This is a genomic window from Streptomyces sp. NPDC006643, from assembly GCF_042870175.1.
Taxonomy (GTDB): Bacteria; Actinomycetota; Actinomycetes; order Streptomycetales; family Streptomycetaceae; genus Streptomyces.
The window spans coordinates 1-57,671 of record NZ_JBIAHA010000033.1; the positions used below are offsets into that span (position 1 = coordinate 1).

Genomic DNA, 57,671 nt, shown 5'->3' on the forward strand with positions numbered 1-57,671 from the left:
CCCCGGGCGTCCCGGACCCGAACGAGTGGGGCCCGCTGAAGGGCCAACTCCCCCCCGGGCCCCCCCCCCCCCCCCCCCCCCCCCCCCCCCGGGGGGGGCCCCCCCCCCCCCCCCCCCCCCGACCCGGCCTGGTCAGGAGTGCGGCAGGGGGCCTTGTCCGAGATTTGTGTGGGCTTGGACCGCCCTCAAGCACTCTGGAGAGTGAGAGGTCGTTGACCGGTTCGGGGGCGCTCCGGATCAGCGATCATTCTTGCGGTGGGGTCAGTGGACGGATCGTGAGATGGGGGGATCGATGCAATTCCGATTACTGGGGCCGATGGAAGTGGTCCACAACGGTGAAACGGTGGGGCTCGGCGGCACCAAGCAGCGTGCCACGCTCGGGTTTCTGATTCTGCACGCGAACAAGGTGGTGGCCACCAGCCAGCTCCTGAACGCCTTGTGGGGCGTCGACGACGCTCCGATGACCGCGCGCAAGATCCTTCAGAACGCGATCTACGGACTGCGCGGCGTACTGCCGTCCTGTCGTACCGCCGGCGACGAGCCGGGCGGGTCGCTGCTCACGCAGCCACCCGGCTACATGCTGTCCGTACCGCCCGAGCAGGTCGATCTGCACCTGTTCCACACCTGGGTCGGCCAGGGCAGGGACCGCCTCGTCCGGAACGAACCGGAGGCGGCGGCGCTCCTGCTGCACGACGCCCTGGAACTGTGGCGCGGCCCCGCCCTCGCCGACCTCGTGGAGAAGGGCATCGAATGGCCCGAGCTGACCGCGATCCAGAACACCCGGCTCGACGTCCTGGAGGACTACTTCGAGACACAGCTGGCCTGCGGCAGGCACCACGAGGTACTCGCCGAGCTGGAGACCATGGTGAGCGCCGAGCCGCTCCGCGAACGCTCCTGCGGGCATCTGATGCTGGCCCTCTACCGATGCGGACGGCAGGCCGACGCGCTCGCCGTCTACAGCCGGGTCCGCGCCGTCCTGGTGGAGAACCTCGGCCTTGAGCCCGGCCGCAGCCTCCAGTGGCTGCAACAGGCGATCCTCACCCAGGATCCGGAACTCGCGCTGGAACGCGCCCCCGTTCGCGGTCTGCCGCCCACCATGGACGGCGAGGCCGCCAGGGAGCGCCTGACGGTGACCGCACCGGCCGGCGGGACCGGCGGGACCGGTGGAAGCGGTGGAGGCGGCGGAGGCGGCGGGACCGGTGAGGTGGTACGCCTCCCCGAGGCGCGCCCGGACCGCAGAGCGGGCCAGGAGGCCGGCGCGGGTGGTACGGCGCCGGACGGCCGCGACCGCCGTCAGGTCTGCGTCGTCTCCGTACGCACCCATATCGCGCCCTCCCTGGGAGGCGCCGACGACCAGGACCACGAAGACCTCCTGGACGGCGCGGCCCTCTTGGTCAGGGAGCAGATCGAGCGGTTCGGCGGCACGGTGACGGCGTCCATCGGCTCCGTCTGCTTCGGTCTGTTCGGCCTGGACGACAGCGACGGCAACGAGGCCCGCCAGGCCGTACTCGCGGCCCTCGCCATCCGCGACGCCCTCGACGTCTCCATCGACTCGGGGTCCGCCGCGCCGCAGTCGGCGGTCCACGCCGTGGTCACCAGCGGAGAGGTACTGCTCCGCAGACGGGGCCGCGGGGAGCCGCCGACCGTGGTCGGCGCGGTTCTCGACGAGTGCCAGCGGCTTCTCTCCGACGTACCGGCCGGGGAAGTACGGGTCAGCGACACCGTCAAGGAGGCCAGCGAGCACTCCGTCTTCTACCGTCGCTGCGCCGCCCCGGCCGTGGGCTGGCGAGCCCTGGGAGGGTGCTCCGAGGACGAGGAGTGGGACGTCGAGGTCGATGTGCTGCGCGGTCTGATGAGACGCGCGCAGCACCGGTCCGTACCTCATCTGGTCACCGTTCTCGGCGAGGCCGGCAGCGGAAAGAGCAGACTGCTGGGCGAGTTGGCCTGCTGGGCCGTCGACCAGCCCGAGGCGCCCCAGGTGCTCATGGCGGCGCACACGTCCGAGGAGACCGAGGAGTTTCCGCTGACGGTGGCGAGCCACATCCTGTCGATGTACTGCGATATCGGGCCCGACGACGACGAGGAGACCGCCCAGGCCGCCCTCGCACGGGAGGTTCACTCCCTCTACCCCTCCGAGGAGACGGCGCGGCTGCGACTGGAGAGACTGCGGTTTCTCCTCATCACCGAGGGCGTCGAGCTCCATTACGGGCAGCTGTGCCCGGGAGAGATCCTGGACGCCTGGCGGGAGTTCATCCAGGAGGCCGCGCAGCGGCGCCCTCTCGTGCTGTGCCTGGACGACCTCCACCTCGCTCCCGACACGGTCCTGGACGCCGTCGAGGGGCTGGCCGAGGCCGCCGGGTCGGGTGCCCTGTTCGTGGTCGCCTGCGCGGGCCCCGAGCTGCTGGCCCGGCGGCCGTCCTGGGCCGGCGGCAAGAGCCACACGACCACGGTCACTCTGGACTGGCCCGAGCGGATCACCAACGAGCAGTTGGTGGAGTTCCTCCTCTCCGCGTCCCGCAGCGAGGGATCGGAGAGTTTCAGCGGATGAACGGGGTGGGGGGGGGGGCGGCCCCCCCCCCCCCCCCCCCCCCCCCCCCCCCCCCCCCCCCCCCCCCCCGCCCATCTCCCCACCGCGGAAGAGCGGATGACCTCGTCGTGACCGTGAATCGCGAAGAGCGAAACAGGATGGAGGTCAGTTCTCCCGGGTGTTCGGAGCGCGGCCGGCCCCGTTTCAGATATCCCTTCCGCACCCGACGAGGAGCCAGACATGCAATCAGGACCGGCTGTATCCGAACTCGCCGAGCCCAACCTGCGCGCTCTGCTGGCCACCGCAGGTCTCGACGTGGAGTACGTACGCGCCGAGGGAAACACGCTCTACCGCCGGAACGAGGACGGCACCGAGACCCCCGTCGTCGACTACGCGGGCGGCTACGGGTCGCTGATCTTCGGGCACAACCACCCCGCCGTCGTGGCGCGCGCACGGCAGCTCCTGGACGAACAGTCGCCGGTGCACGCCCAGTTCTCGTCGCACCCGTACGCCAACGAACTGGCCGCCGAGCTGAACCGGATCGTCCACCGCGAGACCGGCACCGACGAGCCGTACTACGCCACCTTCGCCAACAGCGGCGCCGAGGCCGTCGAGGCCGCGGTCAAACACGCCGAGATGGACCGTGTCCTGCGGCTCGGGGAGATCCTGGCGGAGATCGAGGCGGGCAGCGAGCAGGTGCGCGCGGCCGTGACCGCCGGGCAGGTCACCGTCGCGGCCGACGTGCCCGGGCGGCTTGGGCTCACCGGTCAGGCCACCGCCGAGGACGTGCTCGCCGAGGTCACCCGCAGGAACGCGGAGCAGGGCGGGCGGGCTCCGGTGTTCCTGGCCCTGGAGGGCGGCTTCCACGGAAAGCTGATGGGCAGCGTGCAGCTGACCCACAACGAGGGCTACCGGACGCCGTTCGCGGCACTGGGCGCCCGGACCCGGTTCGTCCCCCAGGACCGGCCCGAGGCACTGCGCGAGATCCTGGAACAGGAGCGCGGCACCCTGCTGCAACCCGCCCTCGACGGCGGCGAGTTGCGGCTCGTCGAGCGCCCGCACCCCGCCTTCTGCGCCTTCCTCCTGGAACCCGTCCAGGGCGAGGGCGGCATCCGGCCCCTCTCCGTGGAATTCGCCCGCCGGATCCAGGAGTTCGGCGAGAGCGCCGACTGTCCGCTCGTCATCGACGAGATCCAGAGCGGCATGGGCCGCACCGGCGCGCTCCTCGCCAGCTCCCACCTGGGGCTGCGCGGCGACTACTACGTGCTCGCCAAGGCTCTGGGCGGCGGCATCGCCAAGGCCGCCGTCATGTTGGTGCGCGCGGCCCGCTACCGCCCGCAGTTCGAGCTGGTGCACAGCTCGACCTTCGCCAAGGACCACTTCTCCTGCCATCTGGCGCTGAAGGTCCTCGAACTTCTCGAAGCCGACGGGGGCCGGGCCTACCGGCAGGCCACCGAGCGTGGCGCCGCCCTGGAGAGCATGCTCGACAAGGTGCGCGCCGCGTTCCCCGACGTGGTCAAGGAGGTACGCGGCAGGGGCCTGATGCTGGGCCTGGAGTTCCAGGACCAGTCCGAGGCCGAGGACGAGGTGATACGCGACGCGTCCCGCTCCGGCCTGTTCGGGTACGTCGTCGCCGGCCACCTGCTCAACGCCCACGCCATTCGGACCTTCCCCACGGCCAGTGCTGTCAGCACGCTGCGTTTCGAGCCCTCGATCCTGATCACGGACGAGGAGATCGACCTTCTGGAGCGGGCCCTCACCGATGTCTGCGGGATTCTGCGCGAGCAGGCGTCGCACCGTCTGGCCGTGCGTGCCTGACGCCTGACGTCCGACCGCCTGACGCCTGACCGCCCGGCGCCGACCGTACGGCCGTCGGCAGCCGGCCCCTGCTCCCACCCTCGCTCCCACTGACGCTCCACGGAACGTCGCCCCACCTGATCACCGACCCATCTGATCACCGCCCCGTTCCCCGGTGTTGGGGGAGACCCCCGTCCGGGGAGACCTCCGCCGGTCCGGCGCGTCCATCACCGTTTCCGCTCCCTCTCTCCGCACGTCTGCGAAAGCGCCGGCGTGCGGAGAGGACACGTATGAAAGGTCAGCCGAGGTTCATGATGAGTGAGCACGCTCCGACACCGGTCGACACGGACATCGAGCGCCAGGAGCCCATCGCCGTCGTCGGTCTGTCCTGCCGGCTTCCCGGAGCCGACGGGCCCGCCGCGTTCTGGGAGCTTCTCAGGAGCGGTTCGAGCGCGATCACCGACGTGCCGGCCGACCGGTGGGGCGAGGACGCCGGGGCGGCCGTCACCCGTGGCGGATTCCTCGACGGCGTAGGGGAGTTCGACGCGGCGTTCTTCGCGGTGTCACCGCGCGAGGCCGCCGCGATGGACCCGCAGCAGCGGCTCGTCCTCGAACTGGCCTGGGAGGCGCTGGAGGACGCGGGCATCGTACCGGCGTCGCTGCGTGGCAGCCGGACCGCCGTGTTCGTCGGCACCCTGCGCGACGACTACACCAACCTGCTGTACCAGCACGGTGCGCGGGCCATCGCCCAGCACACGATGACCGGTGTCAACCGCGGTGTCATCGCGAACCGTGTCTCGCACCTGCTGGGCCTGCGCGGACCGAGCCTGACCGTGGACTCCGCCCAGTCCTCCTCGCTGGTGGCCGTCCACCTGGCCTGCGAGAGCCTGCGCCACGGCGAGTCCACGGCCGCCGTCGCCGCGGGTGTCAACCTCAACCTGCTCGCCGAGAACACCGTCACCGAGCAGCGGTTCGGCGCGCTGTCCCCGGACGGGACGACGTACACCTTCGACGCGCGCGCCAACGGCTTCGTGCCCGGTGAGGGCAGCGGTGTCGTCGTACTCAAGCCGCTGCGCCGGGCACTGGCCGACGGCGACCGCGTGTACGGCGTGATCCGCGGCACCGCGGTCAACAACGACGGTGCCACCGACGGCCTGACCGTGCCGAGCCGTGACGCCCAGGAGCAGGTGCTGCGCGCCGCCCGCGAGCGGGCGGGCATCGCCGCCGACGAGGTGCAGTACGTCGAACTGCACGGCACCGGCACCCCGGTGGGCGATCCCATCGAGGCCGCCGCGCTCGGTGCCGCGCTCGGCGCGGGGCGGGCCGCAGAAGGGGCGCTGCGCGTCGGCTCCGTCAAGACCAACATCGGACACCTGGAGGGTGCCGCCGGTATCGCCGGCCTGATCAAGGCACTCCTGAGCATCCATCACCGGGAGCTGCCGGCCAGCCTCAACTTCGACACCCCGAACCCGGCGATCCCGCTCGCCGAACTCGGCCTCGCCGTGCAGCACGAGCTGACGGGCTGGCCGAGCCCGGACCGTCAACTGGTCGCGGGCGTCAGCTCGTTCGGCATGGGCGGCACCAACGCCCACGTCGTCGTCAGCGAGGTGCCGGCGGCCGAGGACGCACCCGAGGACGCACCCGAGGAGACCAGTCCCCTCACCCCCACGGTCCTGCCGTGGGTCGTCTCCGGCGCGAGCCGGACCGCGCTGCTCGCCCAGACTGAGCGGCTGCGGACGTTCGTCACGGCCCGCGCCGGGTCGTCGCCGGTGGACATTGGCTGGTCCCTCGCCGCGACCCGTACCGCGCACGCGCACCGGAGCGTGGTGCTCGCCTCGGATTCCGCGGGACTGGTGGACGGACTCGCCGCCGCGGCGGCGGGCATGCCCGCGTCCGGTGTGGTCACGGGCGAGGCGGCACCGGGCCGTACGGCGTTCCTGTTCACCGGGCAGGGCGCGCAACGGATCGGTATGGGACAGGAGTTGTACGCGGCCTTCCCCGTGTACGCCGCCGCGTTCGACGAGGTCGCAGCCGCTCTCGATCCCCATCTGGGGCGCTCGGTCGCGCAGATCATCGCCGACGGGGAGGGCCTTGACGAGACGGCTTTCACTCAGCCGGCGTTGTTCGCTGTCGAGGTGGCGTTGTTCCGGTTGTTGGCTCACTTCGGTGTGGGTGCTGATTTTGTGGCGGGTCATTCGATCGGTGAGTTGGCGGCGGCTCATGTGGCGGGGGTGTTCTCGCTGGGGGATGCGGCGAGGTTGGTGGGTGCGCGTGCGGGTTTGATGCAGTCTGCGGTGTCTGGTGGGGCGATGATCGCGGTGGAGGCGGGTGAGGAGGAGGTTCTGCCTCTGCTGGAGGGTGTGGCGGACCGGGTGGCGGTCGCGGCGCTCAACTCGCCGGTGTCCACGGTGATTTCGGGTGATGCGGTGGCTGCCGGTGAGGTGGCCGAGCAGTTGGCGGCTCGGGGTCGTAGGACGAGGCGTCTGAGTGTGAGTCATGCTTTCCACTCGCCGCACATGGACGGGATTCTGGAGGAGTTCCGGTCGGTTGCCGCGGGCATCACGTATCACCCGCCGGTGATTCCTGTGGTGTCGAGTGTCACGGGTGAGCTCGCCGCTCCCGACAGTCTTACCTCGCCCGATTACTGGACCGACCAGATCCGGGCCACCGTCCGCTTCACCGACACCGTGCGCACCCTCCAGGACGAAGGCGTCACCGCCTACCTCGAAGTCGGCCCCGACGCCGTCCTGGCCGGCCTCGCCCACGACACCGCCGACCACCCCGACACCACGACCACCGTGACGCTCCGCCGCGACCGAGGCGAGACGCAGACGTTCCTCACGGCGCTCGCGACCCTGTTCGTACGAGGCACCGAGGTCGACTGGCCCGCGTACTTCGAGGGCACCGGTGCCCGGCGGACCGATCTGCCCACGTACGCCTTCCAGCGGCGACACCACTGGTTCGAGGGCGGCACACCCAGCACCGCACAAGAACCACTCACCCCACCCTCGGCCGCACCCGCCGAGCCGGTACCCGAACCGCAGGGCGCACTCGGGGCACGCCTGGCCGCGCTGTCCGACACCGCGCGCCGGCAGGCCGTGACCGACCTGGTCGACCGGCACATCGCCGCCGTACTCGACTACGGGCCCGACGAACGCGCCCCACAGCACTCCCCGTTCCAGAAACTGGGCTTCAGCTCCCTGATGGCCACGGAGCTGCGCTCCTCCCTCGCCGCCGCGACCGGGCTGCGTCTGCCCACGGGGCTGCTCTTCGACCACCCCACGCCGGGCGCGCTCATCGAGTTCGTGGAGTCGGAACTGCTCGGCTCCGCACCCGCCGCCGACCCGGCGGCGGCGGAGGCCGAGAGCGGCGAGCCCATCGCCGTCGTCTCCATGGCCTGCCGCTTCCCGGGCGGCATCGCCTCCCCCGAGGACCTGTGGCGTCTGCTGTCCGAGGGCGGCGACGCGATCAGCGAGTTCCCGACGAACCGTAACTGGCCCCACGACCTGTACGACCCGGACCCCGAACAGCAGGGCAGGAGCGCCGTACGACACGGCGGATTCCTGCACGACGCCGGGGACTTCGACCCCGCCTTCTTCGGGATCTCCCCGCGCGAGGCCCTCGCGATGGACCCCCAGCAGCGGTTGCTCCTCGAAACCTCCTGGGAGGCCGTGGAACGCGCCGGCCTCCTGCCCGAGACGCTGCGCGGCACCCGCACCGGCGTCTTCGTCGGAGCGACCGCCCTGGAGTACGGGCCCCGAATGCAGGACGCCCCGCGATCCGTACAGGGCAACGTCCTCACCGGCTCCACCAGCAGCGTCATGTCCGGTCGCATCGCCTACCAACTCGGCCTGCTCGGGCCCGCGTTGACCGTGGACACCGCCTGTTCCTCGTCACTGGTCGCCCTGCATCTGGCGATCCGCTCGCTGCGCGACGGCGAGACGAACCTGGCCCTGGCCGGCGGCGCCACCGTCATGGCCAGTCCCGGCATGTTCGTGGAATTCTCCCGGCAACGAGGACTCGCCCCCGACGGCCGCTGCAAGTCGTTCGCCGCGGGGGCCGACGGCACCGGCTGGTCCGAAGGCGTCGGCGTACTGCTCCTCGAACGGCTCTCGGACGCCCGCCGCAACGGCCACACCGTACTCGCCGTCCTGCGCGGCTCCGCCGTCAACCAGGACGGCGCCAGCAACGGCCTCACCGCGCCCAGCGGCCTCGCCCAGCGGCGCGTCATCCACCAGGCGCTGGCCGACTCCGGACTGACCAGCGCCGACATCGACGCGGTCGAGGCCCATGGCACCGGAACCACACTCGGCGACCCCATCGAGGCCGAAGCCCTCATGGCGACGTACGGGACGGGGCGCGGGGACCGCGAACCGGTGTATCTGGGCTCGCTCAAGTCGAACATCGGGCACGCCCAGGCCGCAGCGGGTGTCGGCGGAGTCATCAAGATGGTGCAGGCGCTGCGCCACGGCGTCCTGCCCAGGACACTCCACGCCGACGAGCCGACCCCGAGGGTCGACTGGTCCGCGGGCGCCGTCGAACTCCTCACCGAGGCCAGGCCCTGGCCGGATGCCGGCGCGCCGCGCCGCGCCGCCGTGTCGTCGTTCGGCATCAGCGGCACCAACGCGCACGTCGTCGTGGAGTACGACCTGGCGGCCGAGACCGCCGACCCGGCTGGGACCGCCGACGCGGCCGGGAAAGCCGGGGCCGCTGGGACCGCCCCCGTGGCCGATGTCGCCGCGCCCTGGGTCGTGTCCGGCCGTTCCCCGCAGGCCCTGCGAGCCCAGGCGGCCCGGCTGTCCGCGCACCTGAACACCACCGACGGCGCCGACCTCGCTTCGGTCGGTCGGTCCCTGGCCGGGACGCGCACCACGTTCGAGGAACGCGCCGTCGTCTTCGGCCCCCGCGTCGCGGACCGCGTCGCCGCGCTCGCCGCGCTCGCGGCCGGTCACGAGCACCCCGACGTGTTCACCGGAAGCGCCGCCGCGGCCGGTCGCACAGCCTTCCTGTTCACCGGCCAGGGCGCGCAACACCTGCGCATGGGACAGGAGTTGTACGCCACCCATCCCGTTTTCGCCGAGGCTGTCGACGAGGTGTGCCAGGCTTTCGAGGGCCGGCTGGAGCGGCCGTTGCGCGATGTGCTGTTCGCCGATCCCCAAGGCCCCGACGCCGCCCTGATCCACGAGACGGTTTTCACTCAGCCGGCGTTGTTCGCTGTCGAGGTGGCGTTGTTCCGGTTATTGGCCCATTTGGGTGTGGGTGCTGATTTTGTGGCGGGTCATTCGATTGGTGAGTTGGCGGCGGCTCATGTGGCGGGGGTGTTCTCGCTGGGGGATGCGGCGAGGTTGGTGGGTGCGCGTGCGGGTTTGATGCAGTCTGCGGTGTCTGGTGGGGCGATGATCGCGGTGGAGGCGGGTGAGGAGGAGGTTCTGTCTCTGCTGGAGGGTGTGGCGGACCGGGTGGCGGTCGCGGCGCTCAACTCGCCGGTGTCCACGGTGATTTCGGGTGATGCGGTGGCTGCCGGTGAGGTGGCCGGGCAGTTGGCGGCTCGGGGTCGTAGGACGAGGCGTCTGAGTGTGAGTCATGCTTTCCACTCGCCGCACATGGACGGGATTCTGGAGGAGTTCCGGTCGGTTGCCGCGGGCATCACGTATCACCCGCCGGTGATCCCTGTGGTGTCGAGTGTCACCGGTGAGCTCGCCGCCCCCGACAGTCTTACCTCGCCCGATTACTGGACCGACCAGATCCGCGCCACCGTCCGCTTCACCGACACCGTGCGCGAACTCGGCCGCCAGGGCGTCACCGTCCTCATCGAGGTCGGCCCCGACGCCGTCCTCTCCACCCTCGCCCGCACCACCCTGGACGAGACAGCCGCCGCCGTCGCCCTGCTGCGCCCCGGCCACCCCGAGGCCGACACCCTGGCCAGGGGCATCGCCCGCGCCCACACCGAGGGCGCAGCCCTGGACGCCACGGCGTTCTTCCCCGGCGCCCCGTACATGGACCTGCCCACGTACGCCTTCACCCGCGAGCACTACTGGCTGGCCCCGGGGACAGCGGCCGACGCGCGCGGCCTCGGCCTCGACACCGCGGACCACCCGCTGCTCACCGCCGCCGTCGACCTCGCCGGACACGAGGACACCGTCCTCGCCGGGCGCCTCTCACTCGCGGACCAGCCCTGGCTCGCCGACCACCGCATCGGCACCGGGACACTGCTTCCCGCCACGGCCTTCCTCGAACTGGCCGTCGCCGCGGGCGACCACCTCGGCCTGCCGCACGTGGAGGACCTCACCCTGGAAGCGCCTCTCGCCCTCACCGAGGGCGAGGACGTACGCGTCCAGGTGACCGTCGGCGCGGCCGACGACACCGGCGCCTGCGCCTTCACCGTCCACGCGGGCCCCGACACCGAGGGCGGCGCCCGGCACTGGACCCGCCACGCCACCGGCACCCTCGCCCCCTCGGCGCCCGCCGCCGATCCGACGGCGTCCCTGGCCGTATGGCCGCCGGCCGACGCCGTACCGGAACCGGTGGACGACGCGTACGACCGCCTCGCCGACCTCGGCTACTTCTACGGCCCCGCCTTCCGCGGCCTCACGGCGCTGTGGCGCGCCGGCGACGACATCTACGCCGAGATCCGTCTGCCGGCCGACAGCGCCGAGGCCGCGGGCCGCTTCGGACTGCACCCCGCGCTCCTCGACGCGGCCCTGCATCCGCTGGTGCTGGCCGCCGCCGTCGACGCGGAGCCGGAGACCATCCGGCTGCCGTTCGCCCTCGCGGGCGTGACCCTGCACGCGGCGGGCGCCACCGAACTCCGCGTCCGGATCAGCCCGCGCGGGCCCGGCACCGACACCTTCGGTCTGACCCTGGCGGACGGCACCGGCGCGCCCGTGGCCGACATCGACTCCCTGACCCTACGAGCCACCGCCAGGGCGCAGCCGGCCACGACAGCCGTGAGCGACGCGCTGTACGAGCTGCGCTGGCCGGCCCTCACCGCGCAGCCGCCGACCGAGGACCTCACCTCGGCGGAAGTCGTGGGGGACACCCTCACCGGTGTCGAACCGGCCGACGTCATCGTTGTCCGCCCCTCGGCGGCTCCCGCCGACGGGCGGCACGCGGCGACCCACCGTGTGCTGCGTCTGGTCCAGGAGTTCCTTGCCGACGAGCGGTTCGCCGACTCGCGTATGGCCGTGGTGACCTCGGGCGCGGTCGCCGCCCGGCCCGGCGAGGACGTCACCGATCTCGACACGGCCCCCGTGTGGGGCCTGGTCCGCTCCGCCCAGTCCGAGCATCCCGGCCGCCTGATGCTGCTGGACCTCGACGCCACCCACGACAGCGACGGCACGGCCGCCACCGACGCCACGGCCGCCCTCCTGGCCGCCGCGCTCCACTCCGGCGAGCCCCAACTGGCCGTACGAGACGACCGGTTGACCGTGCCACGACTCGCGCCCGCCGCACCGGCGGGTCCGGACCCCGAGCCCGCCGTCGACCCGGACGGCACCGTCCTTGTCACCGGCGGCACCGGCGGACTCGGCGCGCTCTTCGCCCGGCACCTGGTCGGGGCCCACGGCGTCCGCCATCTGCTGCTGACCAGCCGCAGGGGAGCCGCCGCACCCGGAGCCGCGGAACTGACGGCGGAACTCACCGAATTGGGCGCCACCGTCAGCGTCGAAGCCGTCGACGTCTCCGACCGGGGCGCCCTCGCCGCGCTCCTCGACACCGTGCCGGCGGCCCACCCGCTGACCGCCGTCGTCCACACGGCCGGCGTCCTGGACGACGCGACGATCCCGGCGCTGACCCCCGAGCGGCTCGACGCCGTACTGCGCCCGAAAGCCGACGCGGCCCGGCATCTGCACGAGCTGACCGCGCACCTGGACCTGCGGGCGTTCGTCCTCTTCTCCTCGGTCTCCGGCCTCACCGGCACCGCCGGACAGGCCAACTACGCCGCCGCGAACGCCGCCCTCGACGCGCTGGCGGCACACCGCCGGGCCCAGGGCCTGCCCGCGACATCGCTCGCCTGGGGCCTGTGGGACGCCACTCACGGCATGGGCTCCACCCTCACCACCGCCGAGTTCGCCCGCTGGGAACGGGCCGGCCTGCCGCCGCTCACCCCCGAGCAGGGCCTCGCCCTGTTCGACACGGCCCTGTCACGCACCACCGCGCTGCTCGTCCCCGTGGCCCTGAACCCCCGGCGCCTCGCGGACGGCGAACCCGGCCCGCTCTTCCGCGATCTGCTGCCCGCCCGCACCGTCCGCACGGGCCGCACCGCGCGGACCAAGCAGGACACCGGGCAGGGCTCCGAATGGGTACGCCGGACGAGCGCGCTTCCCGTCGAGAAGCGGGGCGAGGCCGCCCTCGAACTCGTACGCACCAAGGTCGCCGCCGTCCTCGGCCACTCCGGGGCCTCGGCCGTCGCACCCGAGCGCGCCTTCAACGACATCGGCTTCGACTCGATGGCCGCCGTCGAACTGCGCAACCAAATGGGCCTGGCCACGGGCCTGCGGCTGCCCTCCACCGTCGTCTTCGACCACCCGTCGCCCCAGGCGCTCGCGTCGTACGTCGTCAGCCGGCTCGCCCAGCCGAAGGCCCCTGCCGCACCCCGGGCGCGACGCGGGAGCGCGGCGGACGAGCCGATCGCCATCGTGGGGATGGCGTGCCGGTATCCGGGCGGGGTGTCCTCGCCGGACGACCTGTGGCGTGTGGTCTCCGAGGACGTGGACGCGGTGAGCGGATTCCCGTCGAACCGGGGCTGGGACCTTGAGGGGTTGTACGACCCGGATCCGGAGAAGGCGGGGACGAGTTACACCCGCCACGGCGGTTTCCTCCATGACGCGGATCTGTTCGACGCGGAGTTCTTCGGGATGTCGCCCCGCGAGGCGACCGCCACGGACCCCCAGCAGCGACTGCTCCTGGAAACCACCTGGGAGGCGCTGGAGAGCGCCGGCATCGACCCGGCGACCGTACGGGGCAGCGCCACGGGCGTCTACATGGGTGCGATGTACGACGACTACCCGGTCCATGTCAGCGCGTCACCGGGCGAGTTCGAGGGCTTCCTCCTCGCGGGCAACCTCTCCAGTGTCCTGTCCGGCCGTGTCTCCTACACGTACGGGTTCGAGGGTCCGGCGGTGACGGTGGACACGGCGTGTTCGTCGTCGTTGGTCGCTCTGCATCTGGCGGCGAACGCCCTGCGCCGAGGCGAATGCGACCTGGCGCTGGCCGGTGGTGTGACGGTGATGGCGCAGCCCACCACGTTCGTGGAGTTCTCGCGTCAGCGGGGTCTCGCCGCCGACGGCAGGTGCAAGGCGTTCGCGGCGGGCGCGGACGGGACGGGCTGGTCGGAGGGAGTGGGGCTGCTGCTGGTGGAGCGGTTGTCGGACGCCCGCCGCCTCGGGCACAACGTCCTTGCCGTCGTACGGGGAACCGCGATCAATCAGGACGGTGCGTCGAATGGTCTGACGGCGCCGAACGGTCCGTCGCAGGAGCGGGTGATCCGTGGGGCGTTGGCGGACGCGGGGTTGGGTGCGGCGGACATCGACGCGGTGGAGGCGCATGGGACGGGTACGGCGCTGGGGGATCCGATCGAGGCGCAGGCGCTGCTCAACACGTATGGGCAGGAGCGTCCGGGGGGCGGGAGTCCGTTGTGGCTGGGGTCGTTGAAGTCGAACATCGGTCATGCGCAGGCCGCTGCGGGTGTGGGTGGTGTGATCAAGATGGTGGAGGCGATGCGGCACGGTGTGCTGCCTCGTACGTTGCATGTGGACGAGCCGTCGGGGCATGTCGATTGGGAGTCGGGTGCTGTTGAGTTGCTGACGCGGTCGCGTGAGTGGCCGGGGTCCGGCCGTCCACGCCGCGCCGGCGTCTCCTCCTTCGGGATCAGCGGCACCAACGCCCACGTCATCATCGAACAGCCGCCGGCGGAGACGCCCCCCACCGGACGTACCCCCGGAACCGACGTCGTGGTGCCCTGGCTCCTCACCGCCCGTAGCGATGACGCCCTGCAAGCGCAGGCCCGACGGCTGCACACCCATGTGTCCGGACGTCCCGAACTCACCCCCGCCGACGTCGCGTTCTCGCTCGCGGACTCCCGGGCCGTCATGGACCACGGGGCCGCCGTCGTCGGCGCCGACCGTGAATCGCTCCTCGCCGGGCTCGATGCCCTGGCCCGGGGCGCCACCTCGCCCCAACTCCTGCGCGGCAGCACGCCCCTCCGTGGCAGGACCGCGTTCCTGTTCACCGGGCAGGGCAGCCAACGCCTGGGCATGGGGCGGGAGTTGTACGCCTCCTCGCCGGTGTTCGCCCGCGCTCTCGACGAGGTGGCCGCCCATCTCGACAGTGAGACGGTGCGCCCGGTCAAGGACGTGCTCTTCGCCCGCGAGGATTCCTCCGACGCGACGCTGATCGACCGGACGGCCTTCACCCAGGCGGCGTTGTTCGCGGTGGAGGTGGCGCTGTTCCGCTGGTTCGAGCACCACGGGCTCCGTCCGGACTTCCTGCTCGGGCACTCCATCGGCGAGGTGACGGCCGCGCACGTGGCCGGAGTCCTCGACCTGGCCGACGCGGCGGTGCTGGTCGCCGAGCGGGGGCGGCTGATGCAGGCGGCGCCGGAGGGCGGTGCCATGGCGGCGATCGGGGCCTCCGAGGAGGAGGTACGTACCGTCCTCGATGCCCGACTGGTCGACGGCGGCGGTGTGGTGGATGTCGCGGGGATCAACGGGCCCCGGTCGGTGGTGATCTCGGGTGACGAGGGAGCGGTCGACGAGATGGTGGCGCTGTGGCGCGAACGAGGCGCCCGCACAAAGCGTCTGACGGTCAGTCACGCCTTCCACTCCGCTCATATGGAGGGAGTACTGGAGGAGTTCCGGCAGATGGTGTCCGGGCTGGACTTCCGGAAACCGCGTATTCCGATCGTCTCCAACGTGACAGGGACGCTGGCGACGGAGGAGGAACTGGCCTCGGCCGACTACTGGGCCAGACATATCCGTGAGGCTGTCCGCTTCCACGACGGCGTGCGTTATCTGGAGGCCGAGGGCGTCACCCGCTTCGTCGAACTGGGACCCGACCCCGTACTCACCGCCCTCGTCCAGGATTCCCTCACGGCCGAGGCCGACGTCCTTGTCCCCGCCCTGCGCAAGGGCCGGCCGGAGGCCGAGACCGTCATGGGCGCACTCGCCCTGCTCGGGCTGGTCGGCGCCGAACCCGACTGGGAGGCCGTACTGCCCTCCGCCCGGCGCGTGCCACTGCCCAGCTACGCCTTCCAGCGCCGGCGCTTCTGGCTGGAGGGACCGGCCGACGTGGCGAACGCCGACGGGCTCGGACTCGACCCCATGGAACATCCCTTCCTCGGCGCGGCCATGAGCGTGGCCGGACGTGACGAAACGATGTTCACGGGACGACTCTCTCTGCGTACGCATCCGTGGCTGGCCGAGCACGCGGTCGCGGGCGTGGTGCCCGTACCCGCGACCGGGCTGCTGGAGCTGGTCGTCCGGGCCGGTGAGCAGGTGGGTGCCGAGGTGGTGGAGGAGCTGACGATGGCGGCGCCGCTGGTGCTGCCGGAGGACGGTGCGGTTCAGCTACAGCTGGTGGTCGGCGCGCCCGACGCCGTCGGGTTCCGCCCGGTGGAGATCCACTCCCGGGTCCCCGACGCCCACTGGGTGCTGAACGCCCACGGCAGCTTGGCCACGAGTGATGCCGGGGACGTCGACGGCGGCCTGACGGCATGGCCTCCGGCCGGTGCGGTCGAGGCGGATCTTGACGGCGCGTACGAGCGTCTGGCCGAGCGGGGCTATGCGTACGGTCCGGCGTTCCAGGGGCTGCGGCGGATGTGGCGCGGTGTGAACGAGACGTTCGCGGAGGTGGTGCTGCCGGAGGGCGCGGCGGCGGGGTCGGGCGAGTTCGTACTCCATCCGGCGCTGCTGGACGCGGCGTTGCATCCGCTGCTGCTGGGGGCCGTGGAGGGGCGGGAGGCGGACCTGCTTCCGTTCTCCTGGTCGGACGTACGGGTGTCCGGGACAGGGGCGTCACGCCTGCGGGTGCGGATCGCGTGGTCCGAGGCGGCGTCGGACGTGGTGTCGTTGACCGTGGCCGATGGCGCAGGCGCTCCGCTGGCCGCGGTGCGGGCGTTGTCGTTGCGGCCGCTGTCGAAGGAAGCGCTACGGGCGGCTGCCGACACCGGGCGGGAGGGCCTCTTCCCCGTCTCCTGGTCCGAGGTCGGAGCGCCCGACACCGTCGTGGACCAGACAGGCTGGGCCGCTCTGGGCGCCTGGCCGGATGCCTCCGTGAGGTCGTACCCGGATCTGGAAGCAGTGGCTCGGGCCGGTGCGCACACCGTGCTCTGCCCGCTGATCCCGGAGTCTGCCGGCCACCACGGCGAGGAGACTCCCGGCCTGGCGCGTGACGCCCTGCGCCGGATGCTGGAGCAGGTGCGGACGTTCCTGGCCGATGAGCGGCTGGCCGGGGCGCGGCTCGTGGTGGTGACGCGCGGTGCGGTGGCGGCCGGGTCCGGCGAGGCCGAGGCGGATGTGCCGGATCTGGTGCACGCCGGAGTGTGGGGTCTGCTGCGTGTCGCGCAGACCGAGAACCCCGGACGGATCGTCCTCGTCGACCTCGACGACGAAGGCGACGCGCACCGGGTGCCCGCCGCCGTGGGCACGGAGGAATCCCAAGTCGCCCTGCGCGCAGGCCGGTTCCTCGCCCCACGGCTCACCCGGGCCGCTGCCGGTACGCCGGACGAGTCCCGCACTCCCCGCTGGGACGAGGGAACCGTGTTGATCACAGGCGCAACCGGCACGCTGGGCCGTGTCCTGGCGCGCCATCTCGCCGGGCGCGGGGCGCGACGGCTGTTGCTGCTCAGCCGGCGCGGCGACCAGGCCCCGGAGGCGGACGTACTCGCCGCCGAACTGGGAGAGTTGGGCGCCTCGGTCTCCTTCGCGGCGTGTGACGCGGCGGACCGTGGAGCGCTGGCGAAGGCACTCGCCGAGGTCCCGTCGGAGGCACCGATCAGCGCGGTGGTGCATACGGCCGGCGTCCTGGACGACGCCGTACTGGGGGAGTTGACGGCGGACCGGCTGGACGCGGTGCTGCGTCCGAAGGTCGACGCGGCATGGAATCTGCACGAGCTGACCCGGGAGCTGAATCTGTCGGCGTTCGTCGTGTACTCGTCGGTGGCGGGGCTGATCGGCAACGCGGGGCAGGGGAACTACGCGGCGGGCAACACGTTCCTGGACGCGTTGATCGCGCATCGGCGGGCTCGTGGGCTCGTCGGCACGTCGCTCGCCTGGGGACTGTGGTCGGAGTCCAGCACGATCAGTGGTGGGCTGAACGACACCGATCTGCGGCGTCTGGCGCGGTTGGGACTGTCACCACTGCCGTCGGACGAGGCGATGGTCCTGTTCGACGCCGCGGTGGCGAGCGGACGGGGTCTGTACGCGGTGACCGGTGTGGACACGGCCGTCCTGCGCCGGCAGGGCGACGACACCCATCCGATGCTGCGCGCGCTGGTTCCGGCCACGGCGCGTCGGCGCCGGGCGGCGGCCGACGACGCGGGTGGTGACGGGGCGTCGGGTCTGGTGCGCCGGCTTGCCGCGCTCGGGGCGGACGAGCGGGCGGAGGTGATGGCCGACGTGGTGCGTGACCAGGTCGCCGATGTCCTGGGCCATGCCGGGCACGGTGCGATCGGTGTCGGCCGGCCCTTCCGGGAGCTGGGCTTCGACTCGCTCACCGCCGTGGAGCTGCGGAACAAGCTCAACGCGGTGACCGGCCTGCGCCTGCCCACCACGCTCGTCTTCGACCACCCCACCCCCACCGCTCTCGCCCAGTACCTCGCCGGGCAGATCAAGGTCGAGCCCGCATCCGACACGACCGCCGCACCCGTCCTCGCCGATCTGAGCCGCGCCAAGGCGGCGATGGTGTCGCTGGCCTCGGACGGCGAAGCGCTGGCGCGGGTGGCGGATCAGCTGCGGGAACTCCTGAGGCTGGCCGACGGTACGGGTACGGACACCGGCAAGGACAGTGCCGCCGAGGCGAACCTCGACGCGGCGAGTGACGAGGAACTGTTCGCGCTGGTGGACGAACTCGACTAGGGCGGGTCCGGCAAGCGGCGTCGCCCGGGATGCGGGATTTGTCGCCACACGCACCAGGTCCTGTCCGGCGGACATCCGCCGGGCAGGACCTGGTGTCCGTATCGAGGCGTGATCAGTCCGTTCCGGCGCGCGGGGCGCCGCGTCCGTGGACCAGCGGCAGGAAGACCTCGTCCACGATCTCCGTGAGGACGGCGTCGGGCACGGCCGGGACTCCGAGCAGCACGTACTCGTTGCGCAGCAGCGCCATGGGCGTGTACGCGACGCGGGGGTGCAGTGCCTCGGGCGCGGCCTCGCCGCGGGCCACCGCTCGGCCGAGCAACGTCAGCCAGGCCGCCGCGTGCGCGCCGTCCGCCGCCGGGTCGCGCAGCTCGGCCAGCAGTTCCGGGGCGCCGCCGGCCGCCGCGATCAGGCCGCGCAGGATCTCCCCGTACGGTGACGCCCAGGTGCTGTTCGCCTGCCGCAGCATCTCCAGGGTGTCGCCGCGCAGCGAGCCGGTGTCCGGCAGCACGGTCTCGGCCGCGGCCAGCCGGCGGTACGCCGCCACCCCGAGCGCGACGCGGTTCGGCCAACGCCGGTACAGCGCGTTCTTGTTCGTCCCGGCCCGCCGGGCGACCTCGTCCATCGTCAGGGCCGGGACGCCGGACTCCTTGAGCACCTCGGCAGCCGCGCGCAGGATGGCGTCCTCCAGCTCGGCCCCGCGTCGCCGCGTCGACGGGGTCCGCGGCGGTTCCTTCCCGGCTTGTGCCACCGGCCGTCCTCTCTCGCCCGCACCTCTGGATCTACGGTACGCATCGTACTTTCCGGCGTCCGTCACGGCGCTTCTCGCGGCGTCCGTGAAGGCGTCCGTCACGGCGTCCCGTGCGTGCCGCTCCAGGACATGCGTAAGGTACGTTGAGTACCCAGTACGGTACGGCAGGTACCGTAGGACGCGAGGAGAGCACCCGTCGTGCGTACCTTCGGCATCACTTACGACACCGGCTTCACCACCGCGGGCACCACCACCCGCGAACCCTTCGACTCCGCCGTCGTCCGCCGCGAGATGCGGATCATCCGCGACGAGCTGGGCTGCGACGCCGTACGCGTCACCGGCGGCGACCGCGACCGGCTCGAGACGGCCGCGCGACACGCCGCCGACGCCCGACTGGAGGTCTGGTACTCACCGTTCACCAACGGCCTCACCCGTGGCGAACTCCTCGACTTCCTCACCGACGGCGCCGAACGCGCCGAACGGCTGCGCCGCGCGGGCGCCGAGGTCGTCTTCCTCACCGGCTCGGAGATCTCCCTCTTCACCGCCGGTATGCTCCCCGGCGACACCTTCGAGGAACGCGCCGCCGTCCTCGCCGACCCGCGGCGACTGCGGGCCGCGCTGCCCGGACTCCCCGCCCGGGTCAACGCCTTCCTCGGCGAGGCCGTGGCCGCCGTGCGCACCCGGTTCGGCGGCCGGATCGGATACGCCTCACTTCCGTTCGAGGGCGTCGACTGGGCGCCGTTCGACATCGTGGCCACCGACGCCGGCTACCGCGACGCGCGGACCGCCGACCGGCTCACCGACGGACTGCGGGCACTGACCGCACACGGCAGACCGGCCGCCGTCACCGAGTTCGGCTGCACCACCTACCGCGGGGCCGCCGACGCCGGCGGCCGGGGCGACGCCGTCATCGCGTGGGACGACCGGGCCCGTCCGGCGCGGTTCACCAGCCCCGTCATACGTGACGAACAGGAACAGGCCGACTACCTGCGTGAACTCCTCGACGTCTTCGACGAGTCCGCCGTCGACGCGGCTTTCGTCAACACCTTCGCCCGCTACGACCTCCCGTACTCGGGCGCCGACGACGACCGCGACTTCGACAAGGCGTCCTTCGGCGTGGTCAAGGTCCTCGGCGACGGCCGCACCGGCACCGCCTTCCCGGGCCTGCCGTGGGAGCCCAAAGCCGCCTTCCACACGCTCGCGAAGTACGGCCGCGACCGCCCCCGCACCCGCACCCGGACCCGCACCCGCTCCGGCCCGGCTTCCACAGCCCCGGAATGAGAGCCTGACGCCCCAACGGGTCGAGTCCGGCGCCGCGTTGAGGACGCGGGCACCGGACTCGGCTCGCGCCGACCGGCCGGGACCGGTCGGCGCTCAGGGGCTGTTCGGGCCTTCGGCGGCCCGTCGCTTACAGGTAGTCGGTGTCGGGGTCGAGCCCCACCAAGACCCGGCCGTGGGCCTCCAGACTGCCCAGCGGTGTCATCAGCCCGTGCAGATACAGCCCTTCGATGTCCCGGTGGACCCGCTGGAAGGGCACGGTGCGCTGGATGATCGAGGCGCCGCTGACATCGTGCAGAACGCCCACGGCCTCCTTCAGCAGCTGCACCGCGTACCCCATCTGCCCACGCGTGGCCACCCGCTGCTCCATCGGCAGCTGCTCCCCGGCGTCCGCGGCCGTCTGCATACGGCGCAGCCAGCCGGCCGCGAGCCCCTCGGCCGCGGTGATCTTGTTCGCAGCGGTCGCGACCTGGATCTGCGTGTACGGGTGCTCACGCTGCTCGGCCCAGTGGGTGTAGGCGATGCCCCGACCCGGCAGCCGGCCCAGGAAAAGCTCCAGGGCGGCCCGCGCGAGCCCGGTGTAGACGGGCACGGAGAGCGCCATGACCAGCGCCGTGAGCCCGTAGTTGCGGCCCGTAGCACCGGTGTTGCTGCGGCCCTCGACCAGGCCTTCGAGCGCCTCGACGGCGCCGGCCACCCGGTGCGAGGGGACGAACACATCGGTCAGGCGCGTGGTCGAGCTGCCCGTGCCGGACGCCGACGAGACGTCCCAGTCGTCCAGGATCTCCACCTCCGAGACCGGTACGAAGGCGAAGATCTCCTCGTCCTCCTGGCCCGGCCGCTGGAGCATGGCGGCGTGGATGTTCCAGTGGGCGCCGCGGATACCGGTGTTGAACCGCCAGCTGCCGTTGAGGGTGTAGCCGCCCTCGGTCTCCACCGCCGTCCCGGTCGGGGTGAAGCCGCCGGAGATGCGTACGGCGCCGTCGGCGAAGATCTCCTCCTGGGCCTTGTCGGAGTACTGCGTGGCGATCCACGCGCTGGAGATCCAGGAACACAGGATCCAGCCGGTGGAGCCGCAGCCGCGGCTCACCTCCTCGATGATCCTCGCCTGCTCCGTCACCGGCAGATCCAGCCCGCCGAATCGCTTCGGAACCGCCACCCGGAACACATCGGCCTTGTTCAGAAGTTCGATGTTCTCGTTCGGGATCCAGCGGTCCTCCTCGGCTTTGATCCCGTTCTCACGGAGCCGGGGGACGATTTCCCGCACTGCCTCCAGTATCGATTCCGATTCAATTGCAGGCGTGGTCATCCTGACTCCTCAACCCTCATTGGTCGTCGGTGTGCGAAGTGATGGAAGGCGCGACTACGGCGCGGCCCTTCTTCGATTATGGGAGCGGCCCATTCGTGCCGAGTAATGTCGGAGTAATCGTGTTCTCCGCCGTTCTCCGCCGCCGGCGATGAACATTCCATTACTCGCAGATGTGCCGGGCACGGACGTCGCGGTCACGCGACGCCCACCAATGTGCCAAGGGCGCGCACCTCGTCCAGCAGAGCGGCCTGCCGCAGGCTGCCCTCGGTGACCTCCGCCGGGGCGGCCCCGAGGCGTACGGCCGCCGCGAACGCGGTGACCGTGGCGGCCACCTGGTCCTCGGCCGGCAACGAGATCCGCCGCGGGCCCGAGCCGTCCTCCAGACAGACCGTCGGCCGGTGGTCGGCGGGCGGTGTGAAGGCCCGGTCCAGAGAGATACGCCCCTTGCTGCCGAGCAGTTCGTAGCCGCTCTGGTACCCGTGGTCCAGCCCGTAGGCGAGCTGGGCGCTCACCCCGTCGGGCGTGTCCAGCAGGATCGCGCCGGCGGTGTCCACCGCGTGGGGCGACGTACGGGCGGAGGTGGCGCCGACGACCCGCAACTCAGGTCCCAGGAAGTGCAGTGCCGCCCTGATCGGATAGACGCCCGTGTCCCACAGGGCTCCGCCACCGAGTTCGGGCCGGTGGCGGATGTCGTCGTCGGCCAGCCGGGGAACCGCGAACACCGCCCGCATCGACCGCACTTGACCGATGGCACCCTCCGCCACCATTCTCGCGACGGCCGCGTGCTGCGAGTGATGGACGAACATGACGTTCTCCATCAGCGCGAGCCCCCGCCGGCCGGCCGACTCGAACAGCCGGGCGGTGTGCCAGCCGTCCAGGGTCAGCGGCTTCTCGGCCAGGACGTGCTTGCCGGCCTCCAGCGCCGCCTCCACCCATCGGGCGTGCAGCGCCGCCGGCAGCGGTACGTACACGGCGTCGACGGTGCTGTCCTCCACCGCGTCGGTGTAGCTCCGCGCCGCACGGCAGCCGTACTGCTGGGCGACCTGCTCCGCCTTGGCCGGGTCCCGGCTCGCCACCACGGCCACCTCCACGTCCGGCGACGCGGCGAACGCGGGCAGCATCCGGCGCCGGGCGATGCCGGCGCACCCCAGCACGGCGACCCGGATCCTCGCGGTCACAGGCGTACCGTCCCCGAATTGAGCACGGACAGCAGGGTGCGGGCCTGGACGTTGACGTAATGACCGTGCCGCACCAGCGAGTTCATCTGGTCGGGGGTCAGCCACTGGTATCCGGGCGGGGGAGTGCGCGGCGCCTGCTCCTCGCCGGCTTCGACGAACAGATAGCGGCTCTCCGCGTTCAGGAAACGGCCGCCCTCCTCCGAGTGGACCTGGTCGTAGCGGACCGACGCCGGGTCGGCCCCGGCCACCAGGTCGAGGAAGGGCGGGCGGTCCTTGCCCGCCAGATGCCCGTAGTTGGCCGGGGTGTACTGGACCGTCGGGCCGAACTCGACCGTGTCGAGGAACCCGCCCTCCATCCTGGCGTGCGCCAGCAGGTGCGGGACCCCGCCGAACCGGCGTACGACGAACCCCGTGACCCCCAGGCCCACCGGCTCGAACAGCGGTTGGGTCCACCCGGTGACCTCGCGGCTGTCCGCCGACACCTTCACCGCCACCACCCGGAAGTAGCGGCCCTGAACGTGCCCCATGGAGTCCTCGCCGCGCACCCAGTCCATGACCTCGGACAGCGGGATCCGCCTCGCCCGCACATCGTGGCGGGCGCGCTCGCCGGTGAACCACGACAGCAACTCGGTGTCACTGAGCAGGGCTTGGCCGTCCTCGGGCGCGACGGGCGCGCACGCCAGGACCGTACGGGCGTCCATGTTGACCACGTTGTCCCGGCGCAGCAGCTCTCCGATCTGGCCCAGAGTCAGCCAGCAGAAGTCCTCGTGCACGGGGACGTCGTCGAAGGCCTCGACGAGCATGTTGCGGTTGGACTTCCGGAAGAACCACGAACCGTGCTCCGACTGGAGGACATCGGCGAGCACCCGGCCACGGTCCGGTCGGGTGAAGTACTCGATGTACTTCACGTCCGAACCGCGGTGCACCTTCGTGTAGTTGCTCCTGGTGGCCTGCACCGTCGGCGAGAGCTGGAGCAGATTGCGGTTGCCCGGCTCCATCTTCGCCTGCATCAGGAAGTGCAGGACACCGTCGAACTCCTTGACGAGGATCCCGAGGATCCCCACCTCCGGCTGCTTGATGATCGGCTGCTGCCAGTGGACGCCGCTCTGCGCCTCGGTGACGTCGAGCCCCTCCACCGAGAAGAAGCGGCCACTGCGGTGCACCAGATTGCCGGTGCTCTTCTCCGGCGCCCAGCCCTCCAGCGCGGCGAACGGGATGCGCTCCACCCGGAAATGGTGCGCCCTGTGCCGCTCGTCCAGCCAGGCGGAGAAATCCTCGGTGCGCAGCGAGGCGCCCGCCGACTTCCGCGCGGCGGAGTGCGCCATCCGCTGCCCCAGTGCCGTGTCCCGGCGGGGCCGCAGCGCCAACGCGGTGGTCATACCCGCGCCCCCACGAACTCCTTGACGGAGGCGATGACATAGTCGAGCATCTCGTCGGTCAGCCCCGGATAGACACCGACCCAGAACGTGTGCTCGGTGACGACATCGCTGTTGGTGAGGTCCCCGACCACCCGGTGCGGCTGGTTGAGGTAGGCGGGATGGCGGGTGAGGTTGCCGGCGAACAGCCGGCGGGTGCCTATCTTCCGGCCCTCCAGGAAGGCCACCAGCTCGGCCCTGCTGAACGGGGCCTCGGCGTCGACGGTGATGACGAAGCCGAACCAGCTGGGGTCGCTGCCGGGCGTGGGCTCGGGCAGCCGCAGATGCGGCACTCCGTCCAGCCCCTCCCGCAGCCTGCGCCAGTTGCGCTTGCGCGCGTCGATGAACGAGTCCAGCTTCGTCAGCTGGCTCAGCCCCAGCGCCGCCTGGAGATCCGTCGCCTTCAGGTTGTAGCCGACGTGCGAGAAGATGTACTTGTGGTCGTACCCCTCGGGCAGGGTGCCCATCTGGTACTCGAACCGCTTGAGGCACGTGTTGTTCTTGCCGGGCTCGCACCAGCAGTCCCGGCCCCAGTCGCGCAGCGACTCCACGATCCGGGCGAACTTCAGGTTCGACGTCAGCACACAGCCCCCCTCACCCATCGTCAGATGGTGGGCGGGATAGAAGCTGACAGTGGTGAAGTCGCCGAACGTCCCGGTGAGCCGTCCGTTGTACGTGGAGCCGACCGCGTCGCAGTTGTCCTCGATGAAGAACAGCCCCCGGTCCTCGGCGAGTTGGGCGATCTCCTCGACCTCGAAAGGGTTGCCGAGCGCGTGGGCGATCATGATGGCCTTGGTGCGCGGCCCGATCGCCTCCGCGACGCGGCTCGCCGTGGTGTTGTACGTCCCCAGCTCGATGTCGACGAAGACCGGCACAAGACCGTTCTGCACGATGGGGTTCACGGTCGTGGGGAACCCCGCCGCCACGGTGACGACCTCGTCGCCCGGGACGAGCCGGCGCTCCTCCAGGAGGTGCGAGGTGAGCGCGGACATCGCCAGCAGATTCGCCGAGGAGCCGGAGTTCGTCAGATGCGCCTTGCGCCGCCGCAGCCTGCGGGCGAACGCCGACTCGAACTTCCGTGAGCTGGGACCGGCGGCGATACGCAGCTCCAACGCGGCGTCGACCAGGGCCGCCCGGTCGTCCGCGTCGAGCACCGCGCCCGACGGCCAGATCTCGGTGACCCCCGGGACGAACCCGCCGTCCCCCTGGCTGTCCTGGTGGTACTTGCGTGTCTCGTCCAGGACCAGCGCCTTGTGGTCACTCATCTGCGGACCCCTTTCCGTGCTCATGACGGTGCTTGGACGCCTTCCACCAATGCGCGTTGTCGCGGTACCAGCCGACGGTCTCGGCCATGCCCTGCTCGAAGTCGACCAGCGGCTCGTAGCCGAGCTGCTCACGGATCTTGGTCTCGTCCAGGGAGTAGCGCAGATCGTGCCCCTTGCGGTCGGGCACATGGCGGATCACGGACCGGTCGGCGCCGCACAGCCGGAGCAGCAGATCGGTGACCGCGATGTTCGTCTGTTCGTTGCCGCCGCCCACGTTGTAGATCTCGCCCGCCCCACCGCGCGTCAGGACCAGTTGGATGGCCCGGCAGTGGTCGTCGACGTGGAGCCATTCGCGGACGTTGAGCCCGTCCCCGTACAGCGGCAGTGGCTCGCCCTCCAGCAGATTGGTGATGAAGAGGGGGATGAGCTTCTCGGGATGCTGGTGAGGGCCGTAGTTGTTGGAGCAGCGTGTGATGGACAGATCGATTCCGTGGGTGCGCCAGTACGCGCGCGCCAGCAGGTCGGAGGCGGCTTTGGTGGCGGCGTAGGGGGAGTTGGGCAGGAGCGGGTGGCTCTCCGGCCACGAGCCCTCGGCGATGGTGCCGTACACCTCGTCCGTGGAGACGTGCACGACCCGCTCGACGCCGGTCTCCAGACAGGCGTCCAGGACGGTCTGGGTGCCGCCGACGTTGGTACGCACGAACTCCTCGGCCGACGCCAGGGACCGGTCGACGTGCGACTCGGCGGCGAAGTGCACGACGGCCTCATGACCGGGCAGCAACTCGCGCAGCAGCGCCAGGTCGCAGACGTCCCCCTCGACAAGTTCCAGCCGGGGGTGGCCCAGCGGGATGTTGGCGCGATTGCCGGCGTACGTCAGCTTGTCCAGGACGGTGACGTACGCGTCCTCGTAGCCCGGATACCCGCCGTTCAGCATGGTGCGGACATAGTGCGAGCCGATGAAACCGGCTCCGCCGGTGACCAGGACCCTCATGCGGCCACCTCCACCTGGGTGTGGTCGCCCACGACCAGACGGTGGTGGGCGTCGTCACGGGTGCTGGGCGCCACCGTGGCCGACCGCCCGATGAGCGAACCGTGCAGCCCCGGCACCTTCGTGATCAGCGCGCCGTCCATGACGATCGACTCGGTCAGCCTCGTGGCACGCAGCTCGCAGTCCCGTCCGACGGCGGTGCCGGGGCCGATGTGGCAGTCCTCGATCAGCGTGTTCTCACCGATGACGGCCGGCCCCTCGATCCGGGAGCGCACCACGCGTGCGCCCGCCTCGACGACGACGTTCCCGATCAGCTCGCTGGTGGCGTCGACCTCCCCGGTGACCCGCGGCTGCAAGGTGCCGAGCAGATACCGGTTGCACTCCAGGACGTCCTCGGCCCGGCCGGTGTCCTTCCAGTAGCCGACGTACTCACTGGCCGTCACGTCGGCGCCGTGGCTGAGCAGCCACTGGATGGCGTCGGTGATCTCCAGCTCGCCGCGGGCGCTGGGTTCGATGGCCGCGACCGCCTCGTGGATGGCGGGGGTGAAGAAGTACACGCCGATCAGGGCGAGGTCGCTGCGCGGTACCTCCGGCTTCTCCACCAGCCGCAGCACACTGCCGTCGGGGTTGAACTCGGCGACGCCGAACGCTCGGGGGTCGGAGACCTTGTGGACCACCACGTGCGCGTCGGAGCGCCGGGTCCGGAACTCCTCGGCCATGTCCACGACGCCGTCGGGGAGCATGTTGTCCCCCAGATACATGACGAAGTCGTCCGTGCCGAGGTAGGAGCGTCCGAGCGCCACACAGTGGGCCAGCCCGCGCGGCGCGTCCTGGCGCAGATAGGTCAGTTCGATGCCGAACCGGCCGCCGTCCCCGAGCTGTTCGCGGATGGCCGGCTCCCAGTCCCCGACGACAATCGCCGCTTCGGTCACCCCCAGGTCACGGATGTTCTCGAGAACGTGCTCGAGAACCGGTTTGTTCGCGATCGGTATGAGCTGTTTGGGCATGGAGTAGCTGAACGGACGCAGGCGTGTTCCTGCCCCGCCCGATAGCACAAGGGCCTTCACGACAGTGTTCTCCTCAGGGCTGCGAAGTGTGTGCCGATACGGCGTCGTGCCACGGGGTGAGCAGTCCTGCGGCAAGTGCCTCTTCGACGCTGGGTGCCTGTGCGTCCTTGGCGGACATCAGAGGCGGTTCCGAGAACCCCCAGGGAAGGGCGAGGCCGGAATCCAAGGGGTTGATGTCGATCTGTGTGCCGGGAGTGTGCGGGGTGGACAGGACGTAGCAGATGCACGCGTCGTCGGTGAGGGTCAGGAAGCCGTGTCCGACGCCTTCCGGGACATACACCGAGATCCCGGACGCGGCGTCGAGAAGGGTGACCTGGTGGCGGCCGAAGGTGGGCGACCCCACCCGCAGGTCGACGACGATGTCGCGCAGGGCGCCGCGCACGCAGGTCACGTACTTCGCCTGGCCCGGCGGGAGGGCGACCCCGTGAATGCCGCGCAGCGTATTGCGGCGCGAGGTCGAGTAGTTGATCTGCCGGGGAGTGAAGGGATGCCCGAGCACTTCCTCCAGTTCCGCCGTCCGCAGGGACTCGTGGAAGGATCCGCGCTCGTCCCGCAGCTGGTCCGGGGTGAAGATGTACGACCCCGGGACAGCGGATTCGGTCATACGCATCGGCGGGCCCGTTCTACTTCGGACCGGCGGCCGACTGCGCGTATTCGACCGCCTTGCCGAGCCTGCCGGCGACGGTCCGGACCTCCGCGTCGTCGAGCCCCTGGTGCAGGGGCAGCAGCAGGGTGGTCTCGGACGCCCGGTCGGTCATCGGCAGCTCCCGGCCGTCATGGCCGTAAACCGGGACCTTGTGCAGCGGCGGATAGCGCAGCGTCGTGTAGACGTCGTGCTCCAGGAGGTCGGAGGCGACCTGGTCCCGGACCTCCGGGTCGAGCTGGACCCAGTAGAAGTAGTGCGAACTGGAGTGCCCGGCGGGCAGCGGCGGGGGCAGCGTGATGCCGGGGGTGTCCGCGAGCAGCCGGTCGTACGTCCCGGCGATCTCACGGCGCCGTTCGACGAAGGACGGCAGCCGGCGCAGCTGGACACTTCCGATGGCCGCCGTGAGGTCGTTGCCGACGATACGGCGGCCGAACGCCCGCACGTTCAGATCCCACCAGCGGCTCGACACACGCGCCGCGGCGAAACCACTGGACTGTTCGAGCCCGTGATACGTGTGGCTGCGCGCCCTGCGGGCCAGTTCGGGATCACGTACGTACAGCATCCCGCCGTCCCCGGTGACGAGGACCTTCATGGAGTCGAAGCTCCACATCGCGATGTCGCCGAACGTCCCGCACTTCTTGCCGTCCACGTCCGAGGCCACGGCGCAGGCCGCGTCCTCGATCAGGGTGACGCCCCGGTCGCGGCACAGGTCCGCGATGGCGGCGATGTCCCCCGGCTGACCGCCGTAGTGCAGGACCAGGACGGCCTTGGTGCGCGGGGTCAGCGCCCGCTCGATGTCGGCGGCCGACGGATTGAGCGTACGGGGGTCCACATCGCAGAACACCGTACGGGCACCGGTCGCCGCGATGGCGTTCCCCGCCGCGACGAAGCTCATCGAGGGCAGCACCACCTCGTCACCGGGACCGAGTTCGAGGAGTTCCGTCGAGAGGAACAGCCCCGCGGTGGCGGAGTTGATGAAGATGGTGTTCTCGGCGGGCACCCCGAGGTGCTCCGCGAATTCCGCCTCGAACGCCTTGGTGCGCGGGCCGTGTCCCAGCCAGTTGCTGCTGAACACTTCCGCGACGGCGGCGAGTTCCTCGTCGCCCAGACTCGGCTGAAAGACATTGATCATCCGACTGACCGCTCCCATCGGGTGCCTTGGAACTCCCGGCGCCGAACCGGCACGCAGCACACAAACGGAGAATTCCTGTCCGTGTCGGGCGGGAGAACGCCGCAGCCCAAATTCGGCTGTGCTTATTTCGACGTCTCCAGGACAGTACTTGGGGCACACACACCGCTCGCCCACTGACAAGTAACCACGCCGATTGGCCACGGGCCCCGGAATGAATTACTTCGCGGAAACGACGACTTCCCCCGTTCTCCCTTTCTCGGGAGCCCAGGGGAAGCCGCCTGCCGATGAATCAGATGTGGCGCCGGTATCGCGCGGTGAGTCCTTCGAGAACCGGCACGGTGTCGTACGGGGACGGAGTGGCGAGCAGATCCTGATGGATGTCGGCGGCGCCCCTGCGGAACGCCGGCTCGGTCAGGACACGGTCGATGATCTTCTGCATGTCGGCGGCGGAGTGCTCCTCGCGCCTGATCACCAGGCCCGCACCGGACTCGGCCACGAACCGGGCGCTGATCGGGCCCTCCATACCCTGGTAGTTGTCCATGGCGACGATCTGCGGAATGTTCGCCGCGGCGGCGGCGCACATCGTGCCGTAACCACCGTGGTGAATCAACGCCGAGCAGGTCGGGAGAAGCTGGGCGAGAGGCACGTAGTCGACCGTGCGCACATTGTCGGGAACGTGGTCGATGCCCTCCAACTGCGCCTGGTTCAACGTCGCCACCACTTCGATGTCCAGCTCCCCGACCGCCTGAAGCAGCCGGCTGATGAGCTGTTCGCTGTCCTTGGAGAAGACCCGGATGGACGCGCCGAGGGAGAGGGCCACCCGGGGGCGCTCCGGCTTCGCGTACAGCCACGGCGGCAGCACGTCGGCGCCCGAGTAGGGCACCCAGCGCATGGGCACCGTGCGCAGCTCGGACGGCAGCCGGAGGCGGGTGGGCAGCGGGTCGACGGTCCACTGGCCGTTGAGCAGCTCGTCGTCGACCTCGAACCCGTACCGTTCGGCCATCGGCCGTACGGAGGCGATCTGCTGTTCCTCGTCCACCGGCGCGTCGCCCAGCTGCTTCGAGCGCTCGGTGTGACGGTCCCTGGCCCAGGTGAAGTGGTCGAGACCCCACATGAACCGGGCGTGCGCCGCGCCGCTGGCACGGGCGGCCACGGAGGAGGACGGCATCGTCGGGTCCCAGAGCACCAGGTCGGGCTGCCAGCCGCGGCAGAACCGGACCAGTTCGTCCAGCAGCGGCTGGGGGTCCTGGGCCGTGACGTCCACGGGGTGGAAGTCCCGGATCGCGGGCAGCATGTAGTCGCGGTGGAACCGCCAGGCGTGCTGGTCGGCCGGGTCGATGGCCAGCATCCGTGTGACGCGGTCCAGGACACGTGTCGTCTCCGGCGTCGGAGGCTTGCCCGCGCCGAGCGGTGGGGGAAGCGTGCTCTCGTCGCCCAGTGAGACCGCCGTCAGACCCACCGAGTTGACGGCGGGCGCGACGGCGGGATGAGAGGCCACGCACACCTCGTGCCCCGCGGCTTGGAGGGCCCAGGCCAGTGGCACGATCGGATAGACGTGGGCCGTCGCCGGCCAGATGGTGAACAGGACACGCATGGGGTCTCCAGAGGGCGCGAGGATGTACGGCGACCTGCCCGGACAGGCACGTTCGGCGTGCTGTGGGGCGCTGCGCGCGTCGTTATCCGGATACGAGAGTGATCGCCTCGGTGGGGCAGCACTCGATGAGGTCCTTCAGCGCGGTGATGTCGTCGGTGTCGTCCAACTCGCCCTTGAGGACGACGGCGTGACCGTCGTCCGACAGCTGGAACAGCTCCGGATTCGTGATGGCGCACAGCCCGCCACCACCGCAGACGGTGCGGTCGATCTTCAACTTCGCGGTCATCGCTGTCTCCTGCCGGCTCAGTGGGACGAGCGGGTGCCGAGATCGACGGGGAGCGAGACGAGGCCGCGCAGCAGCCAGTTCTCCGCGTAGGTGACCTCGTCGCGGGGGATGGCCAGGGACAGTTCGGGGAAGCGCTCGAAGATCGCGGGAATCGCGATCCCGGCCTCCAGCCGGGCGAGGGCCGCCCCGAGGCAGTTGTGCAGGCCGTGCCCGAGGCCGAGGTGGCGCGGCCCGTTCCGGGTCAGGTCCAGCCGGTCGGGATCCGTGAATCGGTCGGGGTCGCGGTTGGCCGACTGAAGCGCGGCGACGACGGGGGCGCCGGCCGGCAGCTTCGTGCCCTTGAAGTCCATGTCCTCCTTGGCGAAACGGAACACGCCCACGCACAGGGCGCCTTCGTAGCGGAGGAACTCCTCGACGGCCGTCGCCTGGATCTCGGGCCACTTCGGCAGCAGACGCCGCTGGTCGGGGTGGTCGAACAGGGCGAGGACCGAGGAACCGATCAGATTCCGGGTGGTGTCGAGACCGGCCATGATCATCAGGGCGAGCATGGCGACGAGTTCGTCCTCGCTGAAGCGCTCGTCACCGTCGCGCGCCTCGATGAAGCTCGACATCAGGTCGTCCCCGAGCTTCGACCGCTTCTCGATGATGAGCGTGCGCCCGTAGCCGGCGATCTCCTCGAACGCCTGCTGCACGTTGTCCTTGTTGTCGTCCGGGTGGAACGCGCGCTCGATCGCGTCGAGCATCTCGTTGTACTGGCTCAGCGGAATTCCGAGAATCTCTCCCATGACGGCCGCGGGAATGGAGCTCGCGTACTCCACGACGTCGGGACTCTGCTGCTTCTCCAGCCGGTCGAGCTCCGCCTGGACGATACGTTCCGTGGGCTGCCGCCACTGCGCGGTCCGGCGCGGGGTGAACGACCCCATGGCCAGTTTGCGAATACGGGTGTGGTCCGGCGGGTCGAGCACGGTCATGATGCGGGAGACGACCGTGTCGGCCCCGAGTATCATGCCGGACTCTTTGAACTCGGAACTCCCGTGCACAGGAGCGAAGTTGCTGAACCGCGGATCCGCGAGGACGGCCTGTACGTCGTCGAACCGCGACACGATCCAGGTGCGTATGTCACCGACGGGGAACCGGAACTCGTGAATGGGCGAGTTCTCGCGCAGCCACGCGAAAGCCTTGTACTGATTCTGATAGTACTCGGGTGTGAAAAGCGAGGGGGTCGAGGAAGTCATCGAGAAATCTCCTGGGAGAGTCCGGGGGCCGGTGTCTGCTTTTGCCTCGAAGCCTTTGCGTTCGAACGTACACAGTGGGCCGGGGTGCGCAGTAATGGCTCGACCATTGCCTTCTCTCTCCCCGTCCCGTGCAGCCCACCGTCGGCCGGCCGGTGGGCTGCACGGGTGTACGCCTCAGGGAACCCGGACTACCGGGCCACCGCGCGGGAAGCCTCCTCCGCCGCCGCGAAGCCGCGCTCGATGGCGCCCTCGACGAATCCGCCCCACCCCGAGGCGATGTCACTGGTGGCGAAGGAGATACGGCCGTGCGGCTGCTGGACGGCACGCAGGAGCTTGCTCATGTGCCCCTGCTGCATCCAGGACCAGGCGCCCTGGGAGAACTCCTCCGTACCCCAGCGGGCCGATTTGACCGCCGTGACACGGGCCGCGGGAGCCAGGGTCTGGAGTGCGGCCTGCACCTGGGCCACATCACGGGTGTCCAGTTGCGCGCTGGAGCTGAAACCGGCCATGAGCAGCCCGTTGGAGGTCTGGGCCCAGGGAACGGCGGTCAGCAGCGGGTGGCCCTCCGGGGGCTGGGCGACGAACCGGCCCACGTCGCCCTGGACGTTCATCATGAACTTCTGACCCGTCGCGATGGACATGGTCTGCTGGGTGGCGGTCGTGTGCGGGACCGGCAGCCCGGGGGTGAACCGGATCGACTTCCACACGTTCACCGGCACCGCGACGACGACGGCGGACGCCGAGTAGGACTTGCCGGCCCGCGTGGTCACGGTGACGCCCGAACCGGTGTCGTGGACGGACCGGACGGGGGAGTTGAGCCGGAGTTCGGCCGACGAACTGTTCAGCATGGCCTGGAGGAGCGGGCCCATGCCGCCCTCGGGACGGAAGGTGTTCAGGCCGATGTAGCCCATGTAGCTGTAACCGCACAGAGCGTGCGTCTGGCACAGGTCGGCCAGCCCGCCGCGCGCGGCCCCGCCCTCGATGGCGGTGACCGGCGTGATCCAGTCCTCCTCCTCGGCCGACAGACGCAGCTGCTGAAGACGGTCCTGCAAGGTGAGCTTGTCCAGCTCCGTGACCAGGTCCTCACGGACGAAGGGCTGTTCGGGCTGCGGGAAGGCGTCCCTCGACCCGGCGACCAGGCGTTCGAACAGCTCGCCCTGGCGCCCGAAGGCCTCCTCCAGGGGGAACGACTTGAACTGTCCGGAACTCCGGAAGATGACCGAGTCCGGGGCCGGGTCCTCCAGGATCCGTATCCCGTGCCGTTTGATCTCGGCCTGGATCAGCGACTGCTTGGCGTCGACCCAGGTGCCGCCCATCTCCACCATGTGCCCCTGGAACGTGGAGGTCCAGGTGCGCCCGCCGATGCGATCGCGCGCTTCGAGCAACAAGGTCCTCTTGCCCGAAGCCTGTAGCTCACGCGCCGCCGTGACACCGGCGAAGCCCGCGCCGATGACGATCACGTCGAAGGGGGCGGCGTCCCCTCCCGAGCCGGCGGCGTTCGAGGTGGATATGCCCACCCCGGCGGCCGTGCCTATGCCGGTCAGTCCGGCGAGTTTGAGAAGTGTCCTGCGGCGCGGGGTGTATGCGTGCCTCTTACGGGGAAGGTTGCTCTCCGGTTGCATGTCGCTCCTGGCGCTGAGATTTTTCTGCTGGCTTGAATTCAGCCAGATGGGCGACCATCGCATGTCCATCGCTGAGTCATGCGCGGGCAACTGGACGGCAATCGGAGACCGGATGGCCCTGTTCCGGGCATGCGAAAAGGGGCCGCCGGTGAACTGGCGGCCCCTCTTGTATTGCTCAGACGGCTGTGCGTGCCGGGATGCTCAGCCCTTGGGGTTCTTGATCCCCTCGATCAGCCGGGCGAGGCTTTCCGGGCCGTGACCCGCTTCGACCTGACGGTCGATCAGCTCCGCGACGGGCTTCATGACATCGGTCCCGATGCCCTGGTCCGTACTGATGTGGATGATGTGGTCCAGGCCGCCCTTGTTGAACTCCAGGCTCTGTACGTCGGTGGTGTAGTCGCCCTTGTCGATGAACTCCGCCTGGCCGGGCAGGAACGTGGTCATCGCCTTCAGCCACGGCACGGCCAGAGCGGTGAACTCCTTGGCCGTGACGCCTTCGGTGCCCACCAGCGCGGCACCGTGGAAGAAGCCCGCGAACATCGAGTACATCGACGCCAGCAGGCCCGTCTCCAGCAGCGACGCGCGGGCGGCGACGTCGCCGAGGTACGTCGAGGTGCCCAGCAGCTCCAGCGCCGCCTTGTGGCTCTCGAACACCGAGGACGAACCCGCGTACAGCAGCGACGCCTCTTCCGGGTTGCCGATCAGGTCCGGGGTGGCCATGATCGCCCCGCCGAGGAACTCGATGTTCTTCTCGGCCGCCCACGCGGAGGTCTCATTGGCCTCCGTGGGGGTGAGACTGGTCAGCATCAGCAGGCTGCGGCCGGCCAGTTGGTCGGTGACCGGGTCGAGGATCTCCTGGGCCGATGCCCGGTCCAGCACACAGACGACGACGAGCCCGCCGGCCTCGACGGCGTCGGCGGGGCTCTTCGCGAGGACCGCGCCCTTGGAGACCAGCGCGTCGGCCTTGGAGGCGGTTCGGTTCCAGACGGTCGTGGGGTGGCCGCCCCCGACGAAAGCCGCCGCCAGCGCCTGCCCCATAGAGCCGAGTCCGATGACGGTGACAGGTGTGGCCGCGGCGGGCCGGGGGGCGTGCTCGTTCATTTTCAACTCTCCATCATTCGTATGCGTTCGTACTTCGGCTGACCGGTCATCAGCTGCGCATGGGGGTCGGACCGGCAGCCGTGGCCCAGGGGTTGTATCAATCCTTCCGCCGACCTGACGGTCTGCCAAGTACTGACCTTGAAGTCACCACTTACCAAAAGGTAAGAGAAGGGGGCTCTTTCAAGTCGTCGGCGGTCGCGGGTGACAACTGTTCAGGAGGACTTTCTGAACTGCTCGATCATGGCCGCGTAACTGTCCTTGCCATGGCCCGCCGAGATCGCGCGGTCCGTCAGTTCCTTGACGAATGCGGGCAGTTCGACGGGAACGCCGGCCGCCTCGCTCTCGTGGATCAGATGGGCCATCGTGCCCCAGTGGGTGGTGATCGTCGCGTCGTGCGCGGGATAGGTGCCCTCGTCGATCTGCTCCGCGTAGGCGGACACGAAGTTGGTCACCGCCCCGATCCACTGGTTGGCCAGCGGAGAGAACGCCGTCGCCTTCACCCCCGCCGTCTCCAACAGCGCGGCCCCGTGCAGGAAGCTGTTGAGGACACCCCACATGATGCTGAGCAGAGCCACGTCGTAGAGCGACGCCAGTCCGTGGTCGGTACCGAGGTACGTGGCCGCGCCCAGGCGCGCGAGTGCGGCCTCATGGGCGTTGTACACGTCCTCGGAGCCGCCGTAGAGAAGCACCGCGTGCTCCGTGCCGATGACGGGCGGGATGGCCATGATGGCGCCGTCGAGATAGGAGACGCCCAGCCCGTCGGCCCAGTCGGCCGTCGCCCTGGCTTCCTCGGAGTGCCCCGACGTGAGGTTCACCAGGGTCTTGCCCGCGAGGGCGGAGCCGTAGGGCTCCAGAACCTCCCGCACCGCCTTGTAGTCGGTGAGGCACACGACCACCAGCGTGGCGGCGGCGACGGCCTCCCCGGGCGAGGGGGCGAGCGTCGCGCCCTTGGCGACGAGGCTGTCCGCCTTCTGCGGTGAGCGGTTCCACACCGTCGTGGCATGGCCGGCGCCGAGAAACGCGTCGGCCAGCGCCTGGCCCATGAGCCCCAGGCCGATGACCGCGACCGGAGTGCTGTCGTCGGTGGCCATCACGCCGCCCCGCCGGTCCGGGGCATTTCTGCCGATTCCTTTGAGGAGCTACCGGTTTCCGTTATGAGACTCATAAAGAAGGGCACCATCTTCTGTCGTCCGAGGGGCGCCGGTATGCGACGCTCCGCATGCGTGGTAAACCAGAAACTATCCGGACCGAAGGAATTCACTTCCCATCGTCCGGTAATCGGCGGGTCACCGGCCGCCCGGTGCAAAGCGATTCGAGGAGAGCGCTCCGCCCGCCCGGCGGCCGGACGCACGAAACCCCCTTGTCTCCGACGCCGTGGGCAACGGGGACAGGGGGGCGTCGGCGGGCGAGAGGTACGCCCTACTCCGGCAGAAGACCGCCGGCCACGGGCCGGTCTATGGCCATGAGCCAGCGGCCGTCCTCACCGCGGCGCAGGACGTCCGTGCAATTCCCCTCGATGTGCAGGGGCTTGCCGTCGGCGTCAGTGCCGTCGATGACGAACTTCACACCGATCAGCGTGACGTCCCCCGCGACATAGGAATGGGTGACCTCCGCCTGGAGCTTGGGCTTCGACGCGAGGAACTCCTTGAAGAACTCCCGGCGGGCCGCGCCGGTCAGCGGCTGCCCCGAGAAGTTGGAGATCGCGTCGTCGCGGTAGAGCTTGTCGAACAGTTCGCCGTCACCCGAGTTGAAGATCTGGAGAAAGATCTCGTTCTGGAGGTCGGTGTCGTCGGTCAGATCCGGATTTGCGCTGTCGAAGTCGACGGTAATGGCCATGGAAACGAGAACCCCCGGGGGTTTCGAAGGCTGAATTGGGTTGGAAGTGGGGCGTCTTGCGGGGTGGCGCCGCCGGCTACTCGCCGTACGGGTCGTCGATCGCGTAGCGCCACTTGCCGTCATCGCCCAGGCGCAGGACGTCGACGCCGACACCGGAGAGCGTTTCGGGGTTGCCGTCGTCGTCGGTGGTGTCGATGGACCAGTCGACGATCAGGAGCGCGGTGTCACCGGTGACGAAGGACTGCCGCGGTACGGCCGTCATTGTCGGTTTGGCGGCGAGGTACTTCTTCATCGAGTCGATCCGCGCCTGACCGGTGACAGGGACACCGGCGTCCCACACGGCGACCGCGTCCTCGGTGTACATCGCGTTGATCGCGTCCAGATCACCGGAGTTGAACGCCTCGACATACAGTGCGGTGTGCTTTTCCGCGTCGTTGGTGAGTTGCGTCATAGGGCTGTTCATCCCTTTCCCGCCCGGAATTATTTGACCTTTTGATGCCTCCGCAGGTTACCCAGGGGTCGGCAACTGGTTGCCCATCGTGGAGTAACGTGCGGGCCATCAATCGGGAGAGATTTTGGGATTACCGCTGCATTCTTGCACGGTCACTACTATCGATAACCCGGTCCAACATCCGTCGGCTTCTGTCCGTCTTTCGTGAAGAAAAATGGGGAAGGCAACGGATCGCGCCGTGATCCGCACACGTCACCGGCCCATGAGGAACAACAGCGGGGAGCTGAGCAACTTGGCGGGCGAGGAGCAACTTCGGGACTATCTCAAGCGGGCGATCACGGATGCCCGTGACGCACGCAGCCGGCTGCGCGAAGTTGAGGACGCGCAGCGGGAGCCGATCGCGATCGTCGGAATGGGCTGCCGGTTTCCGGGCGGTGTGACATCGCCCGCGGACCTGTGGGACCTGGTGGCCGACGGCGTCGACGCGGTTACTCCTTTCCCCGTCAATCGAGGCTGGGATCTCGACAACCTCTACGACCCCGATCCCAAACACGCCGGACACAGTTATGGCAAGGAGGGCGGTTTCCTCCATGACGCGGATCTGTTCGACGCGGAGTTCTTCGGGATGTCACCGAGGGAGTCCCTGACCACGGATCCCCAGCAGAGGCTGCTCCTGGAAACCGCGTGGGAGACCTTCGAGCGGGCCGGCATCGACCCGGAGTCGCTGCGCGGCAGCAACACCGGTGTGTTCACGGGCGTCATGTACAACGACTACGGCTCACGCCCCGGGCTGCCCGCCGAGAACGCCGAGGGCTATCTGTTCAGCGGCAGCGCGGGCAGCATCGCGTCGGGCCGTATCTCCTACACGTACGGGCTCGAAGGTCCGGCGGTGACGGTGGACACGGCGTGTTCGTCGTCGTTGGTCGCCCTGCATCTGGCGGCGAACGCCCTGCGCCGTGGCGAATGCGACCTGGCCATCGCGGGCGGCGCGACCGTCATGTCGACGCCCATCGCCTTTGTGGAGTTCTCGCGTCTGCGGGGTCTGGCCGCGGACGGCAGGTGCAAGGCGTTCGCGGCGGGTGCGGACGGGACGGGCTGGTCGGAGGGTGTGGGGCTGCTGCTGGTGGAGCGGCTGTCCGATGCCCGCCGTCTTGGGCACCGGGTTCTGGCCGTGGTGCGGGGGAGTGCGATCAATCAGGACGGTGCGTCGAACGGTCTGACGGCGCCGAACGGTCCGTCGCAGGAGCGGGTGATCCGTGGGGCGTTGGCCGATGCCGGGTTGGGTGCGGCCGATATCGACGCGGTGGAGGCGCATGGGACGGGTACGGCGCTGGGTGATCCGATCGAGGCGCAGGCGCTGCTCAACACGTACGGGCAGGAACGTCCCGGGGACGGGAGTCCGCTGTGGCTGGGGTCGTTGAAGTCGAACATCGGTCATGCGCAGGCCGCCGCCGGTGTGGGTGGTGTGATCAAGATGGTGGAGGCGATGCGGCACGGTGTGCTGCCGCGTACGTTGCATGTGGACGAGCCGTCGGGGCATGTCGACTGGGAGTCGGGCGCGGTTGAGCTGCTGACGCGGTCGCGTGAGTGGCCGGGGTCCGGCCGTCCGCGCCGCGCCGGCGTCTCCTCCTTCGGATTCGGCGGCACCAACGCCCACGTCATCATCGAAGAGGCACCGGACCAGGACACCGGGACGGACACCCCGGACCCCGCCGCCCCCTCCACGGGAGAATCCGGCGTCGGTACGGCGACGGTGCCGTGGCTGCTGTCGGCCCGCTCGGAGAACGCGCTGCGGGACCAGGCGCGGCGCCTGCTGACCGCTCTCGACGCACGGCCCGGCCTCTCCGCCTCCGATGTGGCCTACTCCCTGGCGGCCACACGCGGTATCCACGCCCACCGCGCCGCCGTGGTGGGCGGCGACCCGAGCCGGCTCCGCGAAGGGCTTGAGGCCGTGGCGGCAGGACTCGGATCGGCGGGGACGGTGACTGGCATGGCACGGCCCCGGTCCACGGCGTTTTTGTTTACGGGGCAGGGTGCGCAGCGGGTGGGGATGGGGCGGGAGTTGTATGGGGTGTTTCCGGTGTTTGCTGCGGCGTTTGATGAGGTGGTGGGGGAGTTGGATGGGTTTTTGGTGGAGCCGTTGGGTGTGACGGTGGGTTCGGGTGTGGGGTTGGGTGAGACGGTTAATGCGCAGGCGGCGTTGTTTGCGTTTGAGGTGGCGTTGTTTCGGTTGTTGGAGTCGTGGGGTGTGCGGGCGGATTTTGTGGTGGGTCATTCGGTGGGGGAGGTTGCTGCGGCGTTTGTGGCGGGGGTGTTGGGTCTGTCGGATGCGGTGGCGTTGGTGGCGGCTCGGGGTCGGTTGATGCAGTTGGCTCCGGGTGGTGGGGTGATGGTTGCGGTGCAGGCGGGTGAGGAGGAGGTGGTGGGTTTGGTTGGTGGTCGTGGTGGTGTGTCGGTGGCGGCGGTGAATTCGGCGTTGTCGACGGTGATTTCGGGTGATGTTGGTGTGGTGGGTGAGGTGGCGGGTGTGTTGGCGGGGCGGGGGCGGAAGGTGAGTGAGTTGAGTGTGAGTCATGCGTTCCACTCGGCGCATATGGATCCCATCCTCGACGAATTCCGCGAGGTCGCTTCCCGTCTCACCTATCACGAACCCCGTATCCCGGCGATCTCCACCGTCACCGGTCTGCCCGTCCGCAAGGGCGAATGGACCTCGCCCGATTACTGGGTGGAACAGATACGCCGGCCGGTGCGCTTCCTGGACGCGGTGCGTGCCGCGGAGGCCGAAGGTGCCACCGCCTTCCTGGAGTTGGGCCCGGACAGCGTCTGCGCGCCACTGGCCGCCGCCTCCCTGCACGAGGCGGGCGACACACCGATCGTGGCAGCGGCGCGCAAGGGGCACCCGGAACCACAGACCCTGCTGACCGCCCTGGCCACACTCTTCGTCAACGGCACCCCGGTGGACTGGCCCGCGTTCTTCGCCGGCACCGGCACCGGCACCGGCACCGGCACCGGCACCGGCGCTGGCGTCGGGACCGGCGCCCACCACGTCGACCTGCCCACCTACGCCTTCCAGCGCGAGCGCTACTGGCTCGAACCGGTGGCCGACATCTCGCACCCCACCCCCGGGACCGGACACCCGCTGCTCGGCGCTTCTCTCACCCTCGCGGACTCCGACGAGGTGCTGTTCAGCAGCCGCGTCTCTCTGCGTACCCACCCCTGGCTCGCACGTCACACCGTGTCCGGACAGCCCGTCGTAGGAGCCTCCGACCTGGTCGAACTGGCCGTGCGCGCCGGTGACGAGATCGGTGGCACCGCGCTGGAGGAACTGCGGCTCGAAGAGCCCCTCGTGCTGCCCGTGGACGGTGCCGTCCACCTCCAGGTCAGGCTGGGCGCGCCCGACGCGGGGCGACGCGGTCTGCTGGTGCACAGCCGTCCGGACACCGCCGACTCGCGGTCCTGGACGCTGCACGCGCGCGGCAGCTACGCGGTCGACGCCCCGGCGCCGACGAGCGGCCCGGGGAGCGCGTCGGCGTTCCACGGTGCCGTCCGCTCGACGCCCGAGCTGTCGGCGGAGACGGCGGGGGAGGCCTCCCTCTACACCCTCCACCCCGACCTGCTCGACCAGGCACTCGCCGCCCGTCCCGGCACGGCGCCCGAGGGCAGCGTCCTGGTCCCCGCCGTCTGGCGGGGCGTTCGCGTCCACTCCACCGGGGCCACCTCCGTACAGGCCGAGGTCGCCGAACTCGACGAGCACACGGTGAGCCTCCGGCTGACCGACGCGGCCGGCCGCCTGGTCGCCACCGTCGACTCCCTCACGTACGAGAGCGTTCCCCTGGAGAGGTTCCGCGCGCGGCAGGCCGACGACGGCGCGGCGCTCCTCAGGCTCGAATGGGCCCCGGCGGTCACATCGGACGCCCCTGTAGTGCGGTGGGGTGTGCTCGGCACCGGAGGACCGCGGACCACCGGCGGGGACGGCTCCGTCCGGCGGTACGAGGACGTGTCCGCCGCAGCTTCGGCCGGGTCCGTCGACGCCGTGGTCCTCCCGTGGACGACGGACGGTACGCAGCAGGGACCCGGCACCTCCCTGCACGAGCGCACCGCGCGCGCCCTCGATGTTCTTCGGCAGTGGCTCACCGATGACCGGCTCCTCGACACCCCGCTCGTCGTGGTGACCCGGAGCGCGATGGCCGTGCTCGACGGGGACGCGCCGGACCCGACGGAATCGGCGCTGTGGGGTCTGGTCCGTTCCGCGCAGTCGGAGGCACCGGACCGGATCGTCCTCGTGGACGCCGAGGGCGACCTCACCACGGACGAGCTGTCCCGGGCCCTGGCCACGTCGGAGTCTCAACTGGCTTTGCGTGACGGTCGGTTCTTCGTGCCCAGGCTGGGGCGGGTGCCGGCCGGTACGGGAGTGGGCACGGGGTCATGGGATCCGGCGGGGACCGTTCTTGTGACGGGCGGCACGGGGACGTTGGGCGCGCTGGTGGCGGGGCATCTCGTGCGGGTGCACGGGGTGCGCCGGTTGCTGCTGGTCAGCCGACGCGGTGCGTCGGCCGACGGGGCGGACGAGCTGGCGGCGGAGTTGAAGGAACTGGGCGCGGAGGTGACGTTCGCCGCCTGTGATGTCGGTGATCGTGACGCGCTCGCGGAGGTTCTGGAGGATGTTCCCGCCGAGCATCCCTTGACCGGCGTCGTACACACCGCCGGGGTCCTCGACAACAGCCTGCTGGAGACGATGACACCGAAGCAGCTCGGCGACGTACTGCGCCCGAAGGCGGACGCAGCCCTATATCTGCACGAACTGACCAAGGACGCGGACCTGTCGGCCTTCGTCCTGTTCTCCTCGACCGTCGGTGTCTTCGGCGGCCCGGGGCAGTCGAACTACGCGGCGGCCAATGCCTTCCTCGACGGCCTCGCCCAGTACCGGCGGGCACAGGGCCTGCCCGGCACCTCACTTGCCTGGGGACTGTGGGAAGACGGCGGCATCAACGCCCACCTCGACACCAAGGAGCTGGACCGCTTCGTCCGGGGCGGCCTCCGGCCCATGACACATGAGGAGGGCCTCGCACTGTTCGACCGGGCCCTCCTCCAGGACACGGCCGCCCTGGTGTCCACACCGTTGAGCCCCGCGTACGTCCGTGCCGACGACCAGGTCCTGCCCCTGCTCCGTACCCTGGCCGGCCGCGCTCCGGACCGGCGCGCGGCACAGTCACAGGCAGCCTCCCCGACGTCCGCGAGGTGGCCGGACGGCGCATCGGCCGTCGAGCGGGAACAGTGGGCGCTGTCGCTGGTACGCACCGAGGTCGCCACCGTCCTCGGGCACACCACCGCGGACGCCGTCGCTCCCGAACGGCCCTTCCAGGAGCTGGGCTTCGACTCGATGACCGGTGTGGAACTGCGTAATCGGCTGAACGCCGCCACCGGAGTCGGGCTTCCCGCGACCGTGGTCTTCGACCACCCGACACCCGTGGCACTCGCGGCCCTGCTGCTGGAGCTGCTGACACCGGCCGACACGACCCTGCGGACGGTCCTCACCGGACTCGACGAACTGGAGGTCCTGGTGACCTCCGCCCCGCGCACCGCCGAGGAACACGCCGAGGTAACCGCCCGGCTCCAGGCCATGGTGGCGCGGCTGAACCGGACCGGGACGGCCACCACCGAATCCCCCGACACCGCGGAGACCCTCGAAACCGCGTCGGCGGACGACCTGTTCAGCTTCATCGACTCCCAGCTCGGCCGCTCCGCCCGCTGACAGCGGCCCACCGACATCCGTGCTCCGAGGAGAGACAGATCCCCCATGTCGAATCAAGACAAGCTCGTCGAGTACCTGAGGTGGGTCACCGCCGATCTGCACAAGGCGCAGCAGCGTCTCGCCGAACTGGAGGCGGACAACGGCGAACCCGTCGCGATCGTCGGAATGGCCTGTCGTTTTCCGGGCGGTGTGGCATCGCCCGCGGATCTGTGGGACCTGGTGGCCGACGGCGTCGACGGCATCACCCCCTTCCCCGACAATCGCGGCTGGGACCTCGACCGGCTCTACGACCCCGACCCCACCAAGCCGGGCACCTCCTACACCAGGGAGGGCGGATTCCTGCACGACGCCGACCTGTTCGACGCGGCGTTCTTCGGTATCTCCCCTCGTGAGGCGCTGGCGATGGACCCCCAGCAGCGGCTGCTCCTGGAGACCGCGTGGGAGACCTTCGAGCACGCGGGCATCGACCCCACCACACTGCGGGGCAGCCGCACCGGTGTGTTCGCCGGTGTGATCGAACAGAGCTATCTGGGTCTCGACGGGCCGGCGGAGTTCGAGGGCTATCTACTGACCAGCAAGCTCAGCAGCGTCGCCTCCGGGCGTATCGCCTACACCTTCGGACTCGAAGGCCCCGCGCTCTCGGTGGACACGGCGTGCTCGTCGTCGCTGGTCGCCCTGCACCTGGCTGTGCAGTCACTGCGGTCGGGAGAGTCGACGCTGGCCCTGGCCGGCGGAGTCACGGTGACGGCCACCCCCAGCGGGTTCGTCGACTTCTCCCGACAGAAGGGCCTCGCGCCGGACGGCCGTATCAAGTCGTTCGCCTCGTCGGCCGACGGGACGGCCTGGTCGGAGGGTGTGGGGCTGCTGCTGGTGGAGCGGTTGTCCGATGCCCGGCGTCTCGGGCACCGGGTTCTGGCCGTCGTACGGGGGAGTGCCGTCAACCAGGACGGTGCGTCGAACGGTCTGACGGCGCCGAACGGTCCCTCGCAGGAGCGGGTGATCCGTGCGGCGCTGGCGGACGCGGACCTGTCGGAGCGGGACATCGACGCCGTGGAGGCGCACGGCACCGGCACCACACTGGGTGACCCGATCGAGGCGCAGGCGCTGCTCAACACGTACGGGAAGCGGCGCGCCGCTGACCGGCCCCTCTATCTGGGCTCGCTGAAGTCGAACATCGGACACACCGTCGCCGCCGCCGGTGTCGGTGGTGTGATCAAGATGGTGGAGGCGATGCGGCACGGAGTCCTGCCGAAGTCGCTGCACATCGACGAACCGACACCCATGGTGGACTGGTCATCGGGCGGGGTGGAACTCCTCACCGGCAACCGCGACTGGCCGGCCACCGGACAGCCGCGCCGCGCCGCGGTGTCCGCCTTCGGCGTGAGCGGCACCAACGCGCACGTCATCCTGGAGCAGCCGCCGGCCGAGGAGCCGGCACCGGCCCCCGCGGAGCAGGACCAGGACCAGGGCCAGGACCAGGACCAGGACCCGGGCCAGGACCAGGGCCAGGTCACACCGCACACCGATCCACCCGTGCCGCTGCCGGTCCTGCCCTGGATGGTGTCCGCCCGATCGCGTCCCGCCCTGCGGACACAGGCGCACCGGCTCCTGGAACACCTCGACAGCTCCGGGCAGTTCGACACCGGGGCGGACGCCGCCGCCGTGGACATGGCCTTCTCCCTCGCGACGACGAGAGCGGCACACGACCACCGTGCCGTGGTGGTCGGCGCCGGTCCCCACGATTTCCGCGAAGGCCTGAAGGCCATTGCCGCCGAGACCTCCGACACCCGTGTCACCCAGGGCGTCCGCGCCCATGGCCGTACGGCGTTTTTGTTTACGGGGCAGGGTGCGCAGCGGGTGGGGATGGGGCGGGAGTTGTATGGGGTGTTTCCGGTGTTTGCTGCGGCGTTTGATGAGGTGGTGGGGGAGTTGGATGGGTTTTTGGTGGAGCCGTTGGGTGTGACGGTGGGTTCGGGTGTGGGGTTGGGTGAGACGGTTAATGCGCAGGCGGCGTTGTTTGCGTTTGAGGTGGCGTTGTTTCGGTTGTTGGAGTCGTGGGGTGTGCGGGCGGATTTTGTGGTGGGTCATTCGGTGGGGGAGGTTGCTGCGGCGTTTGTGGCGGGGGTGTTGGGTCTTTCGGATGCGGTGGCGTTGGTGGCGGCTCGGGGTCGGTTGATGCAGTTGGCTCCGGGTGGTGGGGTGATGGTGGCGGTGCAGGCGGGTGAGGAGGAGGTGGTGGGTTTGGTTGGTGGTCGTGGTGGTGTGTCGGTGGCGGCGGTGAATTCGCCGTTGTCGACGGTGATTTCGGGTGATGTTGGTGTGGTGCGTGAGGTGGCGGGTGTGTTGGCGGGGCGGGGGCGGAAGGTGAGTGAGTTGAGTGTGAGTCATGCGTTCCACTCGGCGCATATGGATCCCATCCTCGACGAATTCCGCGCAGCCGCCGCCAAGCCGGTCTACCGGGCACCCGAGATACCCGTGGTGTCCACCGTGACCGGCCGCATCGCGGAAGGCGACGACCTGCGCACGCCCGACTACTGGACCGGCCAGCTGCGCGGCACCGTCCGCTTCGCCGACGCCGTCCGCACACTGTCCGAGCAAGGCGTCACGGCATTCGTCGAGATCGGCCCGGACACCGTGCTTGCCACCCTCGCCCGAAGCACCCTCGAATCCGACGCCACCGTCGTGGCCACCACGCACCGGGACGAGCCCGAAGCACAGACGCTCATCACCAGCCTGGCGCGACTGCACAACCACGGTGTGCCGGTGGACTGGCCCGCGTTCTTCGCCGGCAGCAGCGCTGGCACCAGCATCAGCGCCGGCACCGGCGCCCGCCGCGTCGACCTGCCCACCTACGCCTTCCAGCACGAGCGCTACTGGCTCGAAGCCACGAGCGGATCGACGGATCCGGCGAGCCTCGGGGTCGCGCCCGCCAACCATCCGCTGCTGGGCGCGGCCGTCGCCCTGGCCCAGGGGGACGAGGCACTGTTCACCAGCCGTATCTCGCTGCGCGCCCACCCCTGGCTCGCCGACCACACGATCGCCGGGGCGGCCGTCCTGCCCACCGGCGCACTGGTGGAACTGGCGATCCGCGCGGGCGACGAATTCGGCTGCACCCTGCTGGACGAACTCACCGCCACCACCCCGCTGGTGATCCCCGAGCACACGGCCGTGCAGATCCAGGTCGGCGTGGGCGCACCCGACGATTCCGCACGACGGCGCCTGACGATCCACGCGCGTCCGGACAGCGGCGACGCGCCCTGGACCCTGCACGCGTACGGCTTCCTGAGCACCGAAGCGCCCGTCGCCACCCCCGCGCCGGTGGCCGGCCCCTGGCCGCCCGTGGACGCCGACCCCGTGGACAGCGCGGCGGTACGGTCGCCGAACCCGGCCGGACACTCCTCGTACGAGACCTCGGAGCAGGCACCGACAGCCGTCTGGCGGCGCGGTGACGAACACTTCGTCGAGATCGGCCCGGACGACCGGACCCGGGCCGAGGCCGCGAACTACCTTCTGCACCCGGCCCTGCTCGAAGCCGCCCTGCGCTCCGCCCTGCCCCCGGAGCGCGCGGACGGGACCGGACCGCGGGCCGTGACCGTCACCAGGCTGCGCGGTGTCCGACTGCACGCGACCGGAGCCACGGATCTCCGAGTGCGCCTGACCCTCGACGGCGACCGTATGTCGGCGGTCCAACTGGCCGACGAGGACGGCCGAGCAGTCGCCACGATCGACACCGCCGAGATCCGGGAGCTGGACCGCGCCGAGATCACCGACACGGCACTGCGCACCGGCGACCAGCTCTTCCACGTCGGCTGGACACGACTGGCCGAACCACCTCCTGGCACCCCGGCGCGGTGGGAAAGCCCGGCCGTTCTGGGCGGAAGCTCGGCCGACGCGCGGACGTTCGCGACGGTCGAGGAGGCCGCGGCAGCCGTCGCGGCCGGGGCACCGGTCGACACCGTGGTGTTCCCCTGGACGACATCCCTCACCGACGACCGCGCCCGGGCGGCGCACCGGTCCACCGCCGACGTACTGGAACTGGTGCAGAGCTGGCTCGCGGACGACCGGCTGTCCGACACCCCGCTCGTCGTGACGACGAACGCCGCCGTAACCGTCCGGCCCGGCGAACTCACCGACCCCGTCGCGGCGGCGGTGTGGGGCCTGCTGAGGTCCGCGCAGTCCGAGGCGCCCGGCCGGATCGTCCTCGTGGACACGGACCCGGACACCGACTTGGACACCGACCCCGTCGAAACGGTCCGGCAGCTGCCCCACAACACCTCGGAGCCTCAACTGGCGTTGCGCGGGGGCCGGTTCTACGTGCCCAGGCTGGGGCGTGCGCCGGCCGGTACGGGAGCGGATGGGGGCTCGTGGGATCCGGCGGGGACCGTTCTTGTGACGGGCGGCACGGGTTCGCTGGGCCGGCTGGTGGCGGGGCATCTCGTGCGGGTGCACGGGGTGCGGCGGTTGCTGCTGGTCAGCCGTGGGGGCGCGTCGGCCGACGGGGCGGACGAGTTGGCGGCGGAGTTGAAGGAGCTGGGCGCGGAGGTGACGTTCGCCGCGTGTGATGTCGGTGATCGTGACGCGCTCGCGGAGGTTCTGGACGGTGTTCCCGCCGGGCATCCGCTGACCGGCGTCGTACACACCGCCGGAGTCCTGGACGACGGACTGGTCGGCACCCAGACCCCCGCGAGACTCGCCGCCGTACTGCGCCCGAAGGTGGACGCCGCCTGGCACCTGCACGAACTGACCAAGGACGCGGACCTGTCGGCGTTCGTCCTGTTCTCCTCCATCGCCGGCGTGGTCGGCGGCCCCGGCCAGTCCACCTACGCCGCCGCCAACGCGTTCATGGACGGCCTCGCCCAGCACCGCGCCGCCCTCGGCCTCCCCGTGACGTCCATCGCGTGGGGACTGTGGGAACAGGACGGCGGCGGAATGTCCGGCGGGCTCGGCCAGACCGACCTCAAGCGCATCGCCCGCAGCGGATTCTCGCCCGTCACCGTCGAGGCGGGACCGGCGCTACTGGACCGCTCCCTCGCTCTCGGTGCCCCCAACGTGGTGGCGACGCCACTGAATCTCTCGGCCGTACGCGACCAGGCCGAGATTCCCGCCCTGCTGCGGGGACTTGTCCGTACCGTCGTCCGGCGCGCCGCGCATGACACGGCCGGCGCCGCGGCGCCACTGGCCGAGCGGCTGGCCGGCCGAACCGCCGCGGAACGGCTCCCGCTCGTGACCGAAGCGGTGTCCCGGGCGATCGCCGGGGTCCTCGGTCACTCCGACACCAGCGGCATCGCATCCGACCAGCCGTTCCTCAAGCTGGGCTTCGACTCCCTGACCGCGGTGGAACTGCGCAACCGCCTCAACGAGTTGGCGGGAGTCCGGCTGCCCGCCACGCTGGTGTTCGACCTTCCGACCCCAGCCGCGCTGGCGGCCCGTATCTGCGAACTCCTCGACGGTCAGAGCGCCGCCGACGCGGACACCGCACCCCTCGTGGACTTCGCCGACGAGGTCCGCCTCGCCGATGACGTCCGGCCCGCCGCCGAGATCGTCCCCTTCGTCACCGACCCGGAGCATGTCCTGCTGACGGGAGCCACCGGCTTCCTCGGGGCGTTCCTGCTGCGCGACCTCATCCGTACGACGGGGGCGACGGTGCACTGTCTGGTGCGCGGCACCGACGAAGCGCGGGGGTACGCGCGGCTGAAGGAGAACATGGAGTGGTACGGCGTCTGGGATGAGGCGTACGCCGCGCGTATCTCTCCTGTCGTCGGCGATCTGGCTGAACCACGGCTCGGTCTGTCGGAGGACGCCTTCGACCGTCTGGCCGAGACGGTCGACGTCGTCTACCACAACGGCGCCCATGTGCACTGGCTCCACCCGTACACGACGCTCAGGGCGGCCAACGTCCGGGGCACCGAGGAGATCCTCCGGCTGGCCGCCCGCCACCGCACCGTGCCGGTCCACTACGTGTCGACCGTCGGGCTCTTCGACGGTACGGCGGCGGACGGCGTCCCGCTGAAGGTGACCGACCCGACCGGCCCGCCGGAGAAGCTGCCCAGCGGCTATCTCCAGAGCAAGTGGGTCGCGGAACAGATGATCGAGCACGCCCGGGACCGCGGCCTGCCCGTCTCCGTCTACCGGGTGGACGTCATCTCCGGCGACCGGATCAACGGCGCCTGCCAGACCAACGATTTCGTGTGGCTGAGCATCAAGGGCCTGCTCCAGGCGCAAGCCGTTCCGGCACAGGCCGGTGGGCGCTTCCATCTGCTGCCCGTGGACTACGTGAGCGCGGCGATCCTGCATGTGTCCGCCCGCCCGGTGGCCGCCGGCGGCACCTTCCACCTGTTCAACCCGAGCTCCGTGAGCCTGCACGACTGCGTCCGCCGGCTACGGACGCTGGGCTACCGGATCGACGAACTCGACTGGGACAACTGGCGCGCACGGATCCACGACGACCGGGAGAACGCCATCGCCCCGTTGCTCCACGCCTTCGAGATGATGTCGGCCGACACGGACGCGTTCTATCCGGCCATGGACACGTCGGAGACCGATGAGGCCCTGGCCGGCAGTGGCATCGAGTGCCCGCCGCTGAGCCCGGAACTCTTCGAGAAATACGTGCGGTTCTTCGTGCGGACCGGCCACTTCCCCACGGCGCGCTGACATTCTCGCGAGAACCGACCGGACGGCCGGAATATTCCTCTCTCCACGCGCGTGACGCCCCGGTTTCTGGCTCTGCCAGGGTGTCGGCGCGTGGAGAGTCGCCGGTGAGGGGGCATCGGTGGTTCTTGAGTGCCCGTCACAAGAACAGGACTACTGTCCAGTAATATGACATTCTCGCTCCTGTGTGCGAAGGAGTCGCGCCTCCACTGCATAGGGTCGGCTTAGACACAAGCACCGACCGGGCGCGAAAGCGCCGGAACAGGAGCGTGCGCAGTGCAGTTCAACCTCATCGGATCCTTCGAGATCGTGAACGATGACGGCCGGACCCACGCCCCCAAAGCCCCGAAGATCTGTCAGATACTCGCGGCGCTCGCGCTCCAGCCGCGTGAAACCGTCGCCACGGATTCCCTCGTCGGAGAACTGTGGGGCCAGGACGCGCCCAACAACGCCACCAGAACACTCCAGACGCACGTCTACCACGCACGCCGCATGTTCGACGACGCCCAGACCGACACCGCCGCCCGAAGACTCCTGCTGACCCGGCCCCCCGGCTACTGCCTCGACCTCGCGGACGACGAGGTCGACGTGTACGTCTTCGAACACCACGTGCGCCGAGCCCAGGGAGCGCTCACCGAAGGCCGGCCCGAGCGCGCGGCCGAACACCTCGACCGCGCCCAGGCCCTGTGGCGCGGCAACTTCCTGGGCAACCTCCCCGTGGGTCCCCTGCTCGCCGGCCGGATGGCCCACCTGGAAGAACTCCGCATCCGCGCCCTCGAACTACGCGTCGAGACCGAGAACCGCCTCGGCCGGCACCGGGACTTCCTCCCCGAACTGCGCGCGCTGGTCAACGACCACCCGCTGCACGAGTGGTTCCATGGACAGCTCATCTCCTCCCTGCACCGGGTCGGCCGCCGGGGAGAGGCCCTTCAGGCGTACCAGGACCTGTACCGCATCCTCAAGCGTGAGCTGGGTCTGGAGCCCTCCGAGGAGATCAAGCGGCTCCAGGCCGAGATACTCCAGACCGATACCAACCCCCTGCTGAAACTCCGCCTGCACAACAACTCCGCGCCGCGATCCGCCACAGCGCTGTGGGCATCGTCCGTGGCCACCTGACGCGTACGCCCCGCACGGGCGCCGTACGTGTGCGACCAGGCCACGTACGAGACTCCTCGCTCCAGTCACCAGACCGGCGAGGGGTCGCCTCAGCCGCGCCCGCGTACAGCCCTTCACGGATGCCGGCGATGTCCTCGGCCCCCCGGGAGATAGGCGCGGGCCGTCAGTCCTGCGGGGTGAGCAGGACGATCGGTATCTCGCGGGCGGTCTTCCGCGCGTACTCCTCGTACAGCGGGAAGATGCCCGCCATCCGGAGCCACAGGGGCGCGCGTTCGGCCGGGGACGCGACGCGGGCGCGGGCGGTGAACCGGCGGTCGCCGACCTGTACCCCGACGCTCGGGTCCGCCCGGAGGTTCTTGAACCAGGCCGGATCGTCGTCGTCACCACCCTTGGAGGCGACGACGACGAAGTCCTCGCCCTCGGTGCCGTAGATCAGACAGGTGCGGCGCGCGATGCCGGTCCTGCGTCCGGTCGTGGCGAGTACGAGCACATGGACGCCGTTGGACTCGTGTCCCTCGGCGCCGCCCGAGGCGAGATAGGTACGAGTCTGCTCGGCGACCCACTCCCACTGCGAGTCCGTGGCGTGGTCGAGGTCATCGGCGACAGCCATGACGGAGGGTCCTCTCTGTGACGGAAGTCCGGTACGGGCTCATTCAGTTCAGCTCCTCGACCAGCCCGATGATGACGCCGGCGGGGCCACGGACGTAGCAGTAACGGCAGATGTCCTCGTACCGCGCCACTTCGCCGACCAGTTCCGCGCCGTGGGCGCGCAGACGGTCGAGGACGCCGTCCACCGTGTCGACCACGAACGTGAGCCGAGGGATGCCCGGGGTGTTCACCGGCGCTCGCGGCGCGGTGCCGGTGGCCACCGGCGAGTGGAACGTCGACAGCTCGACCCGGCCGTGGCCGTCCGGGGTGCGCACGACGACCATGTCCGCCCGTACGCCGTCGAGACCGATGAGCTGGTCCACCCAGTCACCCTCGACCGTCGCCTCGCCCTCCGGTTCCAGGCCCAGTTCGACGAAGAACGCGACCGCCGCCGCGAGATCGTCGACCACGAAACCGACGTGATCCATCCGGTGGATCATGAGTCCTCCTGTGTCACGCGGCCCCTCGTGGCCGCTCGTACCCCTGGGACGGAGCCGGTCCGGTGTTCTCGACACGGCTCGGAAAAGAATCTTCCCGGCGGGTGTCGAGAACGTGTCGTCGGCTCCGACGTACCCCACGAAAGAGAGTCCCGGCCCCGCGCCCGCGGGATCGAACAGAAGGAGCCAGACATGACCACCACCGGTTTCGACTACGCCCTCACCCGCACCCTGGACGCTCCGGTCGAGCAGGTCTGGGCCGCCTGGACCCAGGCCGACCGGTACGGGCAGTGGGCCCACGCCGAGGACGTCGTCCTCGATGTCCGGCCCGGCGGCGCCTGGAGCTCCGTCATGGTCATCCCCGGCGGCACCCGCGTCCCGCTGTCCGGACGCTACGTCGAGGTAGTGGAGAACAAGCGGCTGGTGAACGGCATGAGCGTCCCGGGCCGCGAGGAGCTGGTCCTGATGACCGTGGACCTGGCCGCCGACGGCGACCGGACCCGGATCACCCTGTCCCAGAGCCTGGGCAGCGCCGAGGAGCGCGACCAGTCCGAGTCCGGCAGCAACATGCTCCTGGACGGCCTCACCGCCTACCTGGCATCGGCCTGAGCGGGGACCGGCCGGGCAACACCCGCTTGCGGGACGGCGGTTGAGAGATCGCCGGTGGTTGGGGGACGATGCCGCCCCGGTGCGGTCAGCGGTCGTGCTCGGCCAGCATGCGGTTCTTGCCGGCGAGGATGTGCGCCTCCATCAGGCGGGCGGCATCCTCGCCCAGCACGGCTGGTCGTCACGCCGCTGCGTAACCCATGGCGGCCACCAGTTCTCCCTCCATATCGCCGCGGCATTCAGGCTCGGCGGCAACGAGCCCTATCCCGGCGAGTTCCAGCCCACCGGCGGCTTCGCCGACTTCGCGTCCGTCGTCGACGGACGGGTCGCGCCTTCGCGTTCTCGATGCGCTGCCGCATACGGTCGGCGGCGCCCCGCGCGTCGCCGGCCGCCAGGGCGTCGTGGACGGCGCGTGGTCATGGGCGGGCGACTCCGCGCCGGACTGCTGGAGCGGCTCGGTATCGCCGAGGAGGTCAACGCGCGGGCCACGGTGGTGGAGAAGGGTTTCACCGCGCTCGCCGTGGTCGACGGCCGGGCGGAGCCGGCCGTACAGCAGATGAGTGAGCTGCTGTTCGTTCCCGAGGCCGAGATCGTGGGACCGCTGCCCGGACGGGGCCCAGCACAACACCAAGTTCTCCGTCGCGCTCGGTACGGCGGCCGTCGGCCTGAGCTGGCCCGGCGAACTGCACACGTTCCTCGCCGGAGAGGAGGCCCGAGATGCGTACCGGAACGCGGGACTCGACGTCCCACCGCTGGACTGAGCGGTAGGCGGCACCCGGCCCGCTCCGCCTGCCCAACCGCGCCCACCTGCGCCGCGATCGCCGGCACGGACGCGCCGCGCGTCGCCCGGGACAGCCTGGTGGAAGGGCTGAAGTCGGACATCACCTGTCTGAACGCACCCGCGTTCTCGTCGTTCTCTTCCTGGTCTGCGGATTCGTGGTGGTCGCGGGTCAGACGGTGGCCATCGCCGTCGGCTCCGCCGCACTGATGACGGCTTTCGGCTCCGACGTCGCCGAAGTGGCCTGCGCCCTGGCCGGGTTGGCGGGTGTCTTCGCCTTCCTGCTTCTGTACACCCGCGAGGGGAGGGAGAAGGCGGGCGAGCTGGAGGAGTGAGCGGGCGCGGCGGGCCGTCGGCGGACACGGCGGCGTCGCCGCACCCGAACCGCTTACACCGTGGCTCGCTGACCGGTCACGCCTCGTCCGCGGTTTCCTCCGGGCTCACGCCGTCCCGCCGCCGACGGTTCTCACGGCCGGTGTGGGTGGCCACGGCGTAGCCGGCGCCACGTCCTTCCGCACGGGCCACGATCAGCCCGTGGCGCACCCGGACCGCGACCTCGGTGAGGTCGTCGGTGAGGTCGTCCGCCGGCTTCTCGCCGAGGGCCGCCGCGACCGTGCCGTCGTCGTCCAACACGACGCGCGGCCGGGGCAGTTCCCCGGCCGCGAACACCCGTCGCAGAGAGCCGACGAGATCGAGGATCCGCAGCCGGGCCAGCCGGCCGGTCTCGGCGGGATCGCTCGTCACGACGACGAACGTGACCTTGTCGCGCAGCCGCGCCGCGAACACCGTCTCCTCGGCCGCCGACAGCCGCCCGACGCCCAGTACGACCACCACACCGTCGTCGCCGAGGTCGACGCGGCTGCCGGTGATCTCGTCGCGCGGTTCACGGGGAGCCGCCCACGGGTCTTCCGCCGCCTGGGCCGGAGTGATGAAGGGCAGATGAGCCGGTTCCCCGTCGTCAAGGAGGGCGATACCGGCCAGATGCTCGGCGGCGCGGGCCAGGTCGAACGGATCGCTGACCCCTGGAGCGTTCTCCGCGAGACCGGCCGCGCCGTTGAGCAGGGTCAGCGCCAGCTCGGCCAGTCGTACCGTGGAGCGGCGTACGGCCGTGCGCGGCTCCAGTGCCAGGGCGAGAAGCAGGGCCTCGAACCGGAAGAGTTCGGCCAGCGCGGTCCGGGCCGGCTCACCGTCCAGCACTCCGGACAGCGAGCGCAGCTGAAGATGGCCGTCCCCGGGGGTGTCGCCGGTGAGGGGCAGCCGTTCCAGCCAGACCCTGGCGAAGGCACCCAGGGCCCGCCCCGTGGAATCGGGTGATTCCACCGGAGGTTCGGCCGCGAGCCAGGCCTGTTCGGCGGCGTCGGCGAGCACCGCGAGGTACAGCGCGCGCTTGCCGCTGAAGTTCGAGTAGACCGCGCCCCTGGTCAGTTCGGCCCGCTCGGCCATGCGGTCGATCTTGGCCTCCGCGTAGCCGTACTCGGCGAACTCCTGCCGGGCCGCGACCAGGACCGTCGCACGGGTCCGCTCCTGCTGCTGTGCGCGGGTCAGTCTCACCATCGTGTCCCCTTCCGCTTCCGCCGTGCCATGATACGGGCAACATCCAGATGATACCGTCATCTGGATTTCGCGAGCATCGGAGTTTGCCAGTGGGGGCAGCAGTGGGTGACAGCAGTGCGTGACAAGGGATTCGAGGTCGAAGGACTTGTCAAAAGATTCGGCAGGACGACAGCGGTCGACGGAGTCAGCCTCTCGGCTCCTCAAGGACAGGTGCTGGGAGTGCTGGGGCCCAACGGCGCGGGCAAGACGACCGTGGTCCGGGTGCTGGCGACACTGCTGCGCCCGGACGCCGGCCAGGTGCGCGTCGCAGGGATCGACGTACGGCGGGAACCGGCCGAGGTGCGCCGCCGCATCGCCCTGTCAGGGCAGCACACGAGCGTCGACAACGAACTGTCCGGGCGGTCCAACCTGGTGATGATCGGCCGGCTCCTCGACCTCGGACGGCTCGAAGCCAGGCGCCGGGCGGACGAGTTGCTCGCCCGCTTCGGCCTCGGCGACGCGGCGGACCGGCGCGCCGCCACCTACTCGGGAGGGATGCGGCGCCGGCTCGACCTCGCCGCCAGTCTGGTGGGGCGGCCGGAGGTCATATTCCTCGACGAGCCCTCGGTCGGCCTGGACCCCGGCAAGCGCGACGAGTTGTGGCAGATGATCCGGGGGCTCGCCCAGGACGGAGTGACGGTGCTGCTCACGACGCAGTACCTCGAAGAGGCCGACGCACTCGCCGACGAGATCACCGTCATCGACCACGGGTGGGTCATCGCCTCCGGCACCCCCGCGGATCTCAAGCGCGAGGTCGGCGGGCACACCGTCGTACTGCGCCCGGCCGATGTCGGCGACCTCGGCCGGGCCGCCGAGATCGTCGCCCGCGTCGCGGGACGGGAGCCCGACCGGTCACGTCACCACGAACTCGTCGTACCGGTCGCGGGCGACGCGCAGTTCTTCGCGATCACCGCCGAACTCCACGGCCAGGGCATCGATGTCGGCGAGTTCGCGTTCCGCCTGCCCAGTCTCGACGAGGTCTTCCTCTCGCTGACTGGGGCACCCACCGCCGACGCCAAGGACACCGTATGACCGCCACCTTCCCGCCGCCCGCCCGGCCGCGCGGCTTCGCCACCCTCCGGCACAGCGGGATCCTCGCCCGCCGCAGCCTCGTCAAGACCGCCCGGAACCCGGGCCCGGTCATCAACGGTGTCGTCACCCCGGCACTGTTCATGGTCTTGTTCCTCTACCTCTTCGGCGGCCCGGTCGCCGGCTCCACCGCCGAATACCTCCAATACCTGTTCCCCGGGATCCTCGCCATGGGCGCCGGGCTGGCCGGCATGATCTCCACCGCGTCGGCCATCAACCTCGACCTGAGGAACGGCGTCACCGACCGGTTCCGCAGCCTTCCGGTCAGCCGTACGGCGCCGCTGCTCGGCTCGGTGGCGGCCGACCTCCTGCGTTATCTGATCGCCGTGTCGATCCTCTCCGTCATCGGCGTCCTGCTCGGATTCCGTGTCCAGGGCAGCCCTCCCGCCGCACTGGGCGCGGTCGGACTCGCCATCCTGTTCGGCTTCTGCCTCAGCTGGGTCATGGTGTTCATCGGAGTCCTCGTCAAGAGCGCCGACGCCGTGCTGTCCTTCAGCTTCATCGCCTTCCTGCCGCTCCAACTGGGCAGCAGCCTGGGCGCCCCGACCGACACCCTGCCCGGCTGGCTGCGTGCCTGGGCCGACATCAACCCCGTCACCCACGTCATGGACGCGTGCCGCGCCCTGTTGAACGGAACACCGGACGACGGGAGTGTCGGTCTCACCCTGCTGTGGTCGGCCGTCCTGTTCGGCGTCTTCTGCCCGCTCGCGGTCCGCGCCTACGGCCGCCAGGAGTGAGCGACGATGCCGGCCGACGGCACCGTACCGACACCGGCGAGGCAGCCCGAGCGGATTCGCCTCACGCGCCACCGTCACCGGCGGCTTCCCGCCGACCGAACCACCCACCGGGGAGACATGAGATGAACCGGCCCGAAACCCGAACGACCGCCCCCGGCCTCCTGGTGCTGCACGCCCTGCGCTGCACCGGCGCCACCGGTCCCGCCCGCCTCCAACTGGCCACGGGGCTCGACGAGTTCGACGTCGAGTCCGAGCTGATCGATCTCGGGGCCGCCGGACTCGTCACACGCACACCCGGTCCGATGTCCGGCTGGTGGCTCACGGACGCGGGCCGCGTGGCGGACGCCGAAGGGATCACCGCCGAGCTGGAGTCGGCCGCCGCCCGCGGCGCCGTGACAGCGGCGTACCAGCGCTTTCTCACGCTCAACCCGGAGTTGCTCGACCTCTGCCGGGCCTGGCAACTGCGCCCCGTCGACGGGGTCGTGAGCGCCAACAACCACAGTGACGCCGGCTACGACGCCCGGGTCCTCGAACGGTTCACCGACCTGGACCGCCGCGCCGCCACCGTCTGCGCCGAACTGTCCGCCGCACTGCCCCGATTCGGTCGCTACCGCGTCCGTCTCGCCGGGGCCCTCGAACGGGCGGGCTCCGGCGCGCTGGAGTACGTGACCGACAGCACCGCGTCGTACCACACCGTCTGGGCGGAGCTGCACGAAGACC

The 57,671-nt window shown here is 70.4% G+C and carries 33 protein-coding genes (1 of these 33 running past the window's edge); 12 read left to right on the top strand and 21 right to left on the bottom strand.

What is annotated here, in order from left to right; translation table 11 throughout:
* Nucleotides 1-292: 292 nt before the first annotated feature.
* The 3 genes from ACFYNU_RS34355 to ACFYNU_RS34365 all read left to right on the top strand — a co-directional run bounded on the left by ACFYNU_RS34355 (nt 293) and on the right by ACFYNU_RS34365 (nt 18,396).
* Nucleotides 293-2,548, top strand: coding sequence for a BTAD domain-containing putative transcriptional regulator (locus ACFYNU_RS34355; protein WP_356596688.1), 2,256 nt, complete (start codon nt 293-295; stop codon nt 2,546-2,548).
* A gap of 219 nt (nt 2,549-2,767) precedes the next feature.
* A complete protein-coding gene (locus tag ACFYNU_RS34360) occupies nt 2,768-4,345 on the top strand; it encodes an aminotransferase class III-fold pyridoxal phosphate-dependent enzyme (RefSeq protein ID WP_356596690.1) in 1,578 nt (525 codons plus the stop codon).
* 293 nt (nt 4,346-4,638) lie between these two features.
* On the top strand, nt 4,639-18,396 hold the full coding sequence (locus tag ACFYNU_RS34365; RefSeq protein ID WP_356596692.1) for a type I polyketide synthase: 13,758 nt from the start codon (nt 4,639-4,641) through the stop codon (nt 18,394-18,396).
* 112 nt (nt 18,397-18,508) lie between these two features.
* On the opposite strand, the gene ACFYNU_RS34370 is transcribed toward ACFYNU_RS34365, so the two are convergent.
* The gene (locus tag ACFYNU_RS34370; protein ID WP_356596694.1) at nt 18,509-19,144 is read right to left on the bottom strand and encodes a TetR/AcrR family transcriptional regulator; all 636 of its coding nucleotides are present in this window, start codon (nt 19,142-19,144) and stop codon (nt 18,509-18,511) included.
* Between the two features lie 198 nt (nt 19,145-19,342).
* Between ACFYNU_RS34370 and ACFYNU_RS34375 the strand changes: the two genes are divergently transcribed.
* A complete protein-coding gene (locus tag ACFYNU_RS34375; RefSeq protein WP_356596696.1) occupies nt 19,343-20,425 on the top strand; it encodes a hypothetical protein in 1,083 nt (360 codons plus the stop codon).
* A 127-nt stretch (nt 20,426-20,552) separates the two neighbouring features.
* On the opposite strand, the gene ACFYNU_RS34380 is transcribed toward ACFYNU_RS34375, so the two are convergent.
* The 16 genes from ACFYNU_RS34380 to ACFYNU_RS34455 form a co-directional block, all read right to left on the bottom strand.
* Nucleotides 20,553-21,731: an acyl-CoA dehydrogenase family protein gene (locus tag ACFYNU_RS34380; RefSeq protein ID WP_356596698.1), complete on the bottom strand. Its 1,179-nt coding sequence runs from the start codon at nt 21,729-21,731 to the stop codon at nt 20,553-20,555.
* Between the two features lie 194 nt (nt 21,732-21,925).
* A complete protein-coding gene (locus tag ACFYNU_RS34385; RefSeq protein ID WP_356596700.1) occupies nt 21,926-22,909 on the bottom strand; it encodes a Gfo/Idh/MocA family oxidoreductase in 984 nt (327 codons plus the stop codon).
* On the bottom strand, nt 22,906-24,288 hold the full coding sequence (locus tag ACFYNU_RS34390) for an NDP-hexose 2,3-dehydratase family protein (protein ID WP_356596702.1): 1,383 nt from the start codon (nt 24,286-24,288) through the stop codon (nt 22,906-22,908). Before ACFYNU_RS34390 ends, ACFYNU_RS34385 begins: the two co-directional genes overlap by 4 nt.
* On the bottom strand, nt 24,285-25,589 hold the full coding sequence (rfbH, locus tag ACFYNU_RS34395) for a lipopolysaccharide biosynthesis protein RfbH (RefSeq protein WP_356596704.1): 1,305 nt from the start codon (nt 25,587-25,589) through the stop codon (nt 24,285-24,287). The genes ACFYNU_RS34390 and rfbH overlap by 4 nt, the downstream gene beginning before the upstream one ends.
* The gene (gene rfbB, locus ACFYNU_RS34400) at nt 25,582-26,580 is read right to left on the bottom strand and encodes a dTDP-glucose 4,6-dehydratase (RefSeq protein ID WP_356596706.1); all 999 of its coding nucleotides are present in this window, start codon (nt 26,578-26,580) and stop codon (nt 25,582-25,584) included. Before rfbB ends, rfbH begins: the two co-directional genes overlap by 8 nt.
* The gene (locus ACFYNU_RS34405) at nt 26,577-27,644 is read right to left on the bottom strand and encodes a glucose-1-phosphate thymidylyltransferase (RefSeq protein WP_356596708.1); all 1,068 of its coding nucleotides are present in this window, start codon (nt 27,642-27,644) and stop codon (nt 26,577-26,579) included. Before ACFYNU_RS34405 ends, rfbB begins: the two co-directional genes overlap by 4 nt.
* Before the next feature lie 13 nt (nt 27,645-27,657).
* A complete protein-coding gene (locus ACFYNU_RS34410) occupies nt 27,658-28,254 on the bottom strand; it encodes a dTDP-4-dehydrorhamnose 3,5-epimerase (RefSeq protein ID WP_356596710.1) in 597 nt (198 codons plus the stop codon).
* A gap of 13 nt (nt 28,255-28,267) precedes the next feature.
* Nucleotides 28,268-29,422 (bottom strand): DegT/DnrJ/EryC1/StrS family aminotransferase, encoded by a 1,155-nt coding sequence (locus tag ACFYNU_RS34415; protein ID WP_356596712.1) that lies wholly within the window; start codon nt 29,420-29,422, stop codon nt 28,268-28,270.
* Between the two features lie 289 nt (nt 29,423-29,711).
* On the bottom strand, nt 29,712-31,016 hold the full coding sequence (locus ACFYNU_RS34420; protein WP_356596714.1) for a nucleotide disphospho-sugar-binding domain-containing protein: 1,305 nt from the start codon (nt 31,014-31,016) through the stop codon (nt 29,712-29,714).
* A gap of 82 nt (nt 31,017-31,098) precedes the next feature.
* Nucleotides 31,099-31,302 carry a ferredoxin gene (locus tag ACFYNU_RS34425; protein ID WP_356596716.1) on the bottom strand — a complete coding sequence of 68 codons (204 nt, stop codon included), beginning with the start codon at nt 31,300-31,302 and terminating at the stop codon, nt 31,099-31,101.
* Nucleotides 31,303-31,319: 17 nt separating this feature from the next.
* On the bottom strand, nt 31,320-32,537 hold the full coding sequence (locus tag ACFYNU_RS34430) for a cytochrome P450 (RefSeq protein ID WP_356596718.1): 1,218 nt from the start codon (nt 32,535-32,537) through the stop codon (nt 31,320-31,322).
* Nucleotides 32,538-32,725: 188 nt separating this feature from the next.
* Nucleotides 32,726-34,159 carry an NAD(P)/FAD-dependent oxidoreductase gene (locus ACFYNU_RS34435; protein WP_356596720.1) on the bottom strand — a complete coding sequence of 478 codons (1,434 nt, stop codon included), beginning with the start codon at nt 34,157-34,159 and terminating at the stop codon, nt 32,726-32,728.
* 201 nt (nt 34,160-34,360) lie between these two features.
* Complete coding sequence (locus ACFYNU_RS34440) at nt 34,361-35,260, bottom strand: NAD(P)-binding domain-containing protein (RefSeq protein WP_356596722.1); 900 nt, start codon at nt 35,258-35,260, stop codon at nt 34,361-34,363.
* Nucleotides 35,261-35,472: 212 nt separating this feature from the next.
* Nucleotides 35,473-36,351, bottom strand: coding sequence for an NAD(P)-binding domain-containing protein (locus ACFYNU_RS34445; protein ID WP_356596724.1), 879 nt, complete (start codon nt 36,349-36,351; stop codon nt 35,473-35,475).
* 328 nt (nt 36,352-36,679) lie between these two features.
* Entirely contained in the window at nt 36,680-37,096 is a 417-nt protein-coding gene (locus tag ACFYNU_RS34450) for a nuclear transport factor 2 family protein (protein WP_356596726.1), read from the bottom strand.
* A 76-nt stretch (nt 37,097-37,172) separates the two neighbouring features.
* Nucleotides 37,173-37,547 carry a nuclear transport factor 2 family protein gene (locus tag ACFYNU_RS34455; RefSeq protein ID WP_356596728.1) on the bottom strand — a complete coding sequence of 125 codons (375 nt, stop codon included), beginning with the start codon at nt 37,545-37,547 and terminating at the stop codon, nt 37,173-37,175.
* A 238-nt stretch (nt 37,548-37,785) separates the two neighbouring features.
* On the opposite strand from ACFYNU_RS34455, the gene ACFYNU_RS34460 reads away from it, so the two are divergent.
* From ACFYNU_RS34460 to ACFYNU_RS34470, 3 genes are all read left to right on the top strand, one after another.
* Nucleotides 37,786-43,299: an SDR family NAD(P)-dependent oxidoreductase gene (locus ACFYNU_RS34460; RefSeq protein WP_388768348.1), complete on the top strand. Its 5,514-nt coding sequence runs from the start codon at nt 37,786-37,788 to the stop codon at nt 43,297-43,299.
* 45 nt (nt 43,300-43,344) lie between these two features.
* Nucleotides 43,345-49,950 carry a type I polyketide synthase gene (locus ACFYNU_RS34465; RefSeq protein ID WP_388768350.1) on the top strand — a complete coding sequence of 2,202 codons (6,606 nt, stop codon included), beginning with the start codon at nt 43,345-43,347 and terminating at the stop codon, nt 49,948-49,950.
* A 273-nt stretch (nt 49,951-50,223) separates the two neighbouring features.
* Nucleotides 50,224-51,063: an AfsR/SARP family transcriptional regulator gene (locus ACFYNU_RS34470; protein WP_356596185.1), complete on the top strand. Its 840-nt coding sequence runs from the start codon at nt 50,224-50,226 to the stop codon at nt 51,061-51,063.
* Between the two features lie 163 nt (nt 51,064-51,226).
* On the opposite strand, the gene ACFYNU_RS34475 is transcribed toward ACFYNU_RS34470, so the two are convergent.
* Nucleotides 51,227-51,673 carry a nitroreductase family deazaflavin-dependent oxidoreductase gene (locus tag ACFYNU_RS34475; RefSeq protein ID WP_356596187.1) on the bottom strand — a complete coding sequence of 149 codons (447 nt, stop codon included), beginning with the start codon at nt 51,671-51,673 and terminating at the stop codon, nt 51,227-51,229.
* 43 nt (nt 51,674-51,716) lie between these two features.
* Nucleotides 51,717-52,139: a VOC family protein gene (locus ACFYNU_RS34480; RefSeq protein WP_356596189.1), complete on the bottom strand. Its 423-nt coding sequence runs from the start codon at nt 52,137-52,139 to the stop codon at nt 51,717-51,719.
* A 201-nt stretch (nt 52,140-52,340) separates the two neighbouring features.
* Between ACFYNU_RS34480 and ACFYNU_RS34485 the strand changes: the two genes are divergently transcribed.
* Complete coding sequence (locus tag ACFYNU_RS34485) at nt 52,341-52,757, top strand: SRPBCC domain-containing protein (RefSeq protein WP_356596191.1); 417 nt, start codon at nt 52,341-52,343, stop codon at nt 52,755-52,757.
* A 178-nt stretch (nt 52,758-52,935) separates the two neighbouring features.
* On the opposite strand, the gene ACFYNU_RS34490 is transcribed toward ACFYNU_RS34485, so the two are convergent.
* Nucleotides 52,936-53,382, bottom strand: coding sequence for a hypothetical protein (locus ACFYNU_RS34490; protein ID WP_356596193.1), 447 nt, complete (start codon nt 53,380-53,382; stop codon nt 52,936-52,938).
* A gap of 311 nt (nt 53,383-53,693) precedes the next feature.
* On the opposite strand from ACFYNU_RS34490, the gene ACFYNU_RS34495 reads away from it, so the two are divergent.
* Nucleotides 53,694-53,867 (top strand): hypothetical protein, encoded by a 174-nt coding sequence (locus ACFYNU_RS34495; protein WP_356596195.1) that lies wholly within the window; start codon nt 53,694-53,696, stop codon nt 53,865-53,867.
* A 76-nt stretch (nt 53,868-53,943) separates the two neighbouring features.
* On the opposite strand, the gene ACFYNU_RS34500 is transcribed toward ACFYNU_RS34495, so the two are convergent.
* Nucleotides 53,944-55,086 carry a helix-turn-helix domain-containing protein gene (locus ACFYNU_RS34500; protein WP_356596197.1) on the bottom strand — a complete coding sequence of 381 codons (1,143 nt, stop codon included), beginning with the start codon at nt 55,084-55,086 and terminating at the stop codon, nt 53,944-53,946.
* Nucleotides 55,087-55,191: 105 nt separating this feature from the next.
* On the opposite strand from ACFYNU_RS34500, the gene ACFYNU_RS34505 reads away from it, so the two are divergent.
* The 3 genes from ACFYNU_RS34505 to ACFYNU_RS34515 all read left to right on the top strand — a co-directional run.
* Entirely contained in the window at nt 55,192-56,157 is a 966-nt protein-coding gene (locus ACFYNU_RS34505) for an ATP-binding cassette domain-containing protein (protein ID WP_356596199.1), read from the top strand.
* Nucleotides 56,154-56,951, top strand: a complete 798-nt coding sequence (locus ACFYNU_RS34510) for an ABC transporter permease (protein ID WP_356596201.1) — start codon at nt 56,154-56,156, stop codon at nt 56,949-56,951. Before ACFYNU_RS34505 ends, ACFYNU_RS34510 begins: the two co-directional genes overlap by 4 nt.
* A 122-nt stretch (nt 56,952-57,073) precedes the next feature.
* Nucleotides 57,074-57,671, top strand: the 5' portion of a protein-coding gene (locus ACFYNU_RS34515; protein WP_356596203.1) for a transcriptional regulator. Its footprint extends 29 nt past the window's final position; 598 of the gene's 627 nt are visible here — the first part of the coding sequence; its start codon is at nt 57,074-57,076; its stop codon lies beyond the right edge, outside the window.

Bases quoted from the DNA above. Each gene is read 5' to 3' on its own strand.
- ACFYNU_RS34355 (WP_356596688.1), top strand. From the start codon at position 293: ATGCAATTCCGATTACTGGGGCCGATGGAAGTGGTCCACAACGGTGAA.
- ACFYNU_RS34360 (WP_356596690.1), top strand. From the start codon at position 2,768: ATGCAATCAGGACCGGCTGTATCCGAACTCGCCGAGCCCAACCTGCGC.
- ACFYNU_RS34365 (WP_356596692.1), top strand. From the start codon at position 4,639: ATGAGTGAGCACGCTCCGACACCGGTCGACACGGACATCGAGCGCCAG.
- ACFYNU_RS34380 (WP_356596698.1), bottom strand. From the start codon at position 21,731: ATGACCACGCCTGCAATTGAATCGGAATCGATACTGGAGGCAGTGCGG.
- ACFYNU_RS34390 (WP_356596702.1), bottom strand. From the start codon at position 24,288: ATGACCACCGCGTTGGCGCTGCGGCCCCGCCGGGACACGGCACTGGGG.
- rfbH (WP_356596704.1), bottom strand. From the start codon at position 25,589: ATGAGTGACCACAAGGCGCTGGTCCTGGACGAGACACGCAAGTACCAC.
- rfbB (WP_356596706.1), bottom strand. From the start codon at position 26,580: ATGAGGGTCCTGGTCACCGGCGGAGCCGGTTTCATCGGCTCGCACTAT.
- ACFYNU_RS34410 (WP_356596710.1), bottom strand. From the start codon at position 28,254: ATGCGTATGACCGAATCCGCTGTCCCGGGGTCGTACATCTTCACCCCG.
- ACFYNU_RS34415 (WP_356596712.1), bottom strand. From the start codon at position 29,422: ATGATCAATGTCTTTCAGCCGAGTCTGGGCGACGAGGAACTCGCCGCC.
- ACFYNU_RS34420 (WP_356596714.1), bottom strand. From the start codon at position 31,016: ATGCGTGTCCTGTTCACCATCTGGCCGGCGACGGCCCACGTCTATCCG.
- ACFYNU_RS34425 (WP_356596716.1), bottom strand. From the start codon at position 31,302: ATGACCGCGAAGTTGAAGATCGACCGCACCGTCTGCGGTGGTGGCGGG.
- ACFYNU_RS34430 (WP_356596718.1), bottom strand. From the start codon at position 32,537: ATGACTTCCTCGACCCCCTCGCTTTTCACACCCGAGTACTATCAGAAT.
- ACFYNU_RS34435 (WP_356596720.1), bottom strand. From the start codon at position 34,159: ATGCAACCGGAGAGCAACCTTCCCCGTAAGAGGCACGCATACACCCCG.
- ACFYNU_RS34440 (WP_356596722.1), bottom strand. From the start codon at position 35,260: ATGAACGAGCACGCCCCCCGGCCCGCCGCGGCCACACCTGTCACCGTC.
- ACFYNU_RS34445 (WP_356596724.1), bottom strand. From the start codon at position 36,351: ATGGCCACCGACGACAGCACTCCGGTCGCGGTCATCGGCCTGGGGCTC.
- ACFYNU_RS34450 (WP_356596726.1), bottom strand. From the start codon at position 37,096: ATGGCCATTACCGTCGACTTCGACAGCGCAAATCCGGATCTGACCGAC.
- ACFYNU_RS34455 (WP_356596728.1), bottom strand. From the start codon at position 37,547: ATGACGCAACTCACCAACGACGCGGAAAAGCACACCGCACTGTATGTC.
- ACFYNU_RS34465 (WP_388768350.1), top strand. From the start codon at position 43,345: ATGTCGAATCAAGACAAGCTCGTCGAGTACCTGAGGTGGGTCACCGCC.
- ACFYNU_RS34475 (WP_356596187.1), bottom strand. From the start codon at position 51,673: ATGGCTGTCGCCGATGACCTCGACCACGCCACGGACTCGCAGTGGGAG.
- ACFYNU_RS34480 (WP_356596189.1), bottom strand. From the start codon at position 52,139: ATGGATCACGTCGGTTTCGTGGTCGACGATCTCGCGGCGGCGGTCGCG.
- ACFYNU_RS34485 (WP_356596191.1), top strand. From the start codon at position 52,341: ATGACCACCACCGGTTTCGACTACGCCCTCACCCGCACCCTGGACGCT.
- ACFYNU_RS34500 (WP_356596197.1), bottom strand. From the start codon at position 55,086: ATGGTGAGACTGACCCGCGCACAGCAGCAGGAGCGGACCCGTGCGACG.
- ACFYNU_RS34510 (WP_356596201.1), top strand. From the start codon at position 56,154: ATGACCGCCACCTTCCCGCCGCCCGCCCGGCCGCGCGGCTTCGCCACC.